Source organism: Pelatocladus sp. BLCC-F211 (genome assembly GCF_041928655.1).
Taxonomy (GTDB): Bacteria; Cyanobacteriota; Cyanobacteriia; order Cyanobacteriales; family Nostocaceae; genus Pelatocladus.
The window spans coordinates 1-54,047 of record NZ_JBHFLM010000094.1 but is presented as its reverse complement, the minus strand read 5'-3'; the positions used below and the strand labels follow the sequence as shown (position 1 = coordinate 54,047).

Annotated in this window: 45 protein-coding genes, 2 tRNA genes and 1 pseudogene; 22 read left to right on the top strand and 26 right to left on the bottom strand. The window is 39.4% G+C overall.

From position 1 onward, the window contains the following. Positions 1-301: 301 nt before the first annotated feature. From ACE1AT_RS11755 to ACE1AT_RS11745, 3 genes are all read right to left on the bottom strand, one after another. The gene (locus ACE1AT_RS11755) at positions 302-3,484 is read right to left on the bottom strand and encodes a PfaB family protein (RefSeq protein ID WP_374868423.1); all 3,183 of its coding nucleotides are present in this window, start codon (positions 3,482-3,484) and stop codon (positions 302-304) included. A 90-nt stretch (positions 3,485-3,574) separates the two neighbouring features. Beyond that, on the bottom strand, positions 3,575-10,684 hold the full coding sequence (locus ACE1AT_RS11750) for an SDR family NAD(P)-dependent oxidoreductase (protein WP_374868421.1): 7,110 nt from the start codon (positions 10,682-10,684) through the stop codon (positions 3,575-3,577). 545 nt (positions 10,685-11,229) lie between these two features. Then, entirely contained in the window at positions 11,230-11,484 is a 255-nt protein-coding gene (locus ACE1AT_RS11745; RefSeq protein WP_374868419.1) for a hypothetical protein, read from the bottom strand. 841 nt (positions 11,485-12,325) lie between these two features. Here ACE1AT_RS11745 and ACE1AT_RS11740 point away from each other — a divergent pair. The 4 genes from ACE1AT_RS11740 (at position 12,326) to ACE1AT_RS11725 (ending at position 16,083) form a co-directional block, all read left to right on the top strand. Further along, positions 12,326-12,640 (top strand): hypothetical protein, encoded by a 315-nt coding sequence (locus ACE1AT_RS11740; RefSeq protein WP_016864395.1) that lies wholly within the window; start codon positions 12,326-12,328, stop codon positions 12,638-12,640. 248 nt (positions 12,641-12,888) lie between these two features. Continuing rightward, positions 12,889-14,094 (top strand): ABC exporter membrane fusion protein, encoded by a 1,206-nt coding sequence (locus tag ACE1AT_RS11735; protein ID WP_374868417.1) that lies wholly within the window; start codon positions 12,889-12,891, stop codon positions 14,092-14,094. 95 nt (positions 14,095-14,189) lie between these two features. Then, entirely contained in the window at positions 14,190-15,362 is a 1,173-nt protein-coding gene (devC, locus tag ACE1AT_RS11730) for an ABC transporter permease DevC (protein WP_374868415.1), read from the top strand. A 25-nt stretch (positions 15,363-15,387) separates the two neighbouring features. Next, positions 15,388-16,083 (top strand): DevA family ABC transporter ATP-binding protein, encoded by a 696-nt coding sequence (locus ACE1AT_RS11725; protein WP_374868414.1) that lies wholly within the window; start codon positions 15,388-15,390, stop codon positions 16,081-16,083. 48 nt (positions 16,084-16,131) lie between these two features. On the opposite strand, the gene ACE1AT_RS11720 is transcribed toward ACE1AT_RS11725, so the two are convergent. Beyond that, positions 16,132-17,391 carry a hypothetical protein gene (locus ACE1AT_RS11720; protein WP_374868412.1) on the bottom strand — a complete coding sequence of 420 codons (1,260 nt, stop codon included), beginning with the start codon at positions 17,389-17,391 and terminating at the stop codon, positions 16,132-16,134. Between the two features lie 135 nt (positions 17,392-17,526). Here ACE1AT_RS11720 and ACE1AT_RS11715 point away from each other — a divergent pair. The 4 genes and pseudogenes from ACE1AT_RS11715 to ACE1AT_RS11700 all read left to right on the top strand — a co-directional run. Continuing rightward, positions 17,527-17,625, top strand: a pseudogene (locus tag ACE1AT_RS11715) (class I SAM-dependent methyltransferase); the annotation flags it as partial. A gap of 76 nt (positions 17,626-17,701) precedes the next feature. Then, positions 17,702-18,319, top strand: a complete 618-nt coding sequence (locus ACE1AT_RS11710; RefSeq protein WP_374868410.1) for a hypothetical protein — start codon at positions 17,702-17,704, stop codon at positions 18,317-18,319. A gap of 146 nt (positions 18,320-18,465) precedes the next feature. Continuing rightward, positions 18,466-19,671, top strand: coding sequence for a DUF4336 domain-containing protein (locus ACE1AT_RS11705; protein ID WP_374868408.1), 1,206 nt, complete (start codon positions 18,466-18,468; stop codon positions 19,669-19,671). Between the two features lie 167 nt (positions 19,672-19,838). Next, positions 19,839-20,648 (top strand): hypothetical protein, encoded by an 810-nt coding sequence (locus ACE1AT_RS11700; RefSeq protein WP_374868406.1) that lies wholly within the window; start codon positions 19,839-19,841, stop codon positions 20,646-20,648. A gap of 225 nt (positions 20,649-20,873) precedes the next feature. Here ACE1AT_RS11700 and ACE1AT_RS11695 read toward each other — a convergent pair whose 3' ends face one another. Then, on the bottom strand, positions 20,874-21,842 hold the full coding sequence (locus ACE1AT_RS11695) for a CHAD domain-containing protein (protein ID WP_374868404.1): 969 nt from the start codon (positions 21,840-21,842) through the stop codon (positions 20,874-20,876). 298 nt (positions 21,843-22,140) lie between these two features. On the opposite strand from ACE1AT_RS11695, the gene ACE1AT_RS11690 reads away from it, so the two are divergent. Then, positions 22,141-23,205 carry a DUF3616 domain-containing protein gene (locus ACE1AT_RS11690; protein WP_374868427.1) on the top strand — a complete coding sequence of 355 codons (1,065 nt, stop codon included), beginning with the start codon at positions 22,141-22,143 and terminating at the stop codon, positions 23,203-23,205. On the opposite strand, the gene ACE1AT_RS11685 is transcribed toward ACE1AT_RS11690, so the two are convergent. Further along, positions 23,206-23,610, bottom strand: a complete 405-nt coding sequence (locus ACE1AT_RS11685; RefSeq protein ID WP_017309801.1) for an NIL domain-containing protein — start codon at positions 23,608-23,610, stop codon at positions 23,206-23,208. It lies immediately after the preceding gene. A gap of 120 nt (positions 23,611-23,730) precedes the next feature. Here ACE1AT_RS11685 and ACE1AT_RS11680 point away from each other — a divergent pair, with 120 nt between their 5' ends. The 3 genes from ACE1AT_RS11680 (at position 23,731) to ACE1AT_RS11670 (ending at position 25,078) form a co-directional block, all read left to right on the top strand. Further along, positions 23,731-24,321 (top strand): thioredoxin family protein, encoded by a 591-nt coding sequence (locus ACE1AT_RS11680; protein WP_374868402.1) that lies wholly within the window; start codon positions 23,731-23,733, stop codon positions 24,319-24,321. 104 nt (positions 24,322-24,425) lie between these two features. Beyond that, the gene (locus ACE1AT_RS11675; RefSeq protein WP_374868400.1) at positions 24,426-24,731 is read left to right on the top strand and encodes an ArsR/SmtB family transcription factor; all 306 of its coding nucleotides are present in this window, start codon (positions 24,426-24,428) and stop codon (positions 24,729-24,731) included. 131 nt (positions 24,732-24,862) lie between these two features. Continuing rightward, a complete protein-coding gene (locus tag ACE1AT_RS11670) occupies positions 24,863-25,078 on the top strand; it encodes a hypothetical protein (protein ID WP_374868398.1) in 216 nt (71 codons plus the stop codon). A gap of 167 nt (positions 25,079-25,245) precedes the next feature. Here ACE1AT_RS11670 and ACE1AT_RS11665 read toward each other — a convergent pair whose 3' ends face one another. Further along, positions 25,246-26,811 carry a hypothetical protein gene (locus ACE1AT_RS11665; RefSeq protein WP_374868396.1) on the bottom strand — a complete coding sequence of 522 codons (1,566 nt, stop codon included), beginning with the start codon at positions 26,809-26,811 and terminating at the stop codon, positions 25,246-25,248. Between the two features lie 163 nt (positions 26,812-26,974). Here ACE1AT_RS11665 and ACE1AT_RS11660 point away from each other — a divergent pair, with 163 nt between their 5' ends. Further along, complete coding sequence (locus ACE1AT_RS11660; RefSeq protein ID WP_374868394.1) at positions 26,975-30,277, top strand: alpha-mannosidase; 3,303 nt, start codon at positions 26,975-26,977, stop codon at positions 30,275-30,277. A gap of 266 nt (positions 30,278-30,543) precedes the next feature. Here ACE1AT_RS11660 and ACE1AT_RS11655 read toward each other — a convergent pair. From ACE1AT_RS11655 to yqeK, 5 genes are all read right to left on the bottom strand, one after another. Further along, positions 30,544-30,620, bottom strand: a tRNA-Met gene (locus ACE1AT_RS11655). A 46-nt stretch (positions 30,621-30,666) separates the two neighbouring features. After that, positions 30,667-31,620: an asparaginase gene (locus ACE1AT_RS11650; RefSeq protein ID WP_374868392.1), complete on the bottom strand. Its 954-nt coding sequence runs from the start codon at positions 31,618-31,620 to the stop codon at positions 30,667-30,669. A 119-nt stretch (positions 31,621-31,739) separates the two neighbouring features. After that, the gene (locus ACE1AT_RS11645; protein WP_374868390.1) at positions 31,740-32,240 is read right to left on the bottom strand and encodes a CGLD27 family protein; all 501 of its coding nucleotides are present in this window, start codon (positions 32,238-32,240) and stop codon (positions 31,740-31,742) included. Continuing rightward, positions 32,237-32,698, bottom strand: coding sequence for a ribosome silencing factor (gene rsfS / locus ACE1AT_RS11640; protein ID WP_374868388.1), 462 nt, complete (start codon positions 32,696-32,698; stop codon positions 32,237-32,239). The genes ACE1AT_RS11645 and rsfS overlap by 4 nt, the downstream gene beginning before the upstream one ends. Positions 32,699-32,814: 116 nt before the next feature. Next, positions 32,815-33,411, bottom strand: coding sequence for a bis(5'-nucleosyl)-tetraphosphatase (symmetrical) YqeK (gene yqeK / locus ACE1AT_RS11635; RefSeq protein ID WP_374868386.1), 597 nt, complete (start codon positions 33,409-33,411; stop codon positions 32,815-32,817). Between the two features lie 217 nt (positions 33,412-33,628). On the opposite strand from yqeK, the gene ACE1AT_RS11630 reads away from it, so the two are divergent. The 3 genes from ACE1AT_RS11630 (at position 33,629) to ACE1AT_RS11620 (ending at position 34,337) form a co-directional block, all read left to right on the top strand. Continuing rightward, a tRNA-Val gene (locus tag ACE1AT_RS11630) sits at positions 33,629-33,702 on the top strand. A gap of 196 nt (positions 33,703-33,898) precedes the next feature. Next, on the top strand, positions 33,899-34,126 hold the full coding sequence (locus ACE1AT_RS11625) for a type II toxin-antitoxin system HicA family toxin (RefSeq protein WP_374868384.1): 228 nt from the start codon (positions 33,899-33,901) through the stop codon (positions 34,124-34,126). Next, the gene (locus tag ACE1AT_RS11620) at positions 34,119-34,337 is read left to right on the top strand and encodes a type II toxin-antitoxin system HicB family antitoxin (protein WP_374868382.1); all 219 of its coding nucleotides are present in this window, start codon (positions 34,119-34,121) and stop codon (positions 34,335-34,337) included. Before ACE1AT_RS11625 ends, ACE1AT_RS11620 begins: the two co-directional genes overlap by 8 nt. A gap of 161 nt (positions 34,338-34,498) precedes the next feature. Here the strand turns inward: ACE1AT_RS11620 and cysK are convergent, their stop codons facing one another. Then, positions 34,499-35,461, bottom strand: coding sequence for a cysteine synthase A (gene cysK / locus ACE1AT_RS11615; RefSeq protein WP_374868380.1), 963 nt, complete (start codon positions 35,459-35,461; stop codon positions 34,499-34,501). A gap of 189 nt (positions 35,462-35,650) precedes the next feature. Here cysK and ACE1AT_RS11610 point away from each other — a divergent pair, with 189 nt between their 5' ends. After that, positions 35,651-37,201: a metallophosphoesterase gene (locus ACE1AT_RS11610; RefSeq protein ID WP_374868378.1), complete on the top strand. Its 1,551-nt coding sequence runs from the start codon at positions 35,651-35,653 to the stop codon at positions 37,199-37,201. Positions 37,202-37,355: 154 nt separating this feature from the next. On the opposite strand, the gene ACE1AT_RS11605 is transcribed toward ACE1AT_RS11610, so the two are convergent. The 3 genes from ACE1AT_RS11605 to ACE1AT_RS11595 all read right to left on the bottom strand — a co-directional run bounded on the left by ACE1AT_RS11605 (position 37,356) and on the right by ACE1AT_RS11595 (position 39,984). Next, on the bottom strand, positions 37,356-37,766 hold the full coding sequence (locus ACE1AT_RS11605; protein ID WP_374868376.1) for a hypothetical protein: 411 nt from the start codon (positions 37,764-37,766) through the stop codon (positions 37,356-37,358). A 427-nt stretch (positions 37,767-38,193) separates the two neighbouring features. Further along, a complete protein-coding gene (locus tag ACE1AT_RS11600; RefSeq protein WP_374868374.1) occupies positions 38,194-38,625 on the bottom strand; it encodes a CAAD domain-containing protein in 432 nt (143 codons plus the stop codon). Between the two features lie 222 nt (positions 38,626-38,847). Continuing rightward, positions 38,848-39,984 carry a cob(I)yrinic acid a,c-diamide adenosyltransferase gene (locus tag ACE1AT_RS11595; protein WP_374868372.1) on the bottom strand — a complete coding sequence of 379 codons (1,137 nt, stop codon included), beginning with the start codon at positions 39,982-39,984 and terminating at the stop codon, positions 38,848-38,850. A gap of 347 nt (positions 39,985-40,331) precedes the next feature. On the opposite strand from ACE1AT_RS11595, the gene fraC reads away from it, so the two are divergent. From fraC to ACE1AT_RS11580, 3 genes are all read left to right on the top strand, one after another. Continuing rightward, positions 40,332-40,868 carry a filament integrity protein FraC gene (gene fraC, locus ACE1AT_RS11590; protein ID WP_374868370.1) on the top strand — a complete coding sequence of 179 codons (537 nt, stop codon included), beginning with the start codon at positions 40,332-40,334 and terminating at the stop codon, positions 40,866-40,868. Positions 40,869-41,037: 169 nt separating this feature from the next. Beyond that, the gene (gene fraD, locus ACE1AT_RS11585; RefSeq protein WP_374868368.1) at positions 41,038-42,051 is read left to right on the top strand and encodes a septal junction protein FraD; all 1,014 of its coding nucleotides are present in this window, start codon (positions 41,038-41,040) and stop codon (positions 42,049-42,051) included. An 8-nt stretch (positions 42,052-42,059) separates the two neighbouring features. Next, positions 42,060-42,839: an ABC transporter permease gene (locus tag ACE1AT_RS11580; protein WP_374868366.1), complete on the top strand. Its 780-nt coding sequence runs from the start codon at positions 42,060-42,062 to the stop codon at positions 42,837-42,839. Between the two features lie 98 nt (positions 42,840-42,937). On the opposite strand, the gene ACE1AT_RS11575 is transcribed toward ACE1AT_RS11580, so the two are convergent. The 3 genes from ACE1AT_RS11575 to ACE1AT_RS11565 form a co-directional block, all read right to left on the bottom strand. Then, on the bottom strand, positions 42,938-43,558 hold the full coding sequence (locus tag ACE1AT_RS11575) for a pentapeptide repeat-containing protein (RefSeq protein ID WP_374868364.1): 621 nt from the start codon (positions 43,556-43,558) through the stop codon (positions 42,938-42,940). 435 nt (positions 43,559-43,993) lie between these two features. Further along, positions 43,994-44,572 (bottom strand): DUF981 family protein, encoded by a 579-nt coding sequence (locus tag ACE1AT_RS11570; RefSeq protein ID WP_374868362.1) that lies wholly within the window; start codon positions 44,570-44,572, stop codon positions 43,994-43,996. Between the two features lie 81 nt (positions 44,573-44,653). Beyond that, on the bottom strand, positions 44,654-45,547 hold the full coding sequence (locus ACE1AT_RS11565; RefSeq protein WP_374868360.1) for a carbohydrate ABC transporter permease: 894 nt from the start codon (positions 45,545-45,547) through the stop codon (positions 44,654-44,656). 21 nt (positions 45,548-45,568) lie between these two features. Between ACE1AT_RS11565 and purN the strand changes: the two genes are divergently transcribed. Continuing rightward, positions 45,569-46,237 carry a phosphoribosylglycinamide formyltransferase gene (purN, locus tag ACE1AT_RS11560; RefSeq protein WP_374868358.1) on the top strand — a complete coding sequence of 223 codons (669 nt, stop codon included), beginning with the start codon at positions 45,569-45,571 and terminating at the stop codon, positions 46,235-46,237. Positions 46,238-46,359: 122 nt separating this feature from the next. On the opposite strand, the gene ACE1AT_RS11555 is transcribed toward purN, so the two are convergent. The 7 genes from ACE1AT_RS11555 to ACE1AT_RS11525 all read right to left on the bottom strand — a co-directional run bounded on the left by ACE1AT_RS11555 (position 46,360) and on the right by ACE1AT_RS11525 (position 50,671). Beyond that, positions 46,360-46,725: a VOC family protein gene (locus tag ACE1AT_RS11555; protein ID WP_374868356.1), complete on the bottom strand. Its 366-nt coding sequence runs from the start codon at positions 46,723-46,725 to the stop codon at positions 46,360-46,362. A 197-nt stretch (positions 46,726-46,922) separates the two neighbouring features. Then, the gene (locus ACE1AT_RS11550) at positions 46,923-47,486 is read right to left on the bottom strand and encodes an HdeD family acid-resistance protein (RefSeq protein WP_374868354.1); all 564 of its coding nucleotides are present in this window, start codon (positions 47,484-47,486) and stop codon (positions 46,923-46,925) included. A gap of 301 nt (positions 47,487-47,787) precedes the next feature. Continuing rightward, entirely contained in the window at positions 47,788-48,156 is a 369-nt protein-coding gene (locus ACE1AT_RS11545) for a hypothetical protein (RefSeq protein ID WP_374868352.1), read from the bottom strand. Positions 48,157-48,252: 96 nt separating this feature from the next. Next, positions 48,253-48,834 (bottom strand): CPBP family intramembrane glutamic endopeptidase, encoded by a 582-nt coding sequence (locus tag ACE1AT_RS11540; RefSeq protein ID WP_374868351.1) that lies wholly within the window; start codon positions 48,832-48,834, stop codon positions 48,253-48,255. A 103-nt stretch (positions 48,835-48,937) separates the two neighbouring features. Then, positions 48,938-49,999: a DUF3326 domain-containing protein gene (locus ACE1AT_RS11535; protein ID WP_374868349.1), complete on the bottom strand. Its 1,062-nt coding sequence runs from the start codon at positions 49,997-49,999 to the stop codon at positions 48,938-48,940. A 103-nt stretch (positions 50,000-50,102) separates the two neighbouring features. Further along, positions 50,103-50,279 carry a hypothetical protein gene (locus tag ACE1AT_RS11530; RefSeq protein ID WP_374868347.1) on the bottom strand — a complete coding sequence of 59 codons (177 nt, stop codon included), beginning with the start codon at positions 50,277-50,279 and terminating at the stop codon, positions 50,103-50,105. Between the two features lie 77 nt (positions 50,280-50,356). Beyond that, positions 50,357-50,671 (bottom strand): 2Fe-2S iron-sulfur cluster-binding protein, encoded by a 315-nt coding sequence (locus ACE1AT_RS11525; RefSeq protein WP_374868345.1) that lies wholly within the window; start codon positions 50,669-50,671, stop codon positions 50,357-50,359. A 503-nt stretch (positions 50,672-51,174) separates the two neighbouring features. Here ACE1AT_RS11525 and acnB point away from each other — a divergent pair. Next, positions 51,175-53,865 carry a bifunctional aconitate hydratase 2/2-methylisocitrate dehydratase gene (gene acnB, locus ACE1AT_RS11520; protein WP_374868425.1) on the top strand — a complete coding sequence of 897 codons (2,691 nt, stop codon included), beginning with the start codon at positions 51,175-51,177 and terminating at the stop codon, positions 53,863-53,865. Positions 53,866-54,047 lie beyond the last annotated feature (182 nt).

Sequence of the window (54,047 nt, the reverse complement as noted above, 5' to 3'; positions counted from 1 at the left end):
CTTTATTTTAGATGTCTATGCGTTAACTGGAGAGCTTGTGTGTATGTTTCTGTCTGTTGTACAAGACCTGTTTCAGCATACCCCTATTGGTGTTTTTGGGCAGGTTATTAGTAGTGGTAGTGTGGCTGTTGGCTATGATTTAATCTTTGTTAACCACTAATACCAATTCTTCGTGAAGGTGCTTATAATTTTCCCCCTCCCCCAACCCCTCCCCGCACGGGGGGTGGGGTGGCGACGCGGGGGTGGGGTCTTTGTATGCGTCTTCATATAGAATTGGTATTAGGCATGATTTATTAATCTTTTAATCATCCTCTGAAACTGATGATTCAGCTTGAAAAATATGCTGTAAACAATCTAGCTGAAGCTGAATAATTGCACTAATTTGAAGCAATAATTGTTGTCGATTTTCTAAAAAAATACTGTGAGTTTTTGTGAGCCGAGAAGTATTTTCAATCAAATTTTGATATAACTGATTTCGGAAATTTATCATATGATCTTGATGCTCACAAATATGAGTTATTGAACTAGAAAGGGAGACAAATTGATAATTTTCATGTTGTATCGTATTGACATTGGTTTGTTTTTGTTTTTCTGCAAATTCAAAACTGTTCACAAAATTCTGCTGAAAATAATGATCCAAGCGTTCAAATTCCTTAAAATCCAGTAGTTTATACTGTTGCTTTTCATCACCTTTAATCGGAACAGTTGAAGATGTATCTTGGAAAATTTTTTTCTCTTGATCCTTTAATGGTGTGATATTCAACTCATTGCTATTCCAAGTTATCGTTCTAACCTTGGGATGGCTTTTTATAGTATTTTCTTGGACTTGAGAATACAGTGATGACAAGTCCATTTTTACCCTATGACTGAGGAGCTTGGCTAATGCTTTAACAATACAACTATGCTCGTCTATCCCTCTTTTGTTGAGAGAAACTGTCATATGTTCTTTTTGCGTGAGATTTCCACTAATCCATCTCGAACAGTTACTTCCAGCACCAACTTCAAGAAATATTCTGGCGCCGTCCTCCCAAACGCGCTGAATTAGCCGAGGGAAATCCAGCTGTTGAACAAGCATTTTGGCAATATTGTGTCCAATAGAATCACTGTTAAGGGTAATAGGTTTGTATTCTGCGGCAGAATAAAAAACGGTATTTGGTACGTTTTGGGTAGGTAAAGTATTTAGTTTAACAAGTGCATCGTATTCACAACGCATTGGCTCACAATGAATCACATGATTGAAAGGAGCGCTAAAAGCATCACAATTTAGGGTTTTAATCACTCTTTGGCAGGCTTTTGTATCACCAGCGATCGCCACTTCTTCTGGGGTATTGATGAGAATTAAGTAAACGCGCTCCTCATGTTTAAGAACTTCTCGAACGCGGGAAACTGGACACATGAGAACGTACGTACTCCAAAACTCTTCACTTTCTCCATCATGTATCTGGGGTAATTCCCAATATTTGCGAACTGCATTTTTAGGGCCGGATAACTGGGTTTTAAACAGAGCTGATGAGTTTAAACCTTCACTACCTTCGTGAAAATGTGTCCAAATACCCTGAGAAAGCATCATACTCGTTTCGCCCAGGCTATACCCAAAGGCACATTGAGGCTGTAGTTGGAAATAATTTCTTAGAACAGCAGTCAATAATCCAGCAACACCGACCTCAGATTCGAGCATTGCAACTGGATCATTTATAAATTGCTGCTCAAGCGTTTCTAATTGGTTTGTTGATAATTTGCTCAGGCTTCTGGGATAGAGAATTTTCTCTATATTATTGACACGAGTGTAAACGCTTTTGATGATAGGATCTTCGTAAATTTTGGGAAACAAGCGGAAGAGATTGCGGGCGATACCGAGATAAGAACTGTAAGCACCAGGATAAACGAAAGCAACATTGCCTTTGTTACCCAGTGGTTTTGGCGTAAAATAACTACCGACAGGTGTTTGCCAGTCTTTACCTGTATTGAAAGCATCGGCAATACCTTTAATAGCACGCTGAATTTCTCGTGTTAATTCTTGTTGATTGCGTCCGAAAATTGCTAGTGCATAAGTGGCATTTTGACGCTGTTGAAAAGTTCTAAAAGTCAGGCTAGCAGCAGCAGATAGAGAAGAGGAATTGGCAATTGTTTGTTGTAGAGTATGGAGCTGCTCTAGTAGCGCCGGACAATCATCAGCTGCTAGAGCAAAAAGATAAAAAGGCATTTGCTCTAAATATCTGCTGCGACGCTGTATCTGAGCTGCTTCTTCGGACAAAATTAAATGTGCATAACTGCCATCTATCTCCATACTGTTAATAGCAGCAATTCTTTTAGTAGCTCCTTTCTCTAAAAACCAAGGCTTTGATTCAGGAGCAACATAAAAGGGACTATTCTGCCAGATATGCGCCATTTTGGGAGCAGACCAGTGGGGAACACCAGGAATATAACGGTGATACAAACAGAGTGCTGTTTTAATTAAACTAACTATTCCTGATGCAGCATAAGTATGACCAATGTTGGCTTTGACACTACCAATTGCACAACACAGATCAGGCTCAGAAGTCTGATAAGCTCGAATCAAACCTAGTATTTCTGACTCATCTTGCTGGGGAACTCCACTGGCAAAAACTTCTAGATAACCAATGTCCGTGGGTTTAATACCTGCCAAATCAAAAGCAAGTTGACATACTTGCGTGACTGATTTCGAGTCAGAGATTGTGTGAGAGGAAGAATTATCCTTCAAGATATTGAGAGCATCAACTACCGCATAGATGCAGTCATTATCTTGTTGTGCTGTTGTGTGCAGCTTTAATACTACGGCGGCTGCACCTTCACCTAGCATCCAACCATTAACATTTTGGTCATAACTTAAAGTATTAATGCCTGTGTTGGATTTTGCCGTTTGATTCTGCACTAAAAGACTAAGACTATTCTCAGCTAGCTCGACAGCACCGACAACAACAGCGTCTACTTCTCCAATAGCAAGTAGCTTTTTTGCAACCTCCAAAGCTTTGAATATAGAATGTTGTTCGGCAACTAGTGTAAATAAAGGACCAGCAAAATTCCAGAGATTGGAAATAGTGTCTTTCGCTTCTGGTTTAAGAATACGAAGAGAAAGTTCTGTTGCAGCAACAATAATAACTGCTACCCTGCTTCCTTTGTTTAGTTTTACATCTTTGATAGCATTGTCAGCAACCTTGAGCATCAACAATTCTTGAGGTTTGAATTTGTCTTCCTCAGATGCTAATTTGAAATCTGAAAAATCTATTTCAAAATCTTTGATATACGCTCCTAAAGGTGCGACATTAGTGTCAAAATCATTGTTTTTGAGCAAATGGTTTTGAGTTTTAACTTCTTGCCAACGTTGATAAGGAAAAGTAGTAAAGTGTTGATTTACTTCATAAATGCTGCGTTCAAAAGCATCTAATCCTTGACAACCACCTAAAAAGCAATCCATACCAACAATCGCTAATTTAGGATTTTTATTTTGTTCGTTTTTTTCCATTACTTAACCTCTTTATATGTATGTTCTGGGAGAGAAATTAGAAGTGGAATAAGAAAAGAGAGAATATCTACTTGTCCTTTTTTAATCCTTCTAATCTTTAAAGGTTTTGAGTAAAATAGTTCCCTTTGCTCCAATCATGCGATTATATATTTTCCCTTGATTATCATGTGCGATCACATCAGCAATCACAGATGATTCTGTCTTTGACTTTACTTCACAAGAAACGTAAAATATTTGGTCAAATGGTATAGGTGCGAACTGTTCAAAAGTTTTAATCTCGGATGGTAAACAACCTTGTTGATGAAAATATTGCGTCCAGAGCCAAAGTGCATGAATCTGAACATCTGCAATGTAGGGATTAAAAGTTTTTACAGGAAATTGCCCTTGTTTTATTTCTTCAACATTTGACAAAGCACATTCTATAGTTATTTTTTCAGGGCTAGTATTTAAGATAGTTTTTACACCCTGAAAACAAGACCCATGAAATAAGCTTAATGCCCCGTTTTGATAAAGTGATTTACTAGATCCGAGAATTATTTCTTCTTGTTTTAAGTTAGACGAATCATAATGAGGAAAAACTGGAATTTGCTGTTTAATCTTTAGCTGGCTACTGAAATGATAACGAGTTTTATCTTCTAGATTCTTACTCCATATTTTAGCATCAAAATATATTTCATCAACATCGTTTTTAGAAATTTCTTGCAAATCTAAAATGTATTCAATTGGCTGAGTTTCCTCAAAAATAATTCCTTTCAAAACTTTGAAGTTTGAGCAACTAAATGATTGGTAGCCAGGATAGAGTTGTTCACAGGTATTGGCTATCCACGTGAGAGCGCAAGTGGCAGGTAAAACTGGACGACCAGCAATGACATGATCTTGTAAAAATGGATTGTCTACTAAGATTAATCGGCGCTGGATACGATATTTTTTCAAATCTGGGTTGGACGACTGAGGTATGTATATTAACGGACTACCTATTATTACTTGGGTAGTTTGTTGATTTACTGGTGCTAGTTCATCAACGAACATTTGAGTTCCAACTTCTATAGGAATAGTCTGTATACCCCTTTCGGCAAAAGCTTTTTTCAATTCTGGTGTTACCATCCCACTATCCCAAGGTCCCCAATTAATCGCAACCACATGACAATTTGGATAGTTGCGTTTAACAAGATGAGCGGACTTGTTGAGAATTTCATTAGCGATCGCATAGTCTGACTGACCAATATTCCCGTAAAAACCCACTACAGAGGAAAACAAGACTAAATAATGAAGTTGGCTAGGTGATACACAACGCAACAGGTTTTCCAAACCTGCAACTTTGGCAGTATAAACAATTTCAAAGTCCCGTTCTGATTTATTTTCAATCCGCTTATCTGCTAGATTACCAGCCCCATGAATAATTCCCGTTACTGCACCTAAACGCTCAACTGCCGTAGTAACTTGCTCTTGGAGCAGTGTTGCATCGGTTATATCTACACTTAGATACTCCGCTTGTCCACCAGCCTCTTCAATTGCTCGTAGCGTTGCTTGAATTTCTCGTCTGGATGAAATAGCCTTGTACTTTTTCTGCACCATTGCAGGTGTAGGCTTTTCTCCTCTGGCGATAAAATCGTCCATAATCCGCTTTTTCAATTCCCCTTCAGTCAAGCAGCCTTCAGCCCACACAGGTTCGGGATCTACAGGCGAACGTCCTAGCAGAATGAATTTGCATTGATAACTCTGCGCCAGCTTGATGACACATTGAGCCGTAATTCCTTTTGCACCACCACTGACAAGAAAAACTTGAGATTGGCGAGAAGACGCGGTGAGTATTTCATCTGTATTCCTCTTGTCTCCCTTGTCCCCGTGTCCCTCATCTCCCCGTGTCCCCGGTTTGCATACTAACGTTGTTCGCCCTTGTGAGCTATATCCAACTTCAGTAATTAACAGATTGGGATCATGAAGTTCGTTAAGGATATACCGTACTGATGTTTGAGTATCTATATCAGGACTCAGATCAATTGCACGGCAAAATACAGCTTCCCATTCCTGATTCAGGGTTTTGGTTAGTCCAAATAATCCGCTACTAACGGCACCAAAGTTGGTTTTGCAGCCTAGTCCAAACTGACCATCAAGACGAGCAACGGTAAGGAAGCAACTGCGTCCTTGAGATGCTGTTTGATTGAGTGATACTTTGAGGTGTTTGGCGATGAGAAAGACATGACGCAGGAGTGCTTTCTCAGTTTCCAAGTAACGGACGTGATTACTTACATCATCATGGCTATCGGGATTGAGATGGATAAAAGCAGCGATTTGACCATACTGAGAAGCGATCGCTTCTAACTGATTTTGCAAATGCTCCTCGCTCAAATTTGCCAGCACAACCCGATTAATTCCTTCTGGTAAAGGTAATTGATCTGCAATTAAGGTTTGAGGAAAACTCAATACAACTACTTTCCAGTCACGCTGCAAAAGAGCTAGAGCTAATTCTGAAGTCATGGGGGTACCATCATCAGTCAGCAAAGCAATATGCTTCTCAGGTAAGGAAAAATCCAATATATCTGGTTCAGGAAGGAATTTGAGATGAACTGCACTGCGGAGAATATTATGATTGACTTCAGATTGCTGGTTGTAAGGCTCGGCTAGAAGTGTTTTTTTTTCCAGCACATTAGCCTGTTGTTTCGTGTAGTCAACGATTTGACCAAGGGTACGTAATTCTCCCAATTCTTCAGGATTGGGCTTAGGCAAATCTGGGCATAACTCCAGTAGTCCGCCCAAAATCTCAACTCGTTTAATGGAATCAATACCTAAATCCGCCTCCATATCCATTGACAGTTCCAACATCTCAACTGGATAGCCCGTCTTGTCACTGACTACGTTTAGTAGAATTTGACTGAGGTCAGTTAAGTCAAGGGATGGAACAGGCGAAGTTGATTCTTCTGAAGTACCAAGAGTAAGGGGAACTACCGAGGAAGAAGCTAAGTGTAAATCTTTGCTATCCGTATGCGTCGCGGCATTACTCTCATCCAAAGCAACTTCTTGTGCTGTCTTCGCAGATGCAGATTCAACCTCAGTATTTCCTGGGATCAGAGTCTGCAAATATTCTACAATTTGACCAAGGCTACGTTTTTTTGCCAGTTCTTCGGGATTGGGTTTGGACAAATCTGGGTATAATTCCAGTAATGCTCCCAGAATTTCAACTCTTTTAACGGCATCAATTCCCAAATCTATCTCTGTATCCATCGACAGTTCCAGCATTCCTAGCGAATACCCTGTCTTTTCACTGACTATGTTTAGTAGAGTCTGAATGAAGGTGGGTTCATCAACGGTTAGAGGTAATGACGGCACATTTGAAGATGGAATGACAAGAGTATCAGAGGTAGTTATGGAGAATGATTTTGTGTCATGACTAGGACTATTGTAAGTATCATTATTTACAATAGTCCTAGTACCATTACTCACACCATGACTGATACCATTGCTTGTGCCATTGATTAAAACAGGCTCAAAGTTAGTTATAAAGCTGTGAGTGGGTACAGCAACAGATGCGGTAGTTCTATCATTGACTGCGACGGGAGCAGCAGAAGTATGTTCATCATTAAATACCGTAGGCTGTTTCGTGTTTATGGTCGCAAGTAGCTGACTGTAATGTTGCTGGAGCAATTGGAAAAAGTTTTTGGTTTGTTCTGTTTGATGGTTTAGATATTGATCGTGGACGCGCAGTGTTTCACCATGATGTTCGTGAAAGCGCATGATGCTGCGCTCAGAGTAGGAGAGGGCTATTTGTTTCGTTTCTGCATCTTGATGAGGGAATTGATCATTTAGCAGCAAAGAATTCTGTTGCTGCATCAGTTGGAAAAAGGTTTTGGTATATTCCATCTGATGCTTCAAAGATTGTTCATGAACACGCAAGGTGTCACGTTGATTGCGATTAAATTGTATCAGGCTGTATTCTAAACTATCTAAAACTAGTTGATAACTTTGAGTAGTTTCTGGACTTGTTTGCATTTGTGCTTTAGGAGTTGCTTGAGGGTATTTCTTCAGATCGGAAGATTTTTCTGGTTTATTACCGTTTGCAACTGGTGTGGACTGGCTGTGGTGTGTATTAACAGGTTGGGAGATGGGCATCTGATCTATCTTTTGAGTAGGGGGACTAGATGGGGTATTTATCTCAGAGGACTTATCTTTTGTATGTGGGAGACTAACTTTATGCCCATTTTGCAAAGCTTTTTCAAAAGCCTGTTTTGTTTTTTTTGAGACGTAGTTAGAACCATTTAGCTGGACAATCAGCTGCTTATTGTTTTTGATTTCTGGTGTTTTCTGCTCAAGTTGGTAAGGATCGGGGTTTTTTAAAGATAAGCCAGCGACACGTAACTGCATAACAGCTTCTCGAAAACAGCGATCGCTATCGCTATCTTTTTGATAACTCCCATTCAAAGCCACAGCTAAATGAGGTTTACCCTGGAGGATATCTTTGACTAAGTTGGTCAGAATGCCTTTAGGGCCAAACTCTATGAAACAATAGCCACCTTGAGCGTAAATATTTTCAATCTCTTGCTTAAAATGTACCTGATTAATCAGGTGTTGTTTGAGGATTTTTTGAATTGCTTGTGGTTCTTTCGGGTAACACTCTCCTGTCACATTAGTGTACACAGGGATTGTTGGCTCGTTGAAATGAACTCCCTCAATTGCTTGAGCAAAGGGTTTCTGAGCATGAGCTACCAATGGTGTATGAAAAGCTGCTGAAACAGGCAGCAAAACGGTAGAAAAAGCTTTAGCTTTCAGTTGCTGCTGTATTTGGGTGATCTCAGCTTTTGCCCCTGCTAGCACCACTTGAGTGGGAGAATTCAAGTTAGCAATGCTCACTAAAGGGAAATTCTTGATGATTTCTTCAACTTGACTGACATCACCTTTAACTGCCAGCATGGCTCCTGCATCAAACTGAGGATCGTTTGGTGCAGACATAGCTTGACCCCTAGCTTTAACCAGGAAAAAGTAATCTTGCTCATTGAGAACACCAGCAGCCCACAGAGCCGTCAATTCTCCAAAGCTGTGTCCGACGAGAAAATCTGGCTTGAATCCTGCTTGTTGTAATAGCTTATACAAACCAACGCTGAAAGCTCCAATTGCTGCTTGTGCATATTCTGTCTTTTGCAATGCTTCAACTTGTGACTGTTTTTGAGCTTGATCAAAAACAGGTGGAGGGAAAACTATTTCGGAAACGGGTTTGAGACCATCTTTGCAGAAAAGGTGATCTATCTCACTATAGGTCTGTCGCAAGCAAGGAAAGTTGATCACAAGTTCTCGCCCCATTTCCAGGTATTGAGAACCTTGACCAGAAAACAAAGCAACTACTTTGCTTTCAGTTGGCAGACTAGCTTTGCGGTAATAAATTCCTTGGGGATGCTCCCAAGATTCCGCTTGTGACTTATTGGTGAGCAAGTCAATACTGATCTGCAATAATTTGCAAGCTTCAGTCAAAGATTCGGCGACAAATCCAACTCTAGCATTTGTGGCAGGAATTTCTGATGATTGACATGTCGCAATTAGTTGTGAATAATGCCGTTCTTTCTCTGGGGATTGCAACTGACCCAAAATTTCTTGACAGCGTAATTTTAACTGCTCAGGTGTTGATGCAAATAAGAGTACTGATTGGGGGGTATTATGTAAACGATAAGGGCGATCGTGTTCACTAGAGTACTCTTCTAGAACAATGTGGTAATTTGTGCCACCAAAACCAAATGAACTTACTCCTGCACGTCTTGGTACTTCTCCTTGAGAGCGCATCCAAGGCCTAGTTTCTGTATTCAAATACAACGGTGAGTTTTCAAGACCTAGTTTAGGATGTGGTTGAGTGATGTTGATGGTTGCTGGCAATACTTTGTGGTGTAGAGCTAACGCTGTTTTGATGAGACTTGCAGCACCCGCAGCAGCTTTTGCATGTCCAATCTGTGATTTAACACTTCCAAGTGCAATATGTTGTGTTCGGGAATTGTTTTCGCTAAAAACTTCTTTGAGGGCTGTAAATTCGGCGGGATCTCCAACCATAGTACCTGTGCCATGTGCTTCAATTAAACCGACACTGGTAGGTGAAAATCCTGCATCTTCATAAGCACGATGCAAAGCTCTGACTTGACCTTCTGGACGAGGTGCATAAATGCTTTTATAGCGACCATCACTGGAGGCGCCAATACCTTTGATCACTGCATAGATTCGGTCATTATCCCTAATTGCGTCTTCCAGCCGTTTCAACACCAACATGCCAATACCTTCAGCTAGCATCATGCCATCTAATTGAGCATCAAAAGGTTTGGTGTTCTGGCTTGGGGAAACAGCAGGTGTTTTGCTGAAACACATATAGGCAACAATTGAGTTGTCAGTGTCAACTCCACCAGTGAGCATCATGTCGGCTCGATGCTCGACTAGTTCACTAATTGACATTGCTAATGCTCCTAATGAACTGGCACAAGCAGCATCGACTACACAGTTCATCCCTCCTAAATCTAGGCGGTTGGCAATTCGTCCAGAAACTATGTTTGCTAACATACCAGGAAAAGCGTTCTCTTCCCATGGCACATATGCACTTTTGATTTTCTCGATAATTTTTTGCGTATCTTCGTCAGACAAGCCACTACTTTTTAAGACTTTTTCCCATATGGGATACTCTAATCTAGCAGCCAATGGCATTGCTAATTGTCTTGCTAGGGCTACACCTAAAATTACCCCAGTACGCTCTCGGTTAAATTGTCTGGTTTCACCATAACCTGCATCTTCGATAGCTGCTTTTGCAACAACCAAACCTAGCAACTGAGAAACATCTGTGACTTCCAAAAGATTTGGAGGAAGTCCAAATTCCATTGGATTGAATTCGATTTCGGGGATGAATCCACCACGTTTGCAGTAAGTTTTATCAGGGGCTTTGGGGTTAGGATCGTAGTAATCGTCAATATTCCAGCGCGATGGAGGAACATCGGTAATACAATCAACTTGGCGAATAATTTTTTCCCAATATTCCTGTAAATTTTTAGATTGCGGGAAAATAGAAGCCATTCCAATAATAGCAACAGGATTTTGTTGCAATTTTCTATTGATCTTATGAGTTTCAGTTGCATTTGCAGACATCATTTTTTTAACCTTTATCAGTTTGTGCAAAGCCTGTTCACAATTGCTAACTTCTTTTTGTAACTGTGCAAAGTCAACTTCAATTCTAGAAGCAGCCATGGCTTAATTTTCATTATTTACTTGGAGAATGTAGGGAAATAGCCAAGATTTATATGCTCTATCAAAAATAATCTTGAAGTAGTAATTAGGAGATAATCATTGATTATTTTTACAGAGCAAATTAGAATTCATATCTTTAAGGCTGCTACATAAGTCTTGAGATAGCTTTATGTTGGATTATTTCATAGAAATAAATTAATCAAATTAATTTATTTTCATACGTAATATCATCCATGACTCTTGCTGCTTATTCTAGACTGCTTACTTCTGTGTAGCAACTTATATGCAACAAACCAACTCTTGGGATATGAAATTCTACAGGAGTGTTTTTTCTGGTAATTGCCAATTTATATATAGGATTCCTATTGAATTTTTAAACGTAAATAGTTACAGTTTATGTTTCATGTTTAGAGTTAAGTTCTCCCTAGCTCAACTACTAAATCAATAAAACACATAGGATTCCTATAACTACATTAGTGGTCATTCATTCGTTGTTGATAATTTGATACATAATTGAGGAGTTATGCCACAGTTTAAGTGTAGTTCTATTCTGAATCAGCATCACTACTTTTCTTTCTAGATTCTGTCTGTTCTTGAGCAGCGGTTAATAGTCGTCGTTCAAGTTCACTAATACTAATTCCAAGCTCAGAAGCGGTTTTGGTTTTCCATTCTTCCAGTTCAGAATCGTGTTGATTGAGCCATTCATGCACTGCGATACGTGCCATTTCAGCTTTACGAGCTGTCTGGCGGGCTGCATGAAAAATTAGCCGCTGGTGATCAAATCTGGTCAATGAGAGCATGAATCGCTGTAGTTTCATTCTCTTGAGGACGCGAACAACTTTAGCCACATCACCTATATCCAACTTTTAATAACACTATCTCATCTACTAAGAGTTTATCTTCCAAAATTGCATATAAATTGTATATTCCCTATTTTTAATGTCATGTTAATGTCATGAAAATCCGAAAATAAGGCATAAAATCAAAGAAAATAAGTTAATTTTCATCCTTGATTATAAAATCAGCTTAGATTCTTTCTTTTGAGAATATGTAATTTGTGAGTTTTTATTCAAACTGTATGTACTATTTATTACTATTTGTTTATGCTGTTTAAGCATCTCCTTCTAAGTTCTTTTAATTAAGGAGAGCGAAATGGGTTAGTTATACGCAGATTAATGTATAAAAATTATTAGTACAAACATCTACGATCAAAAGTTGATATTTTAAAAATATATTGTAGAAGTCTATATTTTATATAAAATTTATATTGTTATTTCAATCACAAATAAATGATACAAATTATTCTGCTTGATGATAGATGATTCAATTACATTTTTAACTAAATTCTACTAATATATTTGCTTGCGAAGAGATGCCTATTACTATTCATGCTAATAATTTAATTGCTATTATTTTTTCTGTTTAAAGTTGTTGCATAAGAGTTGCATTTGAGTATCAAAAAGACTATGGTTGGTGATTAAATTGAATAAAGATAAAACTCCGTGCAGGAGGTAATGGCATTGCACAGATTCACTACCTTAATAACTCTATTTTCTCATCTACCATTAGATATGATTATCACCTTGTGACATTCAGCTTTTACTTGATTAGAATTCCACGAAACAAAACGGAGTTGTTGGCATGAGACTATCTGAGCTAGATCCACTCATACCACTATCTAATTTAAGAGAAGAACTCCTCAAATTGCCAAAAGGCTACTGTTTTTATGAACAAGAACTTATAGAGTTTTTATCGAGACGGCGATGGCCTGAAAACAATCGCCGTATTGATCGAACAACTTTTTGGCGGTGGAGGAACGATAATGGAATTGAGCATCAAAAAGTATTTAGTCGATTAGACCTTTTAAAACTCTGTCAGATTTGCGATCACTATCGTATAGATGGAACTCGCAGCGAATACTTAGACATTATGAAAAGGAAAAAAGAGGTGTGCTAAACCAATAAATAAGTACAAATTTGAAGACATAAATTCCTGATTGGCTGCCACTGCTACAGAGTGATGGATATTTTTTCTATAATCCATCCTCTGATAGCAACAATAAAATCCGAAATTATCAGCCAATCTGATCCAGTTTACTTTCTACTATCTATATGACTGTAGAGCAGAGCTATTGCCATTCGTCTCTCTTAAATTACATGAATAATTGCAAGAGAGTAGTATCCTTAGCTAGGAAAATATAAATCATGGTGCAAAAACAAAAGCAGCCAATTACGATACCTATAAATCAGTTGCCTATAATTTTGGCAATTGCTACGGCTGTAGGTATCAGTGCAATTTCTCTCTACGGCCTTTCTAGATTTAGACCAAAGTCTGCAAATAATACTTCAGCTACCCCAATTAATACCCCTGCTATTACTAGTGTTGCTGCTCTTGGACGTTTAGAGCCTCAAGGAGAAGTGATTAATTTGTCTGCTCCTAATTCCCAAGGTGGTGTCCAAGTAGCAAAACTCCTTGTAAACAAAGGGGATAAAGTACGTAAAGGGCAAGAAATTGCACTGCTTGACAATTTTTATGTCCGTCTTGCAGCCTTAGAAAACGCTAAACAACAAGTTTTAGTTGCTCAAGCTAGTCTCAATCAGGTAAAAGCAGGGGCGAAAGCAGGAGATATAGCTGCCCAAAAGGCGACTATTGCTCGCCTAGAAGCAGAGTTGTATGGAGAAATATCTACACAACAAGCAACGATAGCTCGCTTACAGGCAGAATTACGTAATGCCAAAAGCGAAAATCAACGGTATCAGATGTTGTACAAACAGGGAGCTATTTCAGCATCCGATGCAGATGCTAAAGGCTTGAGAATGGATACTGTCCAACAACAGCTCAATGAGGCAAAAGCTAACCGGAGCCGTATAGTAGACACTCTGCAAAAACAGTTAAGCGAAGCTAGAGCTAGGCTAGCGAGTATTGCTGAAGTCCGTCCTACTGATGTCCAAGCAGCTCAAGCTGAGGTTGAAAAGGCAAAAACAGCAGTAGTACAGGCTCGTGCTGATCTGGATTTGAGCGTAGTGCGATCGCCTGTAGATGGACAAATCATCAAAATTTATACTTGGCCTGGAGAAATTATCGGTAATCAAGGAATTGCTCAGATCGGTTACACAGAGCAGATGTATGTGGTAGCAGAAGTCTATGAAACTGATATTAAAAAAGTGCATCTAGGTCAGTCAGCAATTATTACTAGCGATGCTTTTTCCGGCAAATTACAAGGAACAGTAACAGATATAGGCTTACAAGTTACTCAACAAAATATCTTTAGTAACAATCCAGAAGCAGATACAGATAACAAGGTAGTTGATGTCAAAATTCGTATCAATAACCCAGCAGATAATCAACGAGTTGCAGCCCTTACTAACTTACAAGTAGAAGTACTTATCAATCTTAGGCAATCTCAATAATAAATACTTGTTTGATCATAGAAAATCTGAAGAAAATTTTTGAGGATTTTATTCCAAAAAATTGCATTTTTAATCTCAGTTTTGAGGTTTACAAGATGATTAACAATATACCTGTAGCCTGGCTACAACTAGCTCGACAAAAACTCCGCTTTGCAGTAGCTTTGGCTGGTATTGCGTTTGTTGCTGTTTTGATGTTCATGCAGATTGGCTTTCAAGATGCTCTCTATGACAGTGCTACACAAGTGCAGAAAAACTTAGTAGGAGATTTATTTATAATTAGTTCTCAATATAAATCTTTGACCTCAAATCAAAGTTTTCCACGTGTTCGTTTATATCAAGCATTAGGGTTTGATGATATAAAGTCGGTCATGCCTGTATATGTTCAATTTGCTAAACTAAAAAACCCAATTAATGGTCGTAAGTTCCCTATATACGTACTGGGTTTTGACCCAGCCGAATTTGTTTTTAAATTACCAGAAATCGAGAATAATATAAATCTTCTCAAACGTCCTAATGTAGTTTTATTTGATCGTGGTTCTCGATCAGAGTTTGGACCAATCGCGGAAAATTTTGAGCAAAAAAAACCTGTTAGCATTGAAATATTTGGATATAATTCGACAATTGGCTACAAAGTTAAAGTCGGTGGCTTATTTAAGCTTGGACCTTCCTTTGGAGTTGATGGAAATTTAATGATTAGTTATTCAACTTTCATCAAGGTATTTAGAGACCGTACTGCTGATTATATAGATATAGGATTACTTACTCTCAAACCCGGTGCCGATCGCCAAAAAGTTTTAGCAAGTTTGTCAGACCACTTACCCAAAGATGTGAAAATTTTAACACGTCAGGGTTTTATTGATTTTGAAAAAAACTATTGGAGTTTAAGAACACCTATTGGATTTGTATTTAATTTAATGGTAATCATGGGATTTATTGTTGGTGTAGTTGTTGTTTATCAAATCCTTTATAGTAATATATCTAACCATTTAGCTGAATATGCAACATTAAAAGCAATGGGATTTAAAAATCAATATTTGCTAGGTGTAGTTTTTCAACAGGCTGTAATTTTGGCAATTATAGGCTATATCCCTGGGATAATTATATCTATGGGTTTATACGATTTGGCTAAGAATGCTACTAAGTTACCAGTAATTATGAGTTATGAAAAGGCATTAATAATCTTATTTTCTACACTTTTAATGTGTTTAACTTCGGCATTTTTATCAACAAATAAATTGCGATCTGTAGATCCAGCAGACATTTTCTAATTTAATCACATAATATTGCAAATTCATGTTTCAACAAGAAATTGTTGTTTCCGTTAGAAATATCAATCACTACTTTGGTCAAAAATCATTACGAAGCCAGATTTTATTTGACATTAATTTGGTGGTAAAATCTGGAGAAATTGTAATTATGTCTGGCCCATCTGGTTCAGGAAAAACGACTTTACTAACTTTGATTGGCGGTTTACGGTCTGTCCAAGAAGGGAGCCTCAAATTTCTAGATTGGGAATTGCATGGGGCCAGTGATGAAAAGTTAGTACAAATACGACGCCAAATTGGCTATATTTTCCAAGCTCATAACTTACTTGATTTCTTAACAGCCCGCCAGAATGTCCAAATGTCACTTGAACTACAAAAAAATCTTTCTTACCGACAGGCTCGTCTGAAATCAGAAGCGATGCTTCATGCTGTTAAATTGGGACATCGAGTTAATTACTATCCTACCCATCTTTCGGGAGGGCAAAAGCAACGAGTAGCCATTGCTCGTGCTTTAGTGAGTCAGCCCAAATTAGTCTTAGCTGATGAACCGACTGCTGCTTTAGACAGTAAATCAGGTCGAGAAGTTGTAGAAATAATGCAGCTACTGGCTAAGGAACAGCAATGTGCTATTTTAATGGTGACTCATGACAATCGAGTTCTAGACATAGCAGATAAAATTATCCACATAGAAGATGGTCGAATAATTAAAGAAGATTTGTTTTAAACCAATCCGGCGGAATTCTCTATCGCTCTACAGCATGAATAAAAAAATTTACTTCTTAACTAAAATATATGCTGTAGCATATTCAGGTAATTGACTAATGTACCTGGTAAAATCTTTATTAGTCTTAAAAATACCTGCCAAAAAATCGAGTTGATAAAGGTTTGGTAAAAATGCTCCGCCTGTGTCGGCTATTACTCCCATTTTTAATTGTTTACTTTTACCTTGACCATACTCAATCACAATTACCCGACCTAAACCGATATTCAATACATCCCCCGCAAAAGTTACTCCTGGTTTAATGGAAATTTTTGCGTCAATTTTATATCCATATCCTTTAATTGCATTCACTTTTCTAAAATACCAATAGCGCTTTTGTGCTGTTGGTTTCACACCTCGAACATAAGACATGCCGTTGTTTCTATCGACATTAAAAAACTCTCTAGTCCCATCCGTAAAATTAATTAATATAGTTCCTTGCATCAAGGCTTCTTCTAAACCTTTGCGAGTCAAATAAGCAAGAGGTTCAACTTTACCATATTCTCTTCCACCAGGTTCATAGATACCTGATAAAACATCCTGCTTGGTATATCTAGTATAGAATTTATCGCCAGTTAAATTATCTTTTAAACTGTAAATTGGTATATTGTATGTAGAAGTCTTCTTATGAGATCCTGTATGAGTGAAAACGGCATATTTAGTAATTCTGAGCCGTTTTTGTTGAGGGTTTTGTGGCTTATAAGCAGACCATTTAATTACTTTAAAATTAGTATTAATAAAATTAGGATCTTGTAAGCGAGTGGTGCGATTATTAGCGATATCTTCTTTTAATACAGTAATCATAAAATCTAGGGTTTTCAGTGTGTCTTGGACACTAACACCCGTAGTTCCTAGTAATCCTGTTCGGAGAATATCTGGATCTTGATTAGCGTGGTCTTGGTAATATTTTCTAGTATTAGTAAGAACAAATAATAAATCTTTTTGATTGAAATTAACTTTATTAGTTGGTAGTTTGGCAGGAGAGATAATTTTATTGCCGTTAACGCTATATTTATACTTTTTAAATTCATCAATAACTTGATATGGGGCAGAAGCTGAGATCAATTCTGAGCTTGATGCAAAATTATTTTGTTGACCTAGATTATTTTCCGGCAAATTTTTAGCGCTTATAGGTTTTGCTGGAACAGAGGCTAAAGAAAATTGCTGTTGAGTGTTGGACTGAGTATGTAAATAGCCACCGACCAAACCAGCAGATAATAAAGTAGCAAAACCAATAAGCAAACGAAACTTTTGATTAAATAAAATACTCATAACTAGAAAAATTTAATCTCAAATAAAGTTTTGTGTTCTAAATTGTAGTTTTAAATTGTAATTTTACTGTAATTTCACATTAAAACTTAAAATATAAATTGTTATCTTGCCTCGATTCGATATATATAATTTCAGATGAAAGACAAAATCAAACCAGACTGGGCTGGTGAAGGACTGCTCTCTCAATTTGTAAATCTACTAATCCAGACCAAACCAATTTACAACCTGATGAAACAACCAGTGACAGTTGCCAGCGATCCCCGCCACCGCACTATTATTAGTTCTAAGCCAAACTAAAGAGGATGACTCAATGCGATCGCCTGACTTAACATCACCAACTTCAGCAGATTTTGCAACCGTACTTGATCAAGCTGTGTCTGCATATCGCAAACAAGCAGGCGATCGCCCCAGAGCTAAAGCAGTGGTAAATGCCTTATTACAAGCAGAAAAAGCTGCTAAACAACAAAAAATTCAGTATTCTTTTGCATCTTTACTCGGTCAATGGCGACTATATTTTACCACAGGGACTCATAAACTTAAAAAGCGGGGAGGAATTGAATTAGGTAGAGGTTTTTATCTACCAAAGTTAGCATCAGCACACATTTGTTTTGCTGCTACAGATATGGTTGATGGTAAAGGCGAAATTGGCAATCAGGTACAACTTGGCCCCTTGTTGTTAAAACTCACAGGCCCAGCCAAATATTTAGGCAAGAAAAACTTGTTGGCCTTTGATTTTACCCAAATGCACATCAGCTTGTTTGGTCGTGTTGTTTATAAACAACAGATTCGAGGCGGTAAGAGTCAAACAGAGGATTTCTACAATCAAACTATTGCCAAACTTGCCTTTTTTAGCTTCTTTCTGATCACAGAAGATTTAATCGCGGCGCGTGGACGTGGGGGTGGACTGGCGATTTGGATTAAAGAATAAAAAATTTCAAGGGATTTTCAGGACAAATTTCAGAAAGATTCTGATTTTTTCTTACACCCTCACACCCCTATTTTTATTAGAGCAGATTTAGATAAAATATTCTCAGTCTTGGGGATTGGGAGGATCGAGTCGTGGAAATAACCACGATGAACGTGCAAAATATGCAGACACAACAGGATGGTATTTCTTTAAAAGATTGGTCTTGGGCTTTCTGGCCTGTTCTACCACTATATCCATTTGGCAAACGACGCACACTCCGCCAAGAAGTAGTTAAGGATACGATTTGGACTTTTGACCAGATACAGGGCATTTTCTATGTTGTTGTGCCAATTCGCATGACTGTTGTGAAGCTAGAAGCAGGTGGACTTCTCGTTTATGCACCGATCGCACCAACTCCAGAGTGTATACGCCTGGTTGAAGAATTAGTTGCAGAACACGGGGATATCAAATATATTATCCTGCCTACCATTTCTGGTTTAGAGCATAAAGTTTTTGTCGGCCCTTTTGCCAGACGCTTTCCCCAAGCACAAGTGTTTGTAGCCCCGAAACAGTGGAGTTTTCCTCTCAATTTACCCCTGAGTTGGCTGGGTTTACCTTTAGGGCGTACTCATGTATTGCCAGCAAATAGTAGCGATGTACCCTTTGGTAATGAGTTTGACTATGCAATTCTTGGCCCTATTGAGTTGGGACCAGGACGATTTGCGGAAGTTGCATTTTTCCACAAGCGATCGCGGACATTGTTAGTTACAGATATAGTTTTGTCTATCCCTGCTGAACCACCACCAATAGTCCAACTTGATCCTTATCCTTTACTATTTCATGCTAAAGACGACGCTTTCCACATCGTTTTTGACACTGAGGCTAACCGTCGTAAAGGATGGCAAAGAATTGTATTATTTGCTTTTTACTTCCGACCAAGTGCGCTAGAAGTAGTTGGCATGGGACAAGTTTTTCGTCATGCATTGGGAGCGCCAGATCGTTCCAAGAAAGCCTATTTTGGTTTGTTTCCTTTTAAATGGAATAATTGGCAACAGTCTTTTTATACTCTACGCGGGGATGGACGCTTGTTTGTGGCACCAATTCTGCAAACTCTAATTCTGAACCGAGATCCAGAGGAAACTATCAAATGGGCTAACCAAGTAGCGAGTTGGGATTTTCTGCGGATTATTCCTTGTCACCTCGACTCACCGATTGACGCAACCCCAAGTCAATTTCGGCAAGCTTTTAGTTTTCTGGAAAAAACAGAAAATCCTCTTCAGTTTTTACCAGCACAAGACTTGGAATTTTTAAATGAAGTTTCACAAGGGTTAAGTGATCGCGGTATTACGCCACCAGCGAAAGAAAGGATATAGCATTATCTCTTTTAGCTGACGAAAAAGTCTTGAGGGTGATGCTCAAATCAGTGGAAATTTTCGATTTAAAGGTTTGTGGCGAGAGCTTGAGTATAAGGAGATTTTGGGTTAGAGTGCGATCGCTAGCAAGGTTGCGGAGGTTAAGTAATCGAGCTACGAGAGGATAAATGAAAAAACAAGATTTAGGAATATATATTGGATTAGTATTAACTGGAGTTCTTTTAGTAGGAGTTCTACCTCTTATTAGAGAATTGGGGCTTCACTTCCTAAGTGGCTATTTGTACTCAACATGGTTTTTTATCGGATTTTTTATCCTGATTGCAGTTTGTTTTGGCTTCTTTGCTTTTCTGGCACTTTCCCGGCTAAACTTTCAAGAAGATCGAAAGGTTATCAACCTCAAACAAGAAAGAATAGCAATACAGGAAAAAATACGTGAAAAAACATCATCTAATATTCTTGAAATTATTCAACTAAATTTGAATCAATTAGATGAATACTATACAATTAATAAAAATCAGGCGAGGAACAGCTTCTACACAAGTCTTTTTCTAATATTTTTAGGTTTTCTTACAATTACATTTGCTATTGTACTTTTCTTGTTCAATCCAAATCTTAATATAAGTATACCTGTTATATCTGGAATTTCAGGCGTTTTACTTCAGTTTATCGGAGGAGCTAATTTCTTTATCTACAGTAAGACCCTTGAGCAAGTTAATCGTTTTTATAACAATCTTATCAAAACACAAGATACTATGTTAGCCATTGAACTTTGTCGCCAGATTGATGATGAAGATAAGAAAAAAAATCTCATGGAAAAAGTTGTGATTGATTTGCTCAAGAGAAGTTCTTTGTATGCATCTGAATTGCTCAGATTCACCTCTGCTGGGGAGGTGAATAATTATATTCAAGAAAGAAAAATAGAAGGGGAATCAGAAAAAATAGATGAAAAGAAGATTGAGAGTGAGGAAGTTGCTTGAGCATTAATGATCGCGCTTCAAGTTCAAGATGCTAGTATTTCAACAGTGCGAGCAATCGCTTCATAAACTAACTTTCGCGACTCGCAAACTAACTTCTGCGACTCGTAAACTAACTTTTGCAATTCATAAACCTGTTTTTCTGACTGTAATGAGGACTAAAGTCCTCACTACAAACAACAAATGAGAATTGTGTGTCACACCTGCGTAAGTCCTAATTGAATTAATCTAAGCAGGATAAAGTACTGTTAAATGTAAATCCTGTCTAGTTTTCCCTTGTAAATACCGTTCTTGTAATGGTTGCCATTGCTCCCACATTTTGTAACGATTTTCTGCTAACTTGTTAGCAATTGTGGGAATCTGAGTATCAATTTCTGATTTGAAGATATTCTCTAGCCACTCAGCCATAACTGTACTATCCTGCATAGAACCCAAGATATCTTGGATGTTTTTGAGTTCAGCAACATAAGCTGTGTAAGTTTCACCGTATAAGTCGCTAAATAACTCCATTTGGTAACGTATACGTTTGGCTTGTTTCCGTAGACTGTGAAGAGTCTTACCGTTGGTTGCTAATTCTTTTTCTATTTTTTCGGCTTCCCAATCGTGTAATACTACCAGTTGAGATCCTTCAATTTGAGTCCCGACTAGCCAACCTGGATGCAATAAGAAATTACTCACCTCTGGCAAAAGTAAATCTGGTAAAATTTCCTGCATAGGTAAACATGCCAGTGGTTGATAATTTGGTTCATCCAACCAATCTTTTAAGGCTTGTTTGATTGATTTATAACGTTCATCTTTCAACATTGTTTGCACATCGGCAAGTGCATTTTCCCGTTGTTTCTCTAGAGCATCCAAAGCTGTTTGTAGAGATTGTCGTTCTTTTTTAGGTAATTGTGGTTGAGAAAGATTTTCGAGAGTTTCTTTTAATACATCTAAGTCCCGAAGATTACCAAGACGATGTGCTATCTTACCGACATTTTTATCACTTACAACCTTTGGGAGATTGATAGCGATCGCAAACCTACTAATAACTGTACGTAAGCGACGCATCCCTACTCGCATTTGATGTAATGCTTCTGGATCTTTATCTTTTTTAACTTCTGTTTCCCATTTTAAGGTTTTTTTAAAGTGTTTTTTGATTGCGGAGTAAGCGTAGTGTCCAAGATTTTCAACTGTCGGTTTTGCAGCCAACGTCATAAAGCCTCCTGGGAAGTGTGGAAACCCATTGCCTTCAGGCATGGGCTTATTTGTTATTAAATATAATATTGTTATGAAACAATCGGATTGAGTTTTAATAATTATAGTTTATTGAAAATCATTGCTCTCTGAAGCCAAAATATATCATTTTACTTCTTTTTTTTAAGCATCTTAATTAAGCAACTAATGAATGATTTCAAAATTATATAAAAATTGAAAACCCAAGCCAGTATCAAATCATACTTAGATTATACAATGATAAAATAGACAATACGTAAACAAATCATCGGAAAAATTTATTTTGGTAAACAAAATTTTACTCACATTTACCGATAGCTTTAAAAAATATCGAGAAGACCTATCGGCAGTAATGCTAACACCTGAAAAGCATTTATGGTTTGGTTCAGATGAGACTTCAACTATTGAACGTCTGTCTTATATTGATGATAAGAATTTTGGTGAGCATAAACAGTATCGTGTAGCAGAATTTATTGATTTACCTGCACCCGAAGACAAAGAAATTGATATTGAAGGTATTGAGTATAGTGACAGTTATCTGTGGATTATTGGTTCCCATAGCTGGAAACGCAAAAAACCAAAACCAGAGAAATCAGAGAGCAAAAATATTCAGAGACTAGCTGAAATTGAATCGGAACCAAATCGATATGTTTTAGCACGCATTCCCCTAGTTGACGGAGAATTATGTAAATCTTGTTCTCATCCAAAAGATCCAAATGTACAGTTAACTGCTGCTAAGTTGCAATTAACTGAGTCTGAAAATGTATTGATGGAAGTTTTGCAAGATGATCCTCATCTCGGTTTTTTTATCACAGCTAAAATTCCTGGTAAAGAAAATGGCTTTGATATAGAAGGTATTGCAGTTTATCAAAATCGAATTTTTCTGGGTTTGCGCGGCCCGGTATTACGAGGTTGGGCTGTCATCTTGGAAATAGAGGTAGAACTTTCTCAAACAGAAGTGTTAACACTAAAGCCAATAGCAGAAAAAGGTCAATCCTACAAAAAGCATTTTGTATTTTTAAATGGTTTGGGAATTAGAGACCTACATTTAGCTGGCGAAGATTTACTGATTCTAGCAGGCCCGACGATGGATTTAGATGGCCCGGTGCAAGTTTATCGTTTGCAGGCGGGTGTTAATTTGCCAGATGATACCCTACACTACCCTGAATATGTACAAGATATTCCCTTTGGTAAGCAAGATGATCATGCAGAAGGAATAACTTTGTTTGAAGATATAACCGGAACACCTTCGCTACTGGTAGTTTACGATTCCCCAGCCAAAACGAGACTCGTGGGTGATGGTGGGGTGATCGCAGATGTGTGTGAGTTAACCATCAACAACTAACTAAATATTTGTGGAAATTGCTTGCACTGGACAGGTGGGTATACACTGTTCACAGACGATGCAGCGCGATCGCGTAAATGTCAGTTTGCTGGTTTGCGGGTTCAAGGTCAAGGCTTCGGTGGGACAAACTCCTGTACATAAACCACAGTGAACACACACCTCTTCGTCTATGACTATTTCTCCCAAGGTGTGAGATACACTAATGTTTTGCGATCGCATCCACTCGATAGCAGCATCTAATTGATCTATATCCCCGGAAAGTTCTACTACCAATTTGCCAATTTGATTTGGCGCTACTTGAGCGCGGATAATATTCGCAGCCACATTAAATTCTTTTGCTAGTCGGTAAGTAACTGGCATTTGAATGGCACGTTTAGGAAAGGTCAGGGTAACTCGTTTTTTCACGGTTATGGATATAGAGATTGAGGATCGCCGAATAATTTTGAATTCCGAATTGAACTTTGCCTTTTAAAATAAAACGGTAAACTAAAAATAACACTACTTAATAAGTTTTAATAATTTTTTATGAGTATAAATACTTCTGGAAAATCTCCAGCTAAGTCAGAATTAAACAGTGGAACGCGGATCAGAAATTTTTTAGTCGCAATAGTAGCGATCGCTCTTAGTGTCACATTGGTTTTGGGATTGAAATCCCAGACTAACACAGTTTCTCTGACTCAGTTGGGTGAAGAATCTACTCCTTTAGAAGTAGCTTTGGCAAACGGTAAGCCATCGCTAGTGGAATTTTATGCTGACTGGTGTGCTGTATGCCAGAAAATGGCACCAGCGATCGCCACATTGGAAAAGCAGTATACAGAAAAAGTTAATTTTGTGATGCTGAATGTGGATAATAGCAAGTGGCTACCAGAGATGTTAAAGTATCGCGTTGATGGTATTCCCCACTTTGTGTATTTAAGTGAAAATGGAGAACCCGTTGCACAGGCGATTGGGGATCAACCCCGCACTATTATGGCAAGTAATTTAGAAGCGTTGGTAGTTGGTTCACCCCTGCCGTATGCTCAAACTAGTGGACAAGTTTCCAAAGTTGTGAAATCAGTACCATCATCGGGTAGTCAAGATGATCCTCGTAGTCATGGTAGTCAAGTGGTGAATTAGAAATGAGTCAATTGTCAACAGTCCACGTGGTTTACCATTGACCATTAACTCAGTAATTATCAAATAAAATTGATATATCGAAAAAAATCGATATAATTTGGAATATGGATAGCAAAGATACTGATATTTTTAAAGTCCTGGCTAATGAGACTAGATTACAGATTCTGCACTGGTTAAAGGAACCGGAGGTAAATTTTCCCTGTCAGGATGTAGATCCTCGTACCGTTGGAGTCTGCGTAGGTAGTATCCAGAAGAAAACTGGTTTGGCTCAGTCTACAATATCTCATTACTTGTCCATGCTCGAAGATACGGGATTAGTTGTCTCAACCAGGGTAGGACAGTGTACTTACTATCGTCGCAATGAAGAAGCTTTTTCTGTGTTTGTGACTCATGTTGCAACTGATATATAAATAAAAAGCTATACTTAGTTGTAGTTTGTTTTTATTTTTTTATATCGAGATTGTTCGATATTTCTAAGATTCAAAATACTGCTATTGTGTAAGTGCGATGGATAACCAACGCTCTATTGAAGGAGATAAGTATGCTGGCAAGCTATTTGTTCTTATTAATAATTGGTATAAGTGCTATTGTTCTGGGAGTAAAAATACGCGAGGAAGTCTATCGCATTGCAGTTGTGTTTAGTGGAGGAATGCTTTTTACGATGGGGTTAATATTGGCTCCCTCACTAGTACAAGTTGGCTTTGTATTGCTGTTGCTGGGACTGATGCAATTATATATTCCTCAACCAAAATTTTAGATAGATATGTAAATTGATGTGAACAAAATATAATTTTGGTTTAAGTTGTTAGTTGTTAGTAGGGGCGCAAGGACTTACGCCAGGGTTAGAGTAGCTCAATTAGGCTTGACACAAAGATTCAGAAGGATTTAAGGTACTGTTAATGAAACAAGTACTGAAAACCTGAATCATAATTTTCCATACCAGAAACGCTGTAATAACTTAAAGATTCTCACTATTGTTTCTTCTAGCCACAGCATCATGCGATCTAACCATACCAGAATTTGTTCTAATGGATGTTTGTCATAACCAATGATTTTGGCTTTTGTTTCGATCCAATCTGGTTTTGCTTCTACTTCTGTAGTTTGCTGGCGTTGCTGCTGAGAAATAGCAAATGCTGTTTGTGCTGCAATAGATATTTTTTTAGATGTTGTTTGTGTTTGAGTAGAAGTGAGATTAGTTACTTGATTGTGCTTTTGCACTAATATTCCTTTGGGTTGTAATGTGAAACTTTGCAGGCGATGAATCAAGCTTTGCAAAGGATTCCTTACTGTTTGACTGCTAGGAACGACTGAGTTTGAAATTGGAGAACTGCTAACTAGATTATTTGTTTGATTTGAATGCTCACGAGATTTACCTATAACTTGAACATCACCAAAGACATCACTTTCACTCAGCCACAAATCTACTAATTCATTACTTCGCATTTTAGAGGTTTTCAGTAACTTGTGGGATTTATGAAGTTGTTTTTTGTGATGATTGATTCGTAAATCTGGAGAAATTTGATGATTGGATTTAGCCTGATCTAATTTTTGACTCTGGCGTTCTCCAAAAAAGAAGTTTATTGCTGCCCAAATCAAATTTTGAATTTTTGATGCTGGATTTTGGGAATTATCAAGAGTTGCTGTTGTTTGCTGACTAGTTGCTATTTGCTCTTTTCCATAAACAAATATTTGCAACTGAGTTTGCAAGATTTGGATGAGTTCGCGGCTAGTATGAGAAATTGGGTCTAAAGCATTTGACTCTAACTTAGCAACAGTTGCATCTAATAAAGCTAGCGATCGCTTGGTATTTAGTAAAGATAATTCTTCTGTATTTTGGTCTGTATTCCCAGATGGTAGTGCTGGTGTTGGGTTTTCGTGATGACTACCAGTTAACTTTGTCAGTAAGCGATTGATTTCACCAATGACGTTTGTTGTTTCTTCTTTAACTTGAGTTAAGCGCCATTGACGCCAATAATTAACAATTTCTGTAATAATTCGCTCTTCTAGCTTTTGTTGTTGCTGGGGCGTTAATATATCTAAAATTTCATTTTCTAATGTAACGAGTACTAGTTGGCGATCGCACAGTTGCGAGGCGATTCCCTGGATATTTGGTGATAAATGGAGAGGTGGAGTAATACCAGACTCTTGACAATTGACTCTTGATAGAAGTTGCAGACTCTCCACAACTTTTAGGACTTGCTGAATCGGTATATCGGGTACTGGCGGTGTTTCTGGCTGGAAATCGGTATAATTTGCTTGTAATTGTGGATTTTGTGTTTGCTGTGCAGTGGCGTGTAGTTGTTTTCCAGCTGATTCTCGCGCTTTTTGAAACAGTATAAATACGGAATAGCTAAGTGCTTCTAAAGACCAATTGGCAGCAACCTGTAAATGACGAAAGGTGCGCCCCACTCCTTCACTCCAACGTCGAGATTGTTTGTGAACGAAGTTAAAAAGTCTGCTTTGATAGCGTTCAGAGGAAGCAGAAGACATGGTAGTGAATTTTTGTTGAGAGCTTTGCTATTTATCCGATTTCCACTAAAAAATAAAGTGGTTGTTTGTGAGTTGTGAGTTGTTAGTTATTAGTTGTTTACCACTATCCACTAACATTACAAGAGAAATACATTAATATTTACGCCATCATAATAGCGAAAATATGACCTCTCCCGTATCGCCATCCAATACCAAAATTATCTCAGCTGCAATCGAGAAATTGCGCTCTTTTTGTCAAGAGAATATTCTCCCAAATTGGCGCTGTTTTGCAGGTGATTTGGCTGTGACTGATGTGAGTGCATCTTTCTTGTCTGAGTGGACGCCTGTTGAGATTAATCCTAAAGGAAATATTGCTTGGGCTGGGGGACAAAAAGTTTTGTGGTTAGCACAAAAGTTGGTGACTCCCCAGAATTTACAAGGTTATGTACTCCAAGGTTTGTCTTTACGGCTAGCGTTGGTTTGGTGGGCGAATTCTGCCCAAATTTATGTGAATGGTGAGTTGGTGGGTGAAGGAGATTTATTTGATTGTTCGCCTCGAATTTTAGTTAGTCAAGCGGTAACACCAGGGGAAGAGTTTTTTATAACTATACGTTTGGTAAGTCCGGGACATTGTGATGGTGCGTTGATGCGATCGCTTTTAGTTTATGAATCAACTGATGAGCAATGTCAAGATCCTGGTTTTGTGGCTGATGAGTTGGCTGTAACACAGCGTTTTTTGACAAAGTTTGCGCCTGAAAGGTTAGATAGTTTGGCGGTGGTAGTAGATAAGGTGATGAACCGCCAGGACGCGAAGGAAGAGAGGGGAGAGTTTGATAATTGTCTATTATCATTGCGGGACAGTTTAATTAAATCCAAAATCCAAAATCCAAAATCCAAAATATCTCTGTTGGGTCATGCTCATTTGGATATGGCGTGGCTATGGCGGGTGAGTGAAACTTGGGAAGCGGCGCAGAGTACTTTTGAGTCGGTTTTAAGGTTACAGTCAGATTTTCCAGAGTTAGTTTTTTGTCATTCGACGCCAGCTTTGTATGCTTGGGTGGAGGAAAATCGCCCGGATTTATTTAGGGCGATTCAAGAAAAGGTTGCGGCGGGATTTTGGGAAATTGTCGGTGGTTTTTGGGTGGAACCAGAGTTAAATTTAATTGCTGGTGAATCGATTGTGCGGCAATTATTGTATGGTCAGCGCTATGTGCAAGCAAAGTTTGGTAAGCTGGCGAGTATAGTTTGGGTTCCTGATACTTTTGGTTTTTGTGCGACTTTGCCACAGTTTATGCAACAGTCTGGAATTGAGTATTTTGTGACGCAAAAGTTGCGGTGGAATGATACGACGAAGTTTCCTTACGGTGCTTTTTGGTGGCGTTCTCCTGATGGTAGTGAAATACTGAGTTTGATGTCCGCACCTGTGGGTGAAGGTATCGACCCTGTGAAAATGGCTGATTATGCGATTGAATGGCAAACTCAAACTGGATTTACAGATTCACTTTGGCTTCCCGGTGTCGGCGACCACGGCGGCGGTCCCACACGTGATATGTTAGAAGTTGCCCAACGCTGGCAAAAATCTCCCCTATTTCCCCAACTAGAATTTACGACTGCTGAAAAATACCTCCAACAACTGCAATCAACGATTAATTCTCAAACATCAACCACTCTCCCCACCTGGAATGATGAACTCTACCTGGAATTCCACCGTGGTTGTTATACTACCCACGGCGATCAAAAACGTTGGAATCGTCGTTGTGAGAATTTGTTGTACCAAGCAGAATTGTTTGCTGCGATCGCCACTCTCAAATGTGGGGTAAATTATCCAAAAGCGGAACTAGAAGCAACTTGGAAGCAAGTTTTATTTAACCAGTTTCACGACATTTTGCCTGGTTCCTCAATTACTGAAGTCTATGAGGATGCTTTAGTTGAGTGGCAAGAAGTGGAAAAAGTCGGTACGGAGATATTAGAGGAGTCCTTGCGAGCGATCGCATCTCAAATTTCTTTCCCAACACCACCACAGCCAGATAGTTTACCTGTGGTTGTCTTCAATTCCCTAAATTGGCAGCGTTCTGAGGTTGTGAGTATTGCTTTACCCTCTACCATTGCACCCAATCAGGAATGGCAGATTTACGATCATTCTGGAAACCAAATCATTTCCCAGTTGGGTGAAGCTTCCACACTGTTATTTTTAGCAAGCAATATTCCACCTGTAGGCTACCGTGTTTTTTGGCTGTGTCTTTGTCAATCCAAAAATGCACATAACATAACCCAGTCTGAAGATACCAAATTAAGCTTGCAAAAGCAAGAACAATTTTCGTCAGAAAGATTGACTTTAGAAAATGAATTTTTGCGAGTAATTATTGATGAACAAACTGGTAATTTAGCGAGTGTTTTTGACAAGGTTAATCATAGAGAAGTTCTCAATCAAGCAGGCGGAAATCTATTACAAGCTTTTCAAGATAGTGGTCAATATTGGGACGCATGGAATATCGATCCCAATTATGCCCAGCATCCTCTACCACCAGCGAGTCTAAAATCTATCGAATGGTTAGAACAAGGGTCAGTACAACAACGTCTGCGTGTGGTACAGCAACTTGGTCAATCAGAGTTTTGCAGTGATTACATTCTGCCAACAGGCTCATCTGTGCTGAAGATTGCCATGAAGGTAAATTGGCAAGAAGAGCATGTATTAGTGAAAGCAGCCTTTCCTCTTAATCTGGAAGCAGACTTTGCTACCTACGAAATTCCCTGTGGTGCAATTGCTCGCCCCACCAAACCCGAAACTCCAGCAGAACAAGCAAAATGGGAAGTTCCCGCTTTGCGTTGGGCAGACTTGACGACAGAAGAGGAGGACAAGGGGGACAAGGGGGACAAGGAAAAACTTTTCACTAATCCCCAATCCTCAATCCAAAATCTAAAATCCAAAATCCAAAATTCCTATGGCGTGAGTTTGCTGAATGATTGTAAGTATGGTTATGATGCTCAATCAAATCAATTACGGCTAACACTTTTAAGAAGTCCCAATTGGCCTGATCCTCAAGCCGATAGAGGTATACATGAATTCACCTATGCTTTGTATCCCCATGCTGGTGATTGGAAATCAGCTCATACAGTCCGACGGGGGTATGAATTAAATGTACCTTTGCAAGTAATGGTGTGTCCCGCAAATCCTCCCCTTTTGGTGAATGGAGATGAACTAGAAGCAAGTTTCTTAGATTTATCAGCAGAAAATTTAATCTTAATGGCATTTAAACAAGCAGAAGATGATTCGCAAAAGTGGATTTTGCGTTGTTATGAATGTCACGGAGAAACAGCCGAGTTGTCTTTGCAAAATGATTTGGGGCTGATTTTAGAGGAATCTGTGGATTTGTTGGAGCGTTCTTTGTCCACTTCAGAATTCTCAGCCACAGCTATTGAGCAAAAATTCACTATCAAACCCTGGAAAATAATTAATTTGAAGCTGAGTGTAAGTCCTATAAATTAGACCTTTCAGGGTGTAAATTTGGAAAATGAAAATTTCTTGGTGTCTTAGTGTCTTGGTGAGTCCACTTGCCGTCTTGGCGGTTCCCGTCACGTAGACGCGCCAGCGGCTTCTCGTAAGAGTAGGCAAGGTGGCGAACCCGTAGACACGAAGTGGCTTCTCGTAGAGTAGGGTGTTTAAATAATTATTTTTTTCACCACCAAGGCACAAAGACACAAAGAGGAAAACTAAAACCCCTACAATCTGTAACAGTTGTAGGGGTTTAGATTTGGTGGCGGGAAGTGGATTTGAACCACTGACCTTCGGGTTATGAGCCCGACGAGCTACCAGGCTGCTCTATCCCGCGTCGCTTTGTCTTCCCTAATATAGCACTATATTTCAAAAATGTGCAACTACAAAAAAGATAATTCTCCAATTACTTCTAAACGCTTGTATTTACCGAGGTTCATAAATTTTTCTGATAAGGCTTGGGCAACACTAGGACTAATCCACCCCATCTGTTGCAGCAAGTGAATTGCAGCAGCATATTTTGCTCGCTTGGCTCCATCTATGACTTTAATTGCTAGTCCCATGCCTTCACCAAGTCTACTAATGCATTGCACTCCTTCAGCACCAGATTTACTTACTAGTTCTCCTGGAGTTAAACGCATCAGTTCGGTGTCAAATTCTCCATCTCCTGCTACCATTGCGGGGTGGTGAGTCATGGCTCGGACTATCCGCTCCATATCTAAATTACTGCGACAAGCTAATTGAGCATATAAGTATCCCATTTGTGCGAGTTGCATGAGATAGGTAGGAGCGCCACAGTCATCATGAGCGCTAATAAATTCTTCCGCTGGCATTTTTAGCAATTCTGCTACTTTGGTAATAATCAACTGCTGTACAGGGTGTTTACGCTGCAAGTAGTTATTTATTGACCAATTGCATTGCTGACACACAGCTAACATTCCGGCGTGTTTACCAGAGCAGTTATATTCTAAGGGGCTACGCTTGCCTTCGGGAGTTGGACACTGTAAAGCCGATGGATCAATATCAGCCCGCCAGAGAATATTAAATACTTGCCTAACTTGCTGAATTGTGCCTTTATGGGAACTAATGATTATTGCTAAGTCGCGATCGCTCAAATCATAACGTTCTAATGTCCCTGTAGTAGTGACAGCCAGAGCTTGAAATGGTTTGAGAGCTGAACGCACAAAAGTGGCGGTTTCAGCATTCCCAGCAACCGACAGCACTCGTCCCCGTTCGTCGCATACGACAGCTTGGACTATATGCTTTGATTCTATAATGCCTTCGCGCAGTAATCTAACTTCTAATGTGGCAGCTTGGGTTCGTTTTCCCATTGTCATGGGTTGTTATCTATGGTGATTTTGTTATATGTCAATAGTCCATAGTCAATAGTCCCTAGTCAATAGTCTAAAGTTTTTTACCATTGACTATTGACCATTGACCCTTGACAAATGACTATTTAAACTAAGTGCCAAACTATCGTACCAACAACGAAGGACACAGCCAAGGCAGCAAAGGTAATTTGTAACCGTTTGATGATTGGTTTAATTTCATAGCTGACAATCAAGCGATCGCGGTTTAATATTTCCAGTGGTTTTGTCCAGGTTTGGCCGTCGTACCACCCCGATTCTTCATAAAAAATGATTGGACTAGCAAGGCGATCGCGTACATAGGACCAACCTAAGTATAAGCGTAGGAGTGCCAGTACTACGCCGATACTTCCGCCCGCCGCACCACAAAGAATAAACTGAATCGTGTATTTGTGTGGAGTAAAGCTTGCTGCTGCAATTGGTGCTGCTACTAGCCAAGATAAACCCCAGATCCAAGCTATTTTTGTGATGTAGTCACGCCAGTTTAAGGTGCAATCGCTAAATAACCAAGAAGATTTTAACTCTTCATACTCGTTGAGTGGTTGTTGCTCAGTAGGAACCGGGCAGTTGGAGATTGAAGATTTGATCATGTTGATTTACCCCCATCATCGTCGGATGTTGGAAACTCGACACGTTCTGCATGACCCCAAAATGCTTCTAAATTATAAAACTCACGCTCTTTTGGCATCATGATATGGACAATCACATCGCCGTAATCTAGGACTACCCAACTTCCTTCAGATTTCCCTTCTACTCGTAAGGGAGATCGTTGCCATTCTTGTTGTACTTGATCTTCGACGGCCTGGGCGATCGCTCTGACCTGTACTCTAGAATAGCCCGTCATAAATGCAAAGTAGTCTGCTAGATAAGATACATCTGTGACTTTGAGTACTAATATGTCACCTGCTTTCCGGTCTGATGCTGCTTCAGCAATGGTTGCGACTACATTTGTACTGCTATCGTTGTTGTCAATACGTGTAGCTCTTGCTACACCTTTTTGAACAGTAAGTGATTGGAATGGAAAGTTGGCTTGGAAATAATCAGACATTAAACCTCAGCTGCTTCTTTGTGTCTTGACAATTTTTTACAACTACTGACAAATGATCATTTAATTGCAACTGTACACGAGCTGGTTTTTTTGAATACTAACAAAAAAACGGGGATCTATACAGTTGTTGACAGAATTGCCTGTTTAGTCCTTGACTTTTGCATAAACCAATTGCGGGTGGCGATCGCCCGCGGATGAATTAAACTAGGGCTTTCCAGTAAAAATTTAAAAGTGTAATCGCAGGTTAGCCAAACAGCCCGTTCGAGATTTTCAAAACTTGTTTTTCTTAAAGCTTCTAATTGAGCAGAGTCACCCCGCCCTGGTTCCAGAGTATCTGCTAAAAATACGATACAAGAGAGTTGACCCATGCTTGGTCTACCCAAAGTGTGATTGGCGATCGCTTGTAATATTTCTTCATCTTGTACACTAAAAGTGTCTTTAGCAACGATCGCACTCACATCTGCATGTAATAGATGGGGTGATGCTGCTAAAACCTCGTCTATTTCCAATCCTGCAACTTCTGCCATCTGCAAAAGTTTTTGAGGTTGAAAATATTTTGCCAAATCATGCATTAGCCCAGCCGTGGCAGCTTTTTCTCGATCCAGATGATAATTTTCAGCTAACTCCACAGCCATTTGTTCTACCCTGAGAATGTGGTTAATTCGCGAATTCGGAACATTCTCAGCTAACCAGGCTAAGACTTTTTGGCGCATAATCACTTGATACCCAACTAGAGGATTGTGACAATCAAAATAAAAATATTTCAATAGATACTTTTATTGTAACGAATCGCGTCAGTCCTCAGTTTTAGGAAAAGGGCTAAGAAATCGCCTTGAGTCAAAAAATTGGATCATTTATTTTTTGGAGTTATCTAAATTTTCTGCAAAACTTGCTTTAAGTAAAAAATTTATGTTATACTCGCAAAAGTGCGGACGTATAGCTCAGTTGGTTAGAGCGCTACGTTGACATCGTAGAGGTCACTGGTTCGAGTCCAGTTACGTCCATTTATTGTCGATAGCCAAATTATTTGACCACTTGACTTCCAATACCTTGGATGCAGGAAGTGAAGTATGTGATCGCTCTTACTATATCAGTGTAAGGGAAAGGGTGAGGCGATCGCTTAACTCTTATACTTGCGGGTTGGTTTTTTGAGGCGAGATTGAAGCTAAGATGCTGTGGTTGATAGTTGATGTTTAAGTAATGCCTAAGAAAATCAGGGAGTTAAAACAATGGCTGCGCCAAGTAGGTTTTACTGAACTCCCAGGTAAAGGAAGTCACACTAACTGGATACATCCGTTATATGCTGGAAAGCTAACGGTTTCAGGTAAAGATGGTGCGGATGCTAAATCCTACCAAGAAAAAGACGTGCAACAAGCTATAAAAGAAGTAGAGGAGAAACAACAGCAGGAGAAGCAGGAAAATGAGTAAATTGAAGTATCAAATGTTAATTCAATGGTCTGAAGCAGACAACTGCTTCTTGGTTGGATTTCCTGATTTTCCCGGACAGCGTTGGCGGACTCATGGCGATACTTATGAGGAGGCTGTGACTAATGGCATTGAAGCATTAGAGTCCTTAATTATCGCTTACGAAGCGACAAATGAACCCTTGCCGGAGCCAACTGTTAATCAAGCTGCCTAGTTGAATTGCTGTATCTAGAGATATAGCGATCGCACTTCCACACAGTTACCAAAACAGTAGTGAAAGCGGCAAGCAATGCCCGCCTCTTTCCCTACTGTACGATGAGCATTATTATGTCAATAGATTTATTTACTTTCTAACTTGTTCCTCATAGTCAGTAATTACACTTTCTGCAACCACTCAGTTTCTTGTGGTTCTTGGAAAAGTGATGTACTTAAGTAGCGTTCACCGAAACTAGGCTGAATCATCACAATTAATTTGCCTTCATTTTCTGGACGCTTTGCGACTTGAATCGCTGCATACAAAGCCGCACCAGCAGAAATACCTGATAACAAGCCTTCTTCTCTCGCTAAACGACGCCCATAGGAAATCGATTGCTCATCTGTGACTTGAATTACTTCATCCACTAAGTCTGGACGGTAAATATCTGGAACAAATCCAGCACCGATACCTTGAATTTTATGCGGGCCGGGTAAACCTCCAGTTAATACAGGACTGTTAGCTGGTTCCACTGCGATCGCTTGAAAACTTGGTTTACGTTGTTTGATTACTTCCGCTACACCAGTAATTGTTCCACCAGTACCGACTCCCGCCACTACAATATCTACCTGTCCATCAGTATCTTGCCAAATTTCTTCGGCTGTGGTTTCTCGATGCACCTTGGGATTGGCAGGATTGCGAAACTGCTGTAACATCCGAGCATTAGGTGTTTGTGCTACTATCTGTTCAGCCCGAACGATCGCACCCCGCATTCCTTCTACTCCTGGCGTTAACACCAGTTTTGCACCATAAGCTCTCAGCATAGCTTGTCTTTCTTTACTCATGGTGTCAGGCATTGTCAAAATTAAATCATAGCCCTTAGCAGCTGCCACCATTGCCAAAGCAATACCCGTATTCCCAGAAGTCGGCTCAACTAAAACATTTTGTCCTGGTTTGATCCAGCCTGCTGCTTCCGCAGCTTCCACCATACTCACTCCAATTCTGTCTTTCACAGATGCTGCTGGATTCATACTTTCCAACTTCACCACAATCTGAGCTACTGCTCCTGCACTTTGGGGAATTCTATTCAACCGAACTAAAGGAGTTCTTCCCACTAATTCTGTAATATCGTCAGCAATCCGCATCTAAATTTTCCTTTTTGGCTACAAAATACATCTAAAAGAGCTACTTTTAGTGATCTAATGTCTGTATTCAATATACTACTGTTCGTCGGTAGGCTTTTAGTTTTTTCTTAATCAACCAAAATTAAGTAAGTTAGTGGTTATTTTCCAAAATCTAAAATCCAAAATTGTTTGACCCTTGACTATATAATTATGAAATTTGTATCTGATCCGGCGATCGCTGATAAAATTCGTAAAATGAATCAACGGGTAAAGTGGCAAGATCCGTTGGTTGTGCAACGTAGCATAGATCAAACTCGGCTAGTATTAAATGACGACCGAGCCGAGGAACCAGAATTTTCATTTTTAGTGGTGGGTGATAGTGGTTCCGGGTCACACTATACATATAATCCCCAACGCCAAGTAGCAGAATTGATGCTTCCCCATCGTCAGGAATGCCGTTTTCTGTTGCATACAGGCGATGTGATTTACTTAGTAGGGTCAAGCGAGTACTACCAAAAAAACTTCATTGAACCTTACCGGGAGTTTATCTGTGGAGGTGAGCAACCCCAGCGTATTGCTTACGACCAGATGATTTTTGAGTTTCCCATTTTACCCGTACCGGGAAATCACGATTACTATGATTTGCCGCTTGTTTATGGATTAGTCTCTTTAGCTACATTGCCAATACGTAATATTATTGGTAGTAAATTGGATTTAGATGTTGGTTGGCATGGTTCTAAACAAGGTGACGCCTATGCGCGAGCCTTCTTAGACTATTTAAAAGTTTTCATGCTTCCACCAGACCTAGCGCGTCATTTAGATACACACTACACAGCCAAAACTGATACTGGTCGATGTCTGCATTATAAACCGGGAATTTTTACCTGTCTACCCAATCGTTACTACACTTTCCGCTATTCTGGCATAGATTTCTTTGCTTTAGATTCTAATACATTCAACGATCCATCGCCACTGCCAGCAACACAACAAGGAGATATCGATCGCCAAATTTTGGAAAAGCGCCGTGTCGAGATGGAACAACAAAAGCAGGAAATTATGGAAACCTCGAACCAACTAGATCCCAATGATCCGAGTGAGGCTGAACATCTGGATGATTTGCGGGCAAAATTGTCACAAATAGAAGAAATTGTTGTTGACATTGACAAGCAACTTGCTGCTGACCACAAAACGGTAGTAGATACTGAACAACTAGATTGGCTAAAGCAGCGACTAATAAAATCCTGGCACACCAAAGAAGTACGAGGAAGAGTAATTTATTTTCACCACCCGCCTTACGTGACTGAAGCAACAAAATGGAACCAGGCGCAAACTTTGGCTGTACGCGATCGCCTGCGTAATGTGCTGGATGGGGTAGCAGCAGAGGTTGGTTCTCTAGCTGAAGGTCGTCCTTTGGTAGATTTAGTATTGAACGGTCACGCCCATTGTTTAGAACACCTACAAACAATGAATACAGGTCACGCTGACAGCAATATCAACTGGATTGTTTGCGGTGGTAGTGGTTACAGTTTGCGACGCCAACGGACTGAGGGAACAGATTTATTAGAAGATCAAAAATTAGTAGCGCGTTCCCAATTATTCGTAGGTCGCACAGGACAAGGTTCCCAAAAACGCCGACCATATTCCTGTTTGCGTATCGATGTCAAAGATGGTTGTCCTCCCAAGTTTGTTGTTCGTCCTTTAGTTGTCGAACGTTATCAGCGTCAGTGGCGCGATCGCCAAGTTCAACCATTTACTATTTGACCAATTACCTTGGGACGGGTATAGGCGTGTGAGGGTTTAAGGGTGTAGGAATTTATGAAATATCCCACAAAAAAAAGCGATGATTGAGAAATTTCTCAATCATCGCGATTACCTTCCTAGACGTAAAATTCCCAACTTAGCAACACTAAAAAAACTAAATTACACCAGGACCTTTACCCCGTTTGTCGCCTTCCATTGTTAATTCGCCTTGCTTATCTTCGTTAATTTCTCTTAATTCTTCAACACGATTTTCTATATCTTCTTCTGCTTGTTGACGCGCATCACCTGGTACGTCGTAGTACATTTCTGGTTCAACCGCGTAGTTATTTAATAAACCTTCTTTGTCTACAGTATAGCCATCTGTAGTACGTATACTTTCACCAGGATGAGTTTGATCGTCTGTAGAGGCACTGGCTTCTCTTTCTTCTGTAGGTTTTGTTTTAAATAAGTCTCCTTCTCTTTCTTGACGTGCAGCAGTTTCAGCAGGGACAATATGCGGATCGTATTTATTTTCGCGAACGCGATCAGATGTATCTGCTCCTTTTTTATAAGCTTCATTAGCCATAATTTATGTACTCCTTTAATTAATCTGTTTTTAATCATTCAATCTAAGGACTATATTAGTTTTTTAGTCAAACCAGTCAAACTACCTAAAGAAGTGTTTAGAAAAGGCAAAAAAATAATTTTATCTGTCTACAGATATATATAATTAAATATCTTGTACAAATATTTTTTACTATAGAGTTTGTAGTGAGGACTTTAGTCCTCTTTGAACGAAAATAGCACTCACTATATGATTCCGAAATTGTTCGTAACAACAAGCTCCCCGAATTATTCAATAATCTAGGGAGCTTTTTTTCTCAATAAAACATATTTTTATCAGATATGCAGGCATAAATAAAAATAATTAATAAATCAAAGAGAAGAATTTATTTATTGCCCACTGTTACTCATGATGCAAATTTCAATTTATTTGCATCAAACTACTTAAATTAACCCAAAAATTGCTTTTTAAGAGAATCAATTTCTGCTGTTAATTCTTGGCGAGTAGATTCTTTAATGAGATAGCGGAAAACAAACCAAGTGGTGTAAACAATTCCTATTAACTCCAATAATGGTTGTGCTAACGGAACATCATTGATTGCATCCAGTACAGCCAGGATAACCTTCGCAGTCACAACTGCTGCTAGTAACCAAGCCAGAATGATGAATATCTGCTTGTATGCTTGAAAAAAATTATTGAAGTTTTGGGAAAAATCCTGCCAAAAATTCGCTAATTCTCTAGTAATCAGCTGAAATTGACTCTCAGGTTCTTGGGCTGGAGGTAACTTTGGTAAGTTTTGATTATCTGAACCTTCAATTGCTGCCACAGCTTCTGCTGAGGTAACATCATTGTATTGTTTTTGCTGTACTTCGGTTTCCATAGGTTGATGAAATGATTTTGTTGCAATGGAAAACTATGATTGCAGTATCTCCTAATATAAATTGTGCAGTTTCATCTTAATTTTTCATCAAACTTTTGACATACTTGTTTTTTCTTCCGTGAGAAGGAAGAATTATTAGCTATTAGTCCAGAGTCAAGTGTCAATTGTCCAAAGTCAATAGTTTTTTGACCATTGACCATTGACACTTGACCATTGACTAACTTAAAAATCTACACCTCGCTTCAGTTCCACACCTTGATTAGCATAATGTTTATGGCAATACACTTCAGAGTGAATGCTAGCTAGGTCAAAATAGGCTGGTTGATTTTGGCAGCGACCAGTGATGATAATTTCGGTATGACGAGGTTTGCGGAGTAAAGCTTGAACAATTGGTTCTACAGGTAGTAATTCTAAATCAACTGTGGGGTTGAGTTCATCTAAGATGATGGTTTTATAAAGTCCAGATGCGATCGCCGTCTTAGCAATTTCCCAACCTCGTTCTGCTTCCACATAATCTAATTCTTGGCGAGAATTACGCCAGACGATCGCATCTCTTCCGCAGCGTTGATGATCCATCACATCTGGATATGACTGTTGCAAAGCTGCTAATGCTGCGTCTTCAGTATAACCACTACCACCTTTAAGCCACTGCATAATTAATACACGGGTAGAGCCTGGATGATTAATACCTCGACCGATGGCTTGTAGGGCTTTACCCAAAGCACTAGTAGACTTTCCTTTACCAGCACCTGTGTAAATTTCAATACCTTCAAGTAACAGTTCGCTTGCAGTGGGGTGGTGATGGGGTTTCATTTCCGAGTGTAAATCCGCAATATCTAGCAACTTTTGCGGCGCCGCACGACCAGTAGCTATAATTTCTAACTCTTCAGGTTTGGATGTGAGTGTTCGTACCACCTCATCCACTGATAATAAACCCAAATCCAAGACAGGGTTAATTTCATCTAAGACCACAACTGAATATAAACCAGAAGCGATCGCACCTTTTGCAACATCCCAACCCCGCGCAGCTTCATATCGGTCAAAGGGCGTAATTTCATCTGGACCAAAAAATTCTGCTCTTCCGGTGCGAACTTGATCAATTAAATGGGGAAATCCGCGTTGCAAAGCTGCGATCGCTCCATCTTCATCATAATCTCGTTCTGGCCCTTTTAAAAACCGCAGCAGCAAGACGCGGTTGGAATTACTCGGTGTATTGATTCCCAAGCCAATTGAGCGCAAAACGACTCCTAAAGCTGCTTGGGATTTACCTTTACCTGCACCATCATAAACGTGAATTTGCCCTGTAACTCTTTGTTGACGCACTTGTGCTGTGCGAATTCCAATCCCGTTCCTTGTCATCTCACTCAAAGCTCTAAGTGGCAGTTTTTTATCTTACCCAAGGTTTTGTATCAGAAGGTAGGGGAAAATATACCGTCTTGAAAATGGGTTTGGCGGTGTAAGGGTGTACGGGTGTAAGAGGAGTCATATTTTCATACCCAATAATCCTCATCATTTGACTAGCTTGCGGCTATACTTTCTTAAGTTATTCAAGAAAGGGTGTAAAAGAGTGAGGAAATAAAGGTATGAGAGAGAAAATTCCCATACTATGATTTCAGATTAAAGAGTTTTAATCCGAAAAGTATTGCCCCTCAACCCTGATACCCTTATAACCTATAGTTAAATCTAGCAACTACCTGTTTCTGCTTATGTTTGATTTGCCTCTGCTTCCTAAAGTAGTACCCCTTGGTGCAATTTTGTTTAGTTTTTTATTTTTGTTGATTTCTATTCCGTTAGAAGCTTATATTTTAAATTCAGTTCTTAAATTTGATAAAAAAACCTCTAGCTTTTATGCCATTTGCATGAATTTATTTTCAAATGTAGTCGGTTGGATAATCTTTTTTTTGATAGAACCATTTATGTCTATCAGATTGAAAACAGGCTTAATGAATTTGATTTTCTTTGATCAAATACTACCTAGTATAATAAATTTGATGATTTTGACGGCATTTATAGTTTTTTTTGGGACTTTTTTAGTTAAATCATTCATTTTAAGAGCCGCGTTAATTTCGCTGACTGATTTTTGGAAAAAGCAAGATGAATCTGATAGTCAAAAGGTTTTATCTCGTCGCGAATTTAAGATGAGACTACAAACAAAAAATATATTTACTAGTGTATTAATAGCTAATGCACTTAGTTACACTGCTGTTGTTCTGATTCTATTTTTGATTGTCAGAATTGTTTAATTTACATTCAGAAAGATTTGATTTATAAAGTAAATCCTAAGTATACCAAAATTGGTGAGGTAAATAGGAAGTAGGAATTAGGGTGTGTTAAAGCTTTGCTATCACGCACAGAGGGTGAAAAACTAATGATTCTAATAAAATTTTTTACTAGTCATGTAAAGGTTGGAATATGGAGTTAATCAAAGATTTATTAGGTGTTTTCGGTTTTATTGGGGATATTTACGACAATATTAAAGATTTTTTTCTTCCCAAAAGACCTTTTGCTTGGCAAACATTAATATATTTAAGTATTTTTTCTTGGTTGATGTCTTCTTTATCATCAGGCTTTGTAAAATCGGCAATTGCTCTTTGTGGTTGGGCATTATTAATTGCAGGAACTGCTTGGTATACAACTGAAAATCCTGTAGTGATTCCTAGTACTAATATGCCTATTGGAGCATTAGTAACCGGGTTTTTAGTAAGTGCTTTTGCTTTTAGAGAATCAGGACAAGAAATTACAACCAGAACAATTGTTTTCTGGCCAACAATTTCCGCATTAATTACAGCAATTCCAGAATTTTTTGAAGGAACGGGAACGGAGTTTAGCACTCAGGTTCCTAAAATAGAAGAACGCCAAAAAATTATTGTTTTGGTTGCTGTTTGTATGGTGATCAGTTGTTGGTTGCAGTTCGGATTTGTAGTCAATAAATGGTTAGAAGAATTTCCGAGTTTACAGACAGACAATATTAAGCGTACTTTTGTGGTTACAACAGAACCACAACTCAGTAAAACTCCAAGAAATGGGGGTTTAATTCTGGGTAAGCTTGAGCCAATAGTGAAAGAACAAATAGCTAATAGACCTTGGTCAGAAGTAGAACAGTGGTTAAAAAGTGGGAATGCGAGAGTCAATAGTTTAGGTAGAGAAGTAATAGAAACAAGCTTACGTGAATTTGATGAAAAGTCTTTGTGGCGCACAGAAGCACGTATATCTAGTCTCGATCAGAAAAATCCTGACATCTATAAATTGGATTTACTGAGTGTCTGGAGTGGCCCTACTTCTACTGGACGTGAGTATTATCTGAGAAAAACTTGTCGGGTAGAACCTGTTAACGTTTCTAGCAGATCAGACCAAGTATTGAGAGTTGCAGAAATTGCATGTGGTCGCAGTAGCAACCGTATTATAGGCTCACCACCTGCACTGTGAGGTTTTATATGAATTTTGGCAGACTCTATGTAATAGCAACAAATGTGTTTCGAGAAGTAGTGCGCGATCGCATTCTGTTTATGATCGGTTTCTACATCATTATCCTTTCTATTGCTATCTACTTCTTTCCTCAATTTGCTGCTAACGCAGAAGATAAACTTTTTCTCGATTTTGCTTTGGCGGCGATGAATCTTCTTGGTTTGGTTGTCGCCGTATTTGTTGGTACTGGATTAATTAATAAAGAAATTGAGAAACGTACTGTTTTGGTGTTAATTGCTAAACCTATTAGCCGTGGTGAATTAATAGTTGGAAAATATTTAGGCTTGTTGATATTGCTAGCAGTTTTGATTACTGCTATGACAGTGATCACTCTTGTTTTTTTGCTATTTAGTCAAGTTACCTACTCAATAGTCAGTATTCTAATAGCTGGATTTTTTCTCTTTTTGCAGTTGTCTTTAATGACTGCTGTTGCTATTACCTTCGGTGTTTTTACTAGTTCACTATTAGCAACAGTTTTAACATTTGCTGTGTATTTAATGGGGAATATAAGTCAAGACGTATTAAAACTAGGTCGTCTCGGTTCCAAACATGGGATTGAAACATTCACTCAAGCTTTGTATCTTGTATTGCCAGATTTATCTAGATTAGACGTAAAAAATGATGCTATTTATGGTCTGGCTGCATTGCCTAACTCAATGACACTAATTAGTAACATTGGTTATGGCTTACTATATACCCTAATGCTGTTGGCGATCGCTATCCTCATTTTTTCCCAACGAGAGTTTTAGGAACGGGGAAAGGGAATCGGAGACAAGGGAGACAAGGGAGTAATTTTTCTCCCCACACTCCCCACTCTTCCCTTTCCCCGATCCCCGATCCCCTTTCCCTATCTTCTCAAATCTACTCGAATCGTTCCGTCGGGCATAATTGTTTCATAAAGTTTTGCATTTTTGAAGTTGGCATTTTCAAGATTAGCTTCACTTAAATTTGTTGCCATAAGATTAGCCCATTTTAAATCTGCACCTGTTAAGTTGGCTTGATTAAAATTGGCTTCTATTAAAATAGCTCCACATAACTTTGCTTCAGTGAGATTTGCTCTGACTAAATTAGCTTCAACTAACGCTGCTTCTATTAATTGGGCTGTACTCAAATTAGCTTCCCTTAAATCAGCATTGCACACAGAAGCATTCCATAATTTACTACCATTTAATTTTACTCGCCACAAACAAGCGCCACACAAATTTGCTTGGGTTAAATCAGCTTGACTTAAATCAGCATCTGAGAAATTTACTTGTTGTAGATTTGCTTCTCTGAGATTTGCACCAATAAGTATAGCTCCACTGAGATTTGCACTACGTAGGTCTGCTCCTCTAAAGTTAATTCTGCTTAAATCAATTCCTCTGAGGTCAATTCCACTTAAGTCACATCCACTAAAGTCTCTAGCTTCAATATTTTTATCTGTGATTTGACTTAATACTTGCTCTTGCTTGTTAGCATGATTTTTCATGTTATTTACCCCTAATTGTGCCTAGATGTAGTAGTAGGGGCGAAGCATTTGCTGATAAATATTTTTGTCAAACAAATCAATAGTCATCTCAATGCTTCGTCCGTAAAGTCCTGCAATTTTTTTTACCAATAATCAATGTTAAAAGTAATTCCGTATTCCGAATGATGAATTCCAAATTGAAGTGGTTTCATGCGTTTGTTCGGAATAAGTGTTCAATTTTGCCCTGATGACATCTGTATCTTGAGATTACACCCAAAATCTTTATACGCTAGATAGCAAATCAAGAGAAAATCCAAAAAAATCTCTGATCAATTGTGAAAACCATAATAGTACGTTCTTAATGGGAATTTTCTGTCAAAATACCCTGATAAAAATCAGGGAATGTTTATAATTCAGAACTTTTACTTTCATGCGATCGCTAGCATTGATACATGTTTACGGTGTTCGCATTGGTAATGGTTTCCAATTAGAATATTGGCCCAGATGATTCCAGTATGTAATATAACCGACAAAAGCAAAAATGAGGGCAGCAATTACTAGCAAAATTGCACCAAATAAGCGCCACTTACGATTTGTTTTCAGATACAGAGTTGGTGCCGCACAAACTCCACCTAATCCCGTTAAAATAAATCCAATTCCTGAGAGAAGTGGATTCCGTGTCAAATTCAGATTAATGATGCGTACCCCAATTACAATCGCAGCAAGTCCAGCAAAAAAGCCATAAATTGTGACTGTGAGCAAATCCCATCCCAAGGCTAAAGCTAAGGAAGCAGACAAAAATAAAATACCGAACAATACCGTCATTTCACCATAAGCAATGTTGAAAACTCCCTGTACTGGCCAAGTAAAAGTCATGTGTAAACCGGTAACTAGTGCGATCGCCCCTGTCATCCCAAATCCAGGAATCCACCGTTTTTGATAAGCGTGATCTAGGCCAAAATACACATAGCCAGCTAAAAGAAATAGTCCGGCTACCATATTAATCAACATCAAGGTGATATAGTTAACAAACATTAATCTAGATGTAGATAGTATTTAAATTTTATTGGAGTATAAAATCACCTTATTTAAAATCTATAGGTAGAAGCATTTTTTTTAACTCTCCTCATTCCAGGTTTGGAGCTGCAAATACACTAGCAACAGTGTCACTGCAAATAATACTGTTGCTGCGGCGGCTGCATAACCAAAATCAAATTGAGCAAAAGCCTCTTGGTAAATGTAATAAACCATTAAATTAGTAGAATTTAGAGGCCCGCCACCAGTCATCACATAAACTTGCTCAAAACTGCGTAATGTAAAAATCATGGTGGTAACGATCGCAAAAATTAAGGTTGATTGCAATCCAGGTAAGGTAATATACCAAAACTTTTGCCAACTATTAGCACCATCAAGTTCCGCCGCTTCGTATCGACTTTGAGGAATGGTTTGCAAGCCTGCTAAAAACACCACCATATTGAAGCCGAGTTGTTTCCAAATACTCAAGATAATCAGTACCGGCATTGCCCACACAGTACTACTTAACCAGGGAATAGGTTTTATACCAATAATATCCAATAGGGCGTTAACCGTACCATCATTTTGAAATAACCAGCGAAATCCCAAACCCCCAGCAACTAAAGAGATCATCGAGGGTAAAAAATAAGCACTGCGAATAAATCCCCCCAAAGGTAAAGCCTGGTTTAACAATAGTGCTATTCCCAAAGGAATCACCAGACTCGGAATCACAGTAGCAAGAGTAAAATAAAGGGTGTTAAAAATAACTTGCCAAAAATCTGAGTCAGATAAAAGACGCCAGTAATTTTTCAAGCCTACCCAGTGTGTACCGCCAGAACTGAAAATACCGGTAGTAAAACTGAGGTAAAACAAATAGGCAATTGGCCAAAGGATAAAAATACCTAATAAAATTAGTGCTGGAGTGAGAAAAAACCAAGCAGCAACGCTATCATTATCCAACCATGACTGACTAGATTTACTATATATTTTTGGCATCTATAAAATTAACCTGTCGTTATGACACTCCGCTCTGATTCTACCTTTAGCCTAGTTTCTCCTCAAATTCAAGACGCATTTAGTCAACACAAGCCGATAAAATTGGGAATCATGGCTTCCGGAAGTGGTAGTAACTTTGAAGCGATCGCCCAAGCCATCAAAGACGGGCAACTCAACGCCCAAATTCAAGTTTTAATTTACAATAACCCAGATGCCTATGCCGCAGTCCGGTCTGCTAATTGGGGTGTACCTGCTGTACTTCTCAATCACCGTGATCATAGTAGCCGTGAAGAGTTTGATCGGCAAATTGTCCAGGCTCTACAGCAGTATGATGTGGAATGGGTAATTATGGCTGGTTGGATGCGACTAGTAACACAAGTATTAATTGATGCTTTTCCAGACAAGATTATTAATATTCATCCCAGTTTGTTACCCAGTTTTAAAGGTTCTCGTGCCATAGAACAAGCTATAGCTACTGGTGTGAAAATTACTGGTTGTACAGTGCATTTAGTTTGTCTGGAAATGGATAGCGGCCCAATTCTAATGCAAGCGGCGGTTCCCGTTTTACCTGATGACACACCTCAAACTCTCCACGCCAGAATTCAAGTACAGGAACACAAAATATTACCGCAGGCGATCGCACTAGCAGCACAAAAAGCACAGATTGGAACAAAGGTTGGTGGTGGGTAAGTCCTGCGTGATTTAGTTGATTTTATGTCTTATACCTATCAAAGTAATACGGGAGCGTGAGGTCTTCTAGACCCCGTAGCAACATCAGTTTAGAATCCCCTGTGTTTCAACCAGGGGAGATGTCAAGGACGGGTGAGTACTTCTAAATTATGACCGTCGGGATCATAGAAATAGAAACCACGTCCCCCATTTCTATGATTAATTTGGTTTTTATTTTGGTGCATGGGATCGCTAGTATATTCCAATCCTGCTGCTTTAACTCGCTCAAAAATTGCATCAAAATCCTCATCACTGACATGAAATGCATAGTGATGTGACTCAAATTCTTCTCTATCAGCAAAGTCAAGCGTCAGAGTGTCATTAACATGTACAGCAGCGAAGTGACCAATAAAAGGTTCAACTTTCAGACCAAAAATTTGTGCAAAAAACTGCGCTGCTGCTTCTTTGTTATGTGCAGGTACGATAGTGTGATTCAAAGTAATTGTCATATTACCCTCCAAAGAAGAGTGGGGGAGTGTGGGGAGTGTGGGATGTGCTTGGAGTAAAAATGATTCCTATATTATCCTCCGTGTCCACACCACGTGCTACAACGCTCTTAACCCGCAAGGGCGCAGTGGCTCCCCTTGTCCTCCTTGTCCCCCTTCCCTTGTCCCTCGTTCCCTAACTTATTCTAACTGCTTAACAATTACACAGCTTGGTCGGAAGGATTTAGAGTAGAACGCCCATTCAACGACAACATTACACGAGAAACACCAGTGAACAGAACACTAACACCAACCAGTGTTCCAAGCAGCCAAGGTGCATTGAAAGGCCACTGGAACCAGATCATTGCACCTAAAATGAGGGTAATAATGCCGTCAGTGAGTACCCAAGTCCAGTTTTGTTGGGGACGTAACTTGAATGCTAGGATTAGCTCGAAAACGCCTTCAGTTAATAAGAAGCTACCCAGTAACAGAGTTAGTGTCAGAATACCTGTGCGAGGATAAATAAACAGCATTACACCTGTAGCGATGTAAAGACCACTCAATAATATTTTCCAAACAAACCCGCCTTGATCACGGGTATTATACGCATAAAATAACTTGGCAAACCCAGCAGAAATCAGGATGACTGCAACCCAGGTTTCAGCAAAAATAGTCGAGACAACAGGTAGTGCGATCGCAATTATTCCCAAAACAGTTAGGATAATACCCATCCATAGCGATCGATTGTCATTTTTGTTGATGTTATCAGAAATGTTGGTTGTCATATAAAATTTTTCCTTAGCTGAGAATAAACCTACAATCAGGCTAGAAAATTTCTCAGCAAGCAGGGTATAACCCTAAGATAGACTCCGGGTTATTTTTGGTACTATCTTTAATTCTACTTTCGAGTAGATGACACAATTTCTGTTTCAAACAGGGAACGGGGAATGGGGAACAGGGAACTAAACCTCGTCCATCTTGAAAAGAGGAGTTTTTCAAAAAGGACATTATGTAGGTTGGGTGGAACGGAGTGTAACCCAACCTACAAAACTACAGTTCTCAAAGTAGACGTGGTTTAGATTAGGATTACAAACCCAGCAAACTTCTTACTTTGATCACTAGCTGATTGGAAACATCAGGTAGGTAATTTCTGGCGTCTGTTACTAGTTGGTCAAAATTCTGAGGTAAATAGTTTCTGGCGTCTGTGACTATTTGGTCAAGATTTTGAGGTAGGTAATTTCTGGTATCTGTGATTAGTTGGCTGAAAGTTTGAGGAAGGTTAATGACTTCTTCCATAAAGTCTTGGGGAGCATAACCAAACAGCATCAACACAATAAAAATTACCAAAACAATAGCTGTTGTGCTAACAACTATCTTCAATACATTAAACAAGGCTTTCAGAACAAACCATGCAAGAATTAATGCAGCGATGGGAATAATTATACTAGTAGCCATGATTTTGTCTTGCTTATAAAAAAACAAATATTTCTAACTTTTAATTTTTAATATTTAATTTTTAATTTTTAATATTTAATTTTTAATATTTAATTTTTAATATCTTCCTACTTTCCACAAATAACTAGAAATAATATTTGTAAAGACATGAGCAATAATTGGCACTAACAAATTACCACTGAGGAGGGCGCTATATCCTAATATTAATCCAACAATACTTGCCCAAACCACATACGGCCATTGTTGGGAACCACTCAAATGCAAAACCCCAAAACAAAGACTGGATACGATCACAGCAGCAGCATCTAATCCAAAAGCTGGCAACATTACACCACGAAATAATAATTCTTCACTCAATCCTGGTAATAATCCCAACCAAATTAAATCAGGTAAAGCTAGGGGTTTGAGAATTATTTCTAAGTAATAATTGGCACTCCTACGATAAGGAGGGCAAAGTTGATAAGCTAAACCACTCAAACCAGTAATACTCAAGCCTAAACCTACGCCCAAAAGTAAATCTCTTGAATTCCACGTTAAAGGCATTAGGGTAAAACTGCCAAAATTCAACCATAGTTTGGCAATAATCCATAAAACTACAGCAGTTACTCCCATCGCCACTAGTACTTGGGTGCGTGTCAGGTATGGTATTTCTGGTTCTTGTTTTTCTGGTTGAGTCACGGAATTGGGGATTGGGGATCAGGGATTGGGGATCAGGGATTGGGGAGTAGAGGAAGTAAATATTAAAAATTAACCTACTAAACTACTAACCACTAACTACTAACTAATTATTTAAACAATGCAATGGCGAGATATTAGGACTAAGAGCGTTGGGGTTAATGCCAGCTTTATGGGCAACTAATACGCCTACTGCTTCTAAATATGAGTTTACCTCTATTGATTTTATCCCTAAAGGTTGGGGAGGAACTTGAAGCAGAGTATGATTTTCTCGAACTGTGACTATCAGGGATTGCGTCTGGCTGAGAGTTAGTAAGGCGCTACTGCCACATGCGGTTGCTGGCACAATCACGGCGTCTACTTGATTAGCCCAAATATCTGTTGGTTTAAGTATTTGTTCAGTTTCCCTCACGATAAATTGGGGTGCGCGGCTTAAACCAACAAGAACGCTTGGTAGGAAAGTATAACCTAATTCTTCGGCAGCGGAACGGGGAGATAAATCGGGATCTAGGGATGGAGGTAAAAAGGCGGGCGCATGGGCGCAAGGAATGTGAAACTGTCGCACTACTAAATGGCTAATCACAGCTTCAGCCCCAGCAATTGGATCTACGCCTTTGCCGTGACGGTAGTTTTGATCTGCTTGTTCATCAATATAATCGGGGAAACGAGCCACAACTGCGATCGCTTCTGCACCAGCTTTGTTAATTAATATTTCTGCTGCCCGTAGTAAACTATCTGGATTACCGATAGTTCCCCAACTTGCACCAGAGGCAGATGTACGTAGTTCTACATTTAAAGGTGCATCGGTAACTACATAATCTGTTAAAGATAATCCTAAAGTTGCTCTAGCTGCATCGGCTGCTTGCAGGTGTCGCAGGCGCAATTCTGGTTCTATTCCTTGGTCTAAAACCAAACCAATTCGATTTTGATGGACGGGACGCATACCCCAGCATCCAGCAGCAAATTTGTCAAGCCCATAACCTTCAACGTAGAAAGTATTGGGGAGATTCCAATATAAAGTTGCACCATTCATGACATTGGGGTGAGTGATCAAGCGATCGCAAACCTGGGCGATTGTTTTGGCAACGGGTAATGCATCGCCTGCATAACCACCAATAGCAGCACCAATGCCAGTTGGTACAATTAAAATAGAAGTATATGGACGCACAAACAATTAAAAAATAAAAAGTCAGAAGTAAAAAGTAAGAAATCAAAAGTAAGAATGGCTAATTGCTAATTATTAATTGGTATTAGCTATTAGCCATCAACAATTAAGCATCAGTAGTGACGACAGCTTCGACAGTTGCTTTTTGTTGGGGAACATCCACAGAAGTAATTGCCCAACGTAAAGGTTCACCTTGTTTTTTGAGTTCTGCTTCAATTGTTTTTTGTAATTCTGTAGGAGTTTCTTGGAGGTTAATTTCTGCGGTGATAAAATGAGTTGTCATTGTATTTGTTGGTTATTAGTGGTGAATGGTTAGTGGTTAGTGGTTAATATAAAACAATTAACTACTAACTACTAACATTATTTTCCAAATTGTAATTGATAAACTGTATCTTCTTTTTCTGTGGCAATTTTTAAATCGGAACGAGGATAGGCAACACAAAGTAAGACGTAACCCTGTTTTTGAAGTTCTGGACTAACGCCCATGCCATCACTTTGATCTACTGTACCGGAAATAATTTGACCAGCGCAAGTTGTGCAAACGCCTGCATGACAGGAACTAGGTAATTCTAACCCCTGTGCATCTGCAACTGATAAGATTGTTTGATCTTCGGGAACTTGTAAAGTATGAGTTTTGCCTTGATGGTTAATTTCAACCGTATAAATATTGGACATATACAATTTCCAAGAGTAATGCAGCAGACAAATGAAATATTTTATCTTAAAAATAGACGCACACTCAAATTCATCAATGGAAGCTAAATAAATATTTTCTTGCCAGAGTCTATATGCAATAGTAACTATAAGGGATAGTTATAAATCCTGACCAGACAAAAACTAGGAGTCCGCCTTCATTAATTTTGGCGGATGGGAAAGGTTAAGGGGAAATCTTCAGCAGGCAAAAGGTTAAAGGTTAAAATGATTTTTCTTTACTTTGCCCTTTGTCCTTTAGCCTTAGCCTTTATTTCAGTAGGCTGTAAATTACAAACCCTTTTGGGGTAAGGAACGTTTAACAGGGAGTAGGGAATGGGGCATGAATCAGTTAACAGTTAACAGTTACCAGTTTAATTTGATAACTGATAACTGATAACTGAGAAGTTGTCTCCCTTGTCCCTCATGTCCCTGTTCCCTTCTGGAAAACACGAGCAAAATTTGTGCCTGAACCTTTGGAGAGTGAAATGCTGGAATCATACCGTCAACACGTGGCTGAACGCGCTGCTTTAGGAATTCCCCCGCTACCGTTGGATGCAAAACAAACATCGGAACTGTGTGAATTACTGAAAAATCCGCCTGCGGGAGAAGAGGAAACTTTATTGCATTTGTTGTGCGATCGCGTATCTCCTGGAGTCGATCCAGCGGCTTATGTCAAAGCCGGATTTCTGAGTGCGATCGCTAAAGGTGAAATTACCAGTCCCCTGATTTCACCCATCGCAGCAGTGCAAATGCTAGGGACAATGATCGGAGGCTACAACGTCCAATCTTTAATTGAACTCCTGCAAACTCCCACCGTCTCCTTCTCAGATTCTTCCGAAACACCCCTAGTCATGGGGGGAGAAGGTAAAGAACCAATCGCAGCCTACGCCGCCGCCGCCCTCAGCAAAACTCTGCTGGTGTACGATGCCTTCCACGATATCTTAGAATTATCCAAAGTCAATCCCTTTGCAAAACGGGTAATTGATTCTTGGAAAGATGCAGAGTGGTTTACGATTCGTCCCGAAGTACCCGAAGCGATTACCGTCACCGTCTTTAAAGTTCCTGGCGAAACAAACACCGACGACTTATCCCCCGCCACCGAAGCGATGACTCGTCCGGATATTCCTTTACACGCCTTGGCAATGCTAGCATCACGGATGCCTGGGGCGTTGGATACCATTGCCGAATTGAAGAAAAAAGGACACCCCATCGCCTACGTAGGAGATGTCGTCGGTACTGGTTCCTCTCGCAAATCAGCCATTAACTCGGTACTTTGGCACATTGGTAATGATATTCCCTATGTTCCTAATAAGCGGGCAGGTGGATATATTTTAGGTGGTGCGATCGCTCCCATCTTTTTTAATACAGCTGAAGATGCTGGTGCTTTCCCCATCCAGTGCGATGTCACCAAAATGGAAACCGGGATGGTGATTACTATCCACCCCTACAAAGGTGAAATCACCACCCATGTAGAGACGCGCCATGGCGCGTCTGAGGAAGTAATTTCTACATTTAGCCTCAAACCCGATACCATTTTGGATGAAGTCCGCGCCGGGGGACGTATTCCCTTATTAATTGGACGTACTCTCACCGATAAAACCAGACTCGCATTAGGTTTAGAACCCAGTCCCATTTTTACCCGTCCCCAACAACCTACTGACACAGGTAAAGGTTACACCCTCGCTCAAAAAATGGTCGGTAAAGCCTGCGGTTTACCCGGTGTGCGTCCCGGTACTTACTGCGAACCAATCATGACTACCGTTGGTTCCCAAGATACCACCGGGCCGATGACGCGGGATGAATTGAAAGAACTCGCCTGTCTTGGTTTCAGTGCAGATTTGGTAATGCAAAGTTTTTGCCACACTGCTGCTTACCCCAAACCCGTTGATATCAAAACTCATCACGAACTACCAGACTTTTTCGCTTCTCGTGGTGGTGTGGCTTTGCGTCCTGGTGATGGTATTATTCACTCTTGGTTAAATCGGATGCTGTTACCAGATACCGTAGGAACAGGTGGCGACTCTCATACTCGTTTCCCCTTGGGTATTTCCTTTCCTGCTGGTTCCGGGTTAGTAGCATTTGCGGCGGCGTTGGGTGTGATGCCTCTGGATATGCCAGAATCAGTTTTGGTACGTTTCAAAGGCGAATTGCAACCGGGTGTGACTCTGCGGGATATTGTTAATGCTATTCCCTACGTTGCGATTCAAAAAGGTTTGCTGACAGTAGAAAAGCAGAACAAGAAAAATGTTTTTGGTGGGCGGATCATGGAGATTGAAGGCTTACCAGATTTGAAAGTTGAGCAAGCTTTTGAACTTACCGACGCAACAGCCGAACGTTCTTGTGCTGGTTGCACTATCAAACTCAGTATAGAGACTGTATCTGAATATCTGCGTTCTAATGTTGCTTTGTTGAAAAACATGGTAGCGCGGGGTTATGGCGATGCGAAAACGATCATGCGTCGTGTCGCCAAAATGGAAGAGTGGTTAGCGAACCCAGTATTAATGGAAGCAGATCCGGATGCGGAATATGCGGAAATTATTGAAATTGATTTGAACGAAATCAAAGAACCAATTGTAGCAGCACCGAATGATCCTGATAATGTGAAATTATTATCGGAAGTTGCAGGCGACAAAGTTGATGAAGTATTCGTCGGTTCTTGTATGACGAATATTGGTCATTATCGCGCTACTGCGAAAGTATTGGAAGGTGCAGGTGCAGTCAAAACCCGGTTGTGGATTTGTCCACCAACCCGCATGGATGAACACCAATTAAAAGAAGAAGGTGTATATGGTATTTTTGGGGCTGCGGGTGCGCGTACAGAAATACCTGGTTGTAGTTTATGTATGGGAAACCAAGCACGAGTTGAAGATGGTGCAACGGTGTTTTCAACTTCTACCCGCAACTTTAATAATCGCATGGGTAAGGATGCGCGAGTGTATCTTGGTTCAGCCGAATTATCAGCAGTTTGTGCGTTATTAGGGCGCGTTCCTACAGTACAGGAATATATGGATATTGTGGTGAAGAAGATTCATCCTTTTGCTGGGGATTTGTATCGGTATTTGAACTTTGATCAAATTGCTGGTTTTGAGGATGAAGGTAGGGTAATTGCGTTGGAAGATATGCCTAAGATTGAGGATATTTTGGGAATTCCTGCTGGTACTTTGCGTACTCCATAGTTAAAGTTAGGGTGGGCTATGCCCCAATACGGTTTAGTTAAGGCTAAAAACTAAAACTAGCGTAGGTTGGGGAGCCAGTGCGTTGCGGGGGTCCCAAGAGTTGTAGCACCTGGCGTTTGAGGAACGTAGACGCGCCCTGCGCGGCTTCTCGCAGAGTAACCCAACATTATCAAGGCTTTGTT

Coding starts and splice junctions, on each gene's coding strand:
- ACE1AT_RS11675 (WP_374868400.1), top strand. CDS start 24,426: ATGGATAGCAAAGATACTGATATTTTTAAAGTCCTGGCTAATGAGACT.
- rsfS (WP_374868388.1), bottom strand. CDS start 32,698: ATGTCTGATTATTTCCAAGCCAACTTTCCATTCCAATCACTTACTGTT.
- ACE1AT_RS11710 (WP_374868410.1), top strand. CDS start 17,702: ATGCGATCGCCTGACTTAACATCACCAACTTCAGCAGATTTTGCAACC.
- fraD (WP_374868368.1), top strand. CDS start 41,038: ATGGAGTTAATCAAAGATTTATTAGGTGTTTTCGGTTTTATTGGGGAT.
- ACE1AT_RS11570 (WP_374868362.1), bottom strand. CDS start 44,572: ATGTTTGTTAACTATATCACCTTGATGTTGATTAATATGGTAGCCGGA.
- ACE1AT_RS11670 (WP_374868398.1), top strand. CDS start 24,863: ATGCTGGCAAGCTATTTGTTCTTATTAATAATTGGTATAAGTGCTATT.
- ACE1AT_RS11755 (WP_374868423.1), bottom strand. CDS start 3,484: ATGGAAAAAAACGAACAAAATAAAAATCCTAAATTAGCGATTGTTGGT.
- ACE1AT_RS11720 (WP_374868412.1), bottom strand. CDS start 17,391: ATGAGTATTTTATTTAATCAAAAGTTTCGTTTGCTTATTGGTTTTGCT.
- ACE1AT_RS11660 (WP_374868394.1), top strand. CDS start 26,975: ATGACCTCTCCCGTATCGCCATCCAATACCAAAATTATCTCAGCTGCA.
- ACE1AT_RS11740 (WP_016864395.1), top strand. CDS start 12,326: ATGAGACTATCTGAGCTAGATCCACTCATACCACTATCTAATTTAAGA.
- cysK (WP_374868380.1), bottom strand. CDS start 35,461: ATGCGGATTGCTGACGATATTACAGAATTAGTGGGAAGAACTCCTTTA.
- ACE1AT_RS11600 (WP_374868374.1), bottom strand. CDS start 38,625: ATGGAAACCGAAGTACAGCAAAAACAATACAATGATGTTACCTCAGCA.
- ACE1AT_RS11575 (WP_374868364.1), bottom strand. CDS start 43,558: ATGAAAAATCATGCTAACAAGCAAGAGCAAGTATTAAGTCAAATCACA.
- ACE1AT_RS11605 (WP_374868376.1), bottom strand. CDS start 37,766: ATGGCTAATGAAGCTTATAAAAAAGGAGCAGATACATCTGATCGCGTT.
- ACE1AT_RS11705 (WP_374868408.1), top strand. CDS start 18,466: ATGAACGTGCAAAATATGCAGACACAACAGGATGGTATTTCTTTAAAA.
- ACE1AT_RS11580 (WP_374868366.1), top strand. CDS start 42,060: ATGAATTTTGGCAGACTCTATGTAATAGCAACAAATGTGTTTCGAGAA.
- ACE1AT_RS11645 (WP_374868390.1), bottom strand. CDS start 32,240: ATGATCAAATCTTCAATCTCCAACTGCCCGGTTCCTACTGAGCAACAA.
- acnB (WP_374868425.1), top strand. CDS start 51,175: ATGCTGGAATCATACCGTCAACACGTGGCTGAACGCGCTGCTTTAGGA.
- ACE1AT_RS11735 (WP_374868417.1), top strand. CDS start 12,889: ATGGTGCAAAAACAAAAGCAGCCAATTACGATACCTATAAATCAGTTG.
- ACE1AT_RS11530 (WP_374868347.1), bottom strand. CDS start 50,279: ATGACAACTCATTTTATCACCGCAGAAATTAACCTCCAAGAAACTCCT.
- ACE1AT_RS11610 (WP_374868378.1), top strand. CDS start 35,651: ATGAAATTTGTATCTGATCCGGCGATCGCTGATAAAATTCGTAAAATG.
- ACE1AT_RS11665 (WP_374868396.1), bottom strand. CDS start 26,811: ATGTCTTCTGCTTCCTCTGAACGCTATCAAAGCAGACTTTTTAACTTC.
- ACE1AT_RS11525 (WP_374868345.1), bottom strand. CDS start 50,671: ATGTCCAATATTTATACGGTTGAAATTAACCATCAAGGCAAAACTCAT.
- ACE1AT_RS11625 (WP_374868384.1), top strand. CDS start 33,899: ATGCCTAAGAAAATCAGGGAGTTAAAACAATGGCTGCGCCAAGTAGGT.
- ACE1AT_RS11650 (WP_374868392.1), bottom strand. CDS start 31,620: ATGACAATGGGAAAACGAACCCAAGCTGCCACATTAGAAGTTAGATTA.
- fraC (WP_374868370.1), top strand. CDS start 40,332: ATGTTTGATTTGCCTCTGCTTCCTAAAGTAGTACCCCTTGGTGCAATT.
- purN (WP_374868358.1), top strand. CDS start 45,569: ATGACACTCCGCTCTGATTCTACCTTTAGCCTAGTTTCTCCTCAAATT.
- ACE1AT_RS11745 (WP_374868419.1), bottom strand. CDS start 11,484: ATGCTCTCATTGACCAGATTTGATCACCAGCGGCTAATTTTTCATGCA.
- ACE1AT_RS11725 (WP_374868414.1), top strand. CDS start 15,388: ATGTTTCAACAAGAAATTGTTGTTTCCGTTAGAAATATCAATCACTAC.
- ACE1AT_RS11700 (WP_374868406.1), top strand. CDS start 19,839: ATGAAAAAACAAGATTTAGGAATATATATTGGATTAGTATTAACTGGA.
- ACE1AT_RS11550 (WP_374868354.1), bottom strand. CDS start 47,486: ATGACAACCAACATTTCTGATAACATCAACAAAAATGACAATCGATCG.
- ACE1AT_RS11620 (WP_374868382.1), top strand. CDS start 34,119: ATGAGTAAATTGAAGTATCAAATGTTAATTCAATGGTCTGAAGCAGAC.
- ACE1AT_RS11555 (WP_374868356.1), bottom strand. CDS start 46,725: ATGACAATTACTTTGAATCACACTATCGTACCTGCACATAACAAAGAA.
- ACE1AT_RS11565 (WP_374868360.1), bottom strand. CDS start 45,547: ATGCCAAAAATATATAGTAAATCTAGTCAGTCATGGTTGGATAATGAT.
- ACE1AT_RS11680 (WP_374868402.1), top strand. CDS start 23,731: ATGAGTATAAATACTTCTGGAAAATCTCCAGCTAAGTCAGAATTAAAC.
- ACE1AT_RS11695 (WP_374868404.1), bottom strand. CDS start 21,842: ATGACGTTGGCTGCAAAACCGACAGTTGAAAATCTTGGACACTACGCT.
- yqeK (WP_374868386.1), bottom strand. CDS start 33,411: ATGCGCCAAAAAGTCTTAGCCTGGTTAGCTGAGAATGTTCCGAATTCG.
- devC (WP_374868415.1), top strand. CDS start 14,190: ATGATTAACAATATACCTGTAGCCTGGCTACAACTAGCTCGACAAAAA.
- ACE1AT_RS11545 (WP_374868352.1), bottom strand. CDS start 48,156: ATGGCTACTAGTATAATTATTCCCATCGCTGCATTAATTCTTGCATGG.
- ACE1AT_RS11595 (WP_374868372.1), bottom strand. CDS start 39,984: ATGACAAGGAACGGGATTGGAATTCGCACAGCACAAGTGCGTCAACAA.
- ACE1AT_RS11750 (WP_374868421.1), bottom strand. CDS start 10,684: ATGGCTGCTTCTAGAATTGAAGTTGACTTTGCACAGTTACAAAAAGAA.